At 63.9% G+C, this 56,923-nt stretch carries 54 protein-coding genes and 1 pseudogene (1 of these 55 cut by a window edge); 36 read left to right on the plus strand and 19 right to left on the minus strand.

The window, feature by feature from the left end; translation table 11 throughout:
* Positions 1-1,315 (minus strand): annotated as a pseudogene (locus AC1D1Y_RS15545) (5-methyltetrahydropteroyltriglutamate--homocysteine S-methyltransferase); the annotation flags it as partial.
* 121 nt (positions 1,316-1,436) lie between these two features.
* On the opposite strand from AC1D1Y_RS15545, the gene AC1D1Y_RS15550 reads away from it, so the two are divergent.
* Positions 1,437-2,360 (plus strand): LysR family transcriptional regulator, encoded by a 924-nt coding sequence (locus AC1D1Y_RS15550; RefSeq protein ID WP_477683108.1) that lies wholly within the window; start codon positions 1,437-1,439, stop codon positions 2,358-2,360.
* 12 nt (positions 2,361-2,372) lie between these two features.
* Here the strand turns inward: AC1D1Y_RS15550 and AC1D1Y_RS15555 are convergent, their stop codons facing one another.
* Entirely contained in the window at positions 2,373-3,227 is an 855-nt protein-coding gene (locus AC1D1Y_RS15555; RefSeq protein WP_477683109.1) for a SirB1 family protein, read from the minus strand.
* 75 nt (positions 3,228-3,302) lie between these two features.
* Positions 3,303-4,862, minus strand: coding sequence for a murein biosynthesis integral membrane protein MurJ (gene murJ / locus AC1D1Y_RS15560; protein ID WP_477683110.1), 1,560 nt, complete (start codon positions 4,860-4,862; stop codon positions 3,303-3,305).
* Between the two features lie 336 nt (positions 4,863-5,198).
* Here murJ and rpsT point away from each other — a divergent pair, with 336 nt between their 5' ends.
* Complete coding sequence (rpsT, locus tag AC1D1Y_RS15565) at positions 5,199-5,510, plus strand: 30S ribosomal protein S20 (RefSeq protein ID WP_007864125.1); 312 nt, start codon at positions 5,199-5,201, stop codon at positions 5,508-5,510.
* A gap of 201 nt (positions 5,511-5,711) precedes the next feature.
* On the plus strand, positions 5,712-6,689 hold the full coding sequence (locus AC1D1Y_RS15570) for a hypothetical protein (RefSeq protein ID WP_477683111.1): 978 nt from the start codon (positions 5,712-5,714) through the stop codon (positions 6,687-6,689).
* A gap of 21 nt (positions 6,690-6,710) precedes the next feature.
* Here AC1D1Y_RS15570 and AC1D1Y_RS15575 read toward each other — a convergent pair whose 3' ends face one another.
* Complete coding sequence (locus tag AC1D1Y_RS15575) at positions 6,711-7,028, minus strand: DUF3579 domain-containing protein (RefSeq protein ID WP_477655167.1); 318 nt, start codon at positions 7,026-7,028, stop codon at positions 6,711-6,713.
* Positions 7,029-7,310: 282 nt separating this feature from the next.
* Here AC1D1Y_RS15575 and AC1D1Y_RS15580 point away from each other — a divergent pair, with 282 nt between their 5' ends.
* Both AC1D1Y_RS15580 and argF read left to right on the plus strand, forming a co-directional pair.
* On the plus strand, positions 7,311-8,528 hold the full coding sequence (locus tag AC1D1Y_RS15580) for an acetylornithine/succinylornithine family transaminase (RefSeq protein ID WP_477683112.1): 1,218 nt from the start codon (positions 7,311-7,313) through the stop codon (positions 8,526-8,528).
* Entirely contained in the window at positions 8,525-9,469 is a 945-nt protein-coding gene (gene argF / locus AC1D1Y_RS15585) for an ornithine carbamoyltransferase (protein WP_477683113.1), read from the plus strand. Before AC1D1Y_RS15580 ends, argF begins: the two co-directional genes overlap by 4 nt.
* 131 nt (positions 9,470-9,600) lie before the next feature.
* Here the strand turns inward: argF and AC1D1Y_RS15590 are convergent, their stop codons facing one another.
* Together AC1D1Y_RS15590 and AC1D1Y_RS15595 are read right to left on the minus strand one after the other, a co-directional pair.
* The gene (locus AC1D1Y_RS15590; protein ID WP_477683114.1) at positions 9,601-10,185 is read right to left on the minus strand and encodes a hypothetical protein; all 585 of its coding nucleotides are present in this window, start codon (positions 10,183-10,185) and stop codon (positions 9,601-9,603) included.
* Positions 10,186-10,256: 71 nt separating this feature from the next.
* Positions 10,257-11,021 (minus strand): SDR family oxidoreductase, encoded by a 765-nt coding sequence (locus AC1D1Y_RS15595; protein ID WP_477683115.1) that lies wholly within the window; start codon positions 11,019-11,021, stop codon positions 10,257-10,259.
* 224 nt (positions 11,022-11,245) lie between these two features.
* Between AC1D1Y_RS15595 and kynB the strand changes: the two genes are divergently transcribed.
* The 8 genes from kynB (at position 11,246) to AC1D1Y_RS15635 (ending at position 18,995) form a co-directional block, all read left to right on the plus strand.
* A complete protein-coding gene (gene kynB / locus AC1D1Y_RS15600) occupies positions 11,246-11,905 on the plus strand; it encodes an arylformamidase (protein ID WP_477683116.1) in 660 nt (219 codons plus the stop codon).
* Between the two features lie 10 nt (positions 11,906-11,915).
* A complete protein-coding gene (gene kynU, locus AC1D1Y_RS15605; protein WP_477683117.1) occupies positions 11,916-13,196 on the plus strand; it encodes a kynureninase in 1,281 nt (426 codons plus the stop codon).
* Complete coding sequence (kynA, locus tag AC1D1Y_RS15610) at positions 13,196-14,056, plus strand: tryptophan 2,3-dioxygenase (protein WP_477683118.1); 861 nt, start codon at positions 13,196-13,198, stop codon at positions 14,054-14,056. Before kynU ends, kynA begins: the two co-directional genes overlap by 1 nt.
* A 39-nt stretch (positions 14,057-14,095) precedes the next feature.
* Positions 14,096-14,590: a hypothetical protein gene (locus AC1D1Y_RS15615; protein WP_477683119.1), complete on the plus strand. Its 495-nt coding sequence runs from the start codon at positions 14,096-14,098 to the stop codon at positions 14,588-14,590.
* A 13-nt stretch (positions 14,591-14,603) separates the two neighbouring features.
* On the plus strand, positions 14,604-15,269 hold the full coding sequence (locus tag AC1D1Y_RS15620; protein WP_477683120.1) for a PspA/IM30 family protein: 666 nt from the start codon (positions 14,604-14,606) through the stop codon (positions 15,267-15,269).
* Between the two features lie 10 nt (positions 15,270-15,279).
* The gene (locus AC1D1Y_RS15625) at positions 15,280-15,900 is read left to right on the plus strand and encodes a YqiJ family protein (RefSeq protein ID WP_477683121.1); all 621 of its coding nucleotides are present in this window, start codon (positions 15,280-15,282) and stop codon (positions 15,898-15,900) included.
* Positions 15,901-15,990: 90 nt separating this feature from the next.
* Positions 15,991-17,703, plus strand: coding sequence for a flotillin family protein (locus AC1D1Y_RS15630; RefSeq protein WP_477683154.1), 1,713 nt, complete (start codon positions 15,991-15,993; stop codon positions 17,701-17,703).
* 212 nt (positions 17,704-17,915) lie between these two features.
* Positions 17,916-18,995, plus strand: coding sequence for a hypothetical protein (locus AC1D1Y_RS15635; RefSeq protein WP_477683122.1), 1,080 nt, complete (start codon positions 17,916-17,918; stop codon positions 18,993-18,995).
* A 57-nt stretch (positions 18,996-19,052) separates the two neighbouring features.
* Here the strand turns inward: AC1D1Y_RS15635 and AC1D1Y_RS15640 are convergent, their stop codons facing one another.
* From AC1D1Y_RS15640 to AC1D1Y_RS15650, 3 genes are all read right to left on the minus strand, one after another.
* Complete coding sequence (locus AC1D1Y_RS15640; protein WP_477683123.1) at positions 19,053-20,276, minus strand: FAD-dependent monooxygenase; 1,224 nt, start codon at positions 20,274-20,276, stop codon at positions 19,053-19,055.
* A complete protein-coding gene (locus AC1D1Y_RS15645; RefSeq protein WP_477683124.1) occupies positions 20,276-23,164 on the minus strand; it encodes an aconitate hydratase in 2,889 nt (962 codons plus the stop codon). The genes AC1D1Y_RS15640 and AC1D1Y_RS15645 overlap by 1 nt, the downstream gene beginning before the upstream one ends.
* Positions 23,165-23,291: 127 nt before the next feature.
* A complete protein-coding gene (locus AC1D1Y_RS15650) occupies positions 23,292-23,705 on the minus strand; it encodes a hypothetical protein (protein WP_477683125.1) in 414 nt (137 codons plus the stop codon).
* Between the two features lie 154 nt (positions 23,706-23,859).
* Between AC1D1Y_RS15650 and AC1D1Y_RS15655 the strand changes: the two genes are divergently transcribed.
* On the plus strand, positions 23,860-24,696 hold the full coding sequence (locus AC1D1Y_RS15655) for a helix-turn-helix domain-containing protein (protein ID WP_477683126.1): 837 nt from the start codon (positions 23,860-23,862) through the stop codon (positions 24,694-24,696).
* Positions 24,697-24,709: 13 nt separating this feature from the next.
* Here the strand turns inward: AC1D1Y_RS15655 and AC1D1Y_RS15660 are convergent, their stop codons facing one another.
* From AC1D1Y_RS15660 to AC1D1Y_RS15675, 4 genes are all read right to left on the minus strand, one after another.
* Positions 24,710-25,072, minus strand: a complete 363-nt coding sequence (locus AC1D1Y_RS15660; RefSeq protein ID WP_477675602.1) for a DUF1428 domain-containing protein — start codon at positions 25,070-25,072, stop codon at positions 24,710-24,712.
* 155 nt (positions 25,073-25,227) lie between these two features.
* Entirely contained in the window at positions 25,228-26,328 is a 1,101-nt protein-coding gene (locus AC1D1Y_RS15665; protein ID WP_477683127.1) for an ABC transporter ATP-binding protein, read from the minus strand.
* A 4-nt stretch (positions 26,329-26,332) separates the two neighbouring features.
* Positions 26,333-27,928 carry an ABC transporter permease gene (locus tag AC1D1Y_RS15670; protein WP_477683128.1) on the minus strand — a complete coding sequence of 532 codons (1,596 nt, stop codon included), beginning with the start codon at positions 27,926-27,928 and terminating at the stop codon, positions 26,333-26,335.
* Between the two features lie 33 nt (positions 27,929-27,961).
* Positions 27,962-28,987 (minus strand): iron ABC transporter substrate-binding protein, encoded by a 1,026-nt coding sequence (locus tag AC1D1Y_RS15675; protein WP_477683129.1) that lies wholly within the window; start codon positions 28,985-28,987, stop codon positions 27,962-27,964.
* Between the two features lie 326 nt (positions 28,988-29,313).
* Here AC1D1Y_RS15675 and AC1D1Y_RS15680 point away from each other — a divergent pair, with 326 nt between their 5' ends.
* Both AC1D1Y_RS15680 and AC1D1Y_RS15685 read left to right on the plus strand, forming a co-directional pair.
* Positions 29,314-29,817 (plus strand): pyridoxamine 5'-phosphate oxidase family protein, encoded by a 504-nt coding sequence (locus AC1D1Y_RS15680; RefSeq protein WP_477655152.1) that lies wholly within the window; start codon positions 29,314-29,316, stop codon positions 29,815-29,817.
* Positions 29,818-29,833: 16 nt separating this feature from the next.
* Entirely contained in the window at positions 29,834-30,208 is a 375-nt protein-coding gene (locus AC1D1Y_RS15685; protein WP_477655151.1) for a hypothetical protein, read from the plus strand.
* 39 nt (positions 30,209-30,247) lie between these two features.
* Here AC1D1Y_RS15685 and AC1D1Y_RS15690 read toward each other — a convergent pair whose 3' ends face one another.
* The 6 genes from AC1D1Y_RS15690 to AC1D1Y_RS15715 all read right to left on the minus strand — a co-directional run bounded on the left by AC1D1Y_RS15690 (position 30,248) and on the right by AC1D1Y_RS15715 (position 36,978).
* A complete protein-coding gene (locus tag AC1D1Y_RS15690) occupies positions 30,248-30,745 on the minus strand; it encodes a BON domain-containing protein (RefSeq protein ID WP_477683130.1) in 498 nt (165 codons plus the stop codon).
* Between the two features lie 55 nt (positions 30,746-30,800).
* A complete protein-coding gene (locus AC1D1Y_RS15695; RefSeq protein WP_477683131.1) occupies positions 30,801-33,416 on the minus strand; it encodes a bifunctional aconitate hydratase 2/2-methylisocitrate dehydratase in 2,616 nt (871 codons plus the stop codon).
* A 70-nt stretch (positions 33,417-33,486) separates the two neighbouring features.
* Positions 33,487-34,113: a hypothetical protein gene (locus AC1D1Y_RS15700; protein ID WP_477683132.1), complete on the minus strand. Its 627-nt coding sequence runs from the start codon at positions 34,111-34,113 to the stop codon at positions 33,487-33,489.
* 38 nt (positions 34,114-34,151) lie between these two features.
* On the minus strand, positions 34,152-35,153 hold the full coding sequence (locus tag AC1D1Y_RS15705; protein WP_477683133.1) for an HpcH/HpaI aldolase/citrate lyase family protein: 1,002 nt from the start codon (positions 35,151-35,153) through the stop codon (positions 34,152-34,154).
* A complete protein-coding gene (gene tam, locus AC1D1Y_RS15710) occupies positions 35,150-35,935 on the minus strand; it encodes a trans-aconitate 2-methyltransferase (protein ID WP_477683134.1) in 786 nt (261 codons plus the stop codon). The genes AC1D1Y_RS15705 and tam overlap by 4 nt, the downstream gene beginning before the upstream one ends.
* A gap of 56 nt (positions 35,936-35,991) precedes the next feature.
* Complete coding sequence (locus tag AC1D1Y_RS15715) at positions 35,992-36,978, minus strand: malate dehydrogenase (RefSeq protein ID WP_436153633.1); 987 nt, start codon at positions 36,976-36,978, stop codon at positions 35,992-35,994.
* Positions 36,979-37,304: 326 nt separating this feature from the next.
* On the opposite strand from AC1D1Y_RS15715, the gene AC1D1Y_RS15720 reads away from it, so the two are divergent.
* The 20 genes from AC1D1Y_RS15720 to accD form a co-directional block, all read left to right on the plus strand.
* Positions 37,305-38,102 carry a GntR family transcriptional regulator gene (locus AC1D1Y_RS15720; protein ID WP_477683135.1) on the plus strand — a complete coding sequence of 266 codons (798 nt, stop codon included), beginning with the start codon at positions 37,305-37,307 and terminating at the stop codon, positions 38,100-38,102.
* Between the two features lie 122 nt (positions 38,103-38,224).
* Positions 38,225-38,671, plus strand: a complete 447-nt coding sequence (gene sdhC / locus AC1D1Y_RS15725) for a succinate dehydrogenase, cytochrome b556 subunit (RefSeq protein ID WP_477683136.1) — start codon at positions 38,225-38,227, stop codon at positions 38,669-38,671.
* 19 nt (positions 38,672-38,690) lie between these two features.
* A complete protein-coding gene (gene sdhD / locus AC1D1Y_RS15730) occupies positions 38,691-39,056 on the plus strand; it encodes a succinate dehydrogenase, hydrophobic membrane anchor protein (protein ID WP_477683137.1) in 366 nt (121 codons plus the stop codon).
* Between the two features lie 54 nt (positions 39,057-39,110).
* On the plus strand, positions 39,111-40,904 hold the full coding sequence (gene sdhA / locus AC1D1Y_RS15735) for a succinate dehydrogenase flavoprotein subunit (RefSeq protein WP_477683138.1): 1,794 nt from the start codon (positions 39,111-39,113) through the stop codon (positions 40,902-40,904).
* A gap of 57 nt (positions 40,905-40,961) precedes the next feature.
* On the plus strand, positions 40,962-41,666 hold the full coding sequence (locus tag AC1D1Y_RS15740; RefSeq protein WP_477683139.1) for a succinate dehydrogenase iron-sulfur subunit: 705 nt from the start codon (positions 40,962-40,964) through the stop codon (positions 41,664-41,666).
* 19 nt (positions 41,667-41,685) lie between these two features.
* Complete coding sequence (locus AC1D1Y_RS15745) at positions 41,686-41,994, plus strand: FAD assembly factor SdhE (protein WP_477683140.1); 309 nt, start codon at positions 41,686-41,688, stop codon at positions 41,992-41,994.
* A 49-nt stretch (positions 41,995-42,043) separates the two neighbouring features.
* The gene (gltA, locus tag AC1D1Y_RS15750; RefSeq protein WP_477683141.1) at positions 42,044-43,354 is read left to right on the plus strand and encodes a citrate synthase; all 1,311 of its coding nucleotides are present in this window, start codon (positions 42,044-42,046) and stop codon (positions 43,352-43,354) included.
* A gap of 185 nt (positions 43,355-43,539) precedes the next feature.
* Positions 43,540-44,514: a LysR family transcriptional regulator gene (locus AC1D1Y_RS15755; protein ID WP_477683142.1), complete on the plus strand. Its 975-nt coding sequence runs from the start codon at positions 43,540-43,542 to the stop codon at positions 44,512-44,514.
* Positions 44,515-44,558: 44 nt separating this feature from the next.
* Positions 44,559-45,980 carry a 3-isopropylmalate dehydratase large subunit gene (gene leuC / locus AC1D1Y_RS15760; RefSeq protein WP_477683143.1) on the plus strand — a complete coding sequence of 474 codons (1,422 nt, stop codon included), beginning with the start codon at positions 44,559-44,561 and terminating at the stop codon, positions 45,978-45,980.
* A gap of 24 nt (positions 45,981-46,004) precedes the next feature.
* Entirely contained in the window at positions 46,005-46,142 is a 138-nt protein-coding gene (locus AC1D1Y_RS15765) for an entericidin A/B family lipoprotein (protein WP_477655138.1), read from the plus strand.
* Positions 46,143-46,793: a 3-isopropylmalate dehydratase small subunit gene (gene leuD, locus AC1D1Y_RS15770; RefSeq protein WP_477683144.1), complete on the plus strand. Its 651-nt coding sequence runs from the start codon at positions 46,143-46,145 to the stop codon at positions 46,791-46,793.
* A 14-nt stretch (positions 46,794-46,807) separates the two neighbouring features.
* A complete protein-coding gene (locus AC1D1Y_RS15775) occupies positions 46,808-47,332 on the plus strand; it encodes a hypothetical protein (protein ID WP_477683145.1) in 525 nt (174 codons plus the stop codon).
* 4 nt (positions 47,333-47,336) lie between these two features.
* Positions 47,337-48,407, plus strand: a complete 1,071-nt coding sequence (gene leuB / locus AC1D1Y_RS15780) for a 3-isopropylmalate dehydrogenase (protein ID WP_477678395.1) — start codon at positions 47,337-47,339, stop codon at positions 48,405-48,407.
* A 286-nt stretch (positions 48,408-48,693) separates the two neighbouring features.
* On the plus strand, positions 48,694-49,833 hold the full coding sequence (asd, locus tag AC1D1Y_RS15785; RefSeq protein ID WP_477655135.1) for an aspartate-semialdehyde dehydrogenase: 1,140 nt from the start codon (positions 48,694-48,696) through the stop codon (positions 49,831-49,833).
* 253 nt (positions 49,834-50,086) lie between these two features.
* Positions 50,087-52,804, plus strand: a complete 2,718-nt coding sequence (locus AC1D1Y_RS15790; protein ID WP_477683146.1) for a FimV/HubP family polar landmark protein — start codon at positions 50,087-50,089, stop codon at positions 52,802-52,804.
* Between the two features lie 39 nt (positions 52,805-52,843).
* A complete protein-coding gene (truA, locus tag AC1D1Y_RS15795) occupies positions 52,844-53,638 on the plus strand; it encodes a tRNA pseudouridine(38-40) synthase TruA (protein ID WP_477683147.1) in 795 nt (264 codons plus the stop codon).
* Positions 53,635-54,366: a phosphoribosylanthranilate isomerase gene (locus AC1D1Y_RS15800; protein ID WP_477683148.1), complete on the plus strand. Its 732-nt coding sequence runs from the start codon at positions 53,635-53,637 to the stop codon at positions 54,364-54,366. Before truA ends, AC1D1Y_RS15800 begins: the two co-directional genes overlap by 4 nt.
* Positions 54,344-55,645, plus strand: a complete 1,302-nt coding sequence (gene trpB, locus AC1D1Y_RS15805) for a tryptophan synthase subunit beta (RefSeq protein WP_477683149.1) — start codon at positions 54,344-54,346, stop codon at positions 55,643-55,645. The genes AC1D1Y_RS15800 and trpB overlap by 23 nt, the downstream gene beginning before the upstream one ends.
* Positions 55,642-56,460 carry a tryptophan synthase subunit alpha gene (gene trpA, locus AC1D1Y_RS15810; RefSeq protein ID WP_477683150.1) on the plus strand — a complete coding sequence of 273 codons (819 nt, stop codon included), beginning with the start codon at positions 55,642-55,644 and terminating at the stop codon, positions 56,458-56,460. Before trpB ends, trpA begins: the two co-directional genes overlap by 4 nt.
* Before the next feature lie 108 nt (positions 56,461-56,568).
* Positions 56,569-56,923: the start of an acetyl-CoA carboxylase, carboxyltransferase subunit beta gene (gene accD / locus AC1D1Y_RS15815; protein WP_477655129.1), read on the plus strand. Its footprint extends 518 nt past the window's final position; only the first 355 of its 873 coding nucleotides appear in the window; it begins with the start codon at positions 56,569-56,571; its stop codon lies beyond the right edge, outside the window.

Raw genomic sequence — 56,923 nt, forward strand, 5'->3', positions numbered from 1 at the left:
GGCGGAATGCCGACGGCCGCTGATCGGCGCCCGCGGCGGCCTGGGCCAGCCGCGCCGCCACGGTGGCGCGGTGTACACGCGGGCTGTTGCGGCGCGCCTGGGCCGCCAGGCGGGCGGCGGTCAGTTCGGGTTGCACGGCGTTTTCGCGGCCCTCGAGCACGGCCTTCAGCATGCGCAGTTCAAACAGTTTCTCGACCGCAAAAGCCAGCCAGGACTTGAGTTCGGTGTCCAGCCTGTCCTCGGCCTGCAGACTGTAGGGCACGTGCAGCAACGAGCAGGACGGCGCCAGCCAGAGCTCGCCCTGGTGCTTCTCGGCCACGGGCCTCAGTCTGGCCAGGGCGGCATCGGGGTCGGTGCGCCAGATGTTGCGGCCATCGACAATGCCGACCGACAGCACCTTGTGGCTGGGCAGCCAGTCGGCCACGCCGATGAGCTCCTCCGGCGCGCGCACCGCATCCACATGCAGGCCCGCCACCGGGAGTTGGCAGGCCATGCGCAGGTTCTCCTGCAGGGGCGAAAAGTAAGTCGCCAGCAGCAGCTTGACGCCGCTGCGCGAGAGCTGCCAGTAGCTGGCCTCAAAAGCCTGGCTCCAGGCCACCGGCAGGTCCAGGCCCAGGATGGGTTCGTCCATCTGCACCCATTCCACACCCTGGGCCTTGAGGCGGGCCAGGATTTTTTCGTACACCGGCAGCAGCTTGCTCAGCAGGCTGAAGCGGTCAAAGCCCGGCGTTTTTTCCTTGCCCAGCCAGAGGAAACTCAACGGCCCCAGCAGCACGGCCTTGACGGCATGGCCGGCCAGTTGGGCCTGCGCGACTTCGTCAAACAGGCGTTCGGAGGCCAGGCTGAATTCGGTGCCCGGGCCGAACTCCGGCACCAGGTAGTGGTAATTGGTGTCGAACCATTTGGTCATCTCGAGCGCGAATGTTCCGCTCTCAGCCTGATCTTTTTCTTTGCTATTGCCGCAGCCGCAACCGCAGTCCAGGCAGTGGGTCTGGCCGCCCTCGGCAATCACGCCGCGCGCCATCGCGAAGTAGCGGCTGAGTTCCGGCGCCTGCCCGGTAAAACCAAAGCGCGACGGCTCGCAGCCCAGCATCTGGATGTGGTTGACCACGTGGTCGTAAAAAGCGAAGTCGCCCACTGTCACGAAGTCCAGTCCGGCTTCTTTCTGCACGGCCCAATGGCGCTCACGCAGTTCCGCGCCGGCGGCTTCCAAGGCGGCCAGGCCGATCTCGCCGCGCCAGTGTTTTTCAAGCGCGAATTTCAGTTCCCGGTGCGCGCCCATGCGCGGAAAACCCAGGGTGTGTGTATGGACCATGCCGCTTATCTCCCGATTGCAAATCAAACAAAGAACGCATGGTCGTGCAGATTCAACTATTATTCAAACGAAAGATATTGCCTTTCAACATGAAAATTATTGATTCACCCACATACCCGTCATGACGCTTTCGATCCTTGAACTGCGCCACCTGCGCACCCTGACCGCCCTGCGCGACAGCGGCAGCCTGGTGCGCGCAGCGCAGTTGCTCAACCTCACGCAGTCGGCGCTGTCGCATCAGGTCAAGCTGCTGGAGGAGCGCTACGCGGCGCCGCTGTTCGAACGCAAATCCGTGCCGCCGCAGTTCAGCACCACGGGCCTGCGCTTGCTGGCGCTGGCCGATGCAGTGCTGCCGCAGGTCGAGGAGGCCGAGCGAGACGTGGCGCGCCTGGCCACCGGGCGCTCCGGCCAGTTGCGCATCGCGGTCGAGTGCCACACCTGTTTTGACTGGCTGATGCCGGCCATGGACGCCTTCCGCACGCGCTGGCCCGAGGTGGAACTGGACATCGTCTCGGGCTTTCACCCCGACCCGATCGCGCTGGTGCTGCAGGACCGCGCCGACATCGCCATCGTGTCGGAGGCCGACGCCGATGAAACGGTGGACTTCCACCCGCTGTTCCGTTTTGAAATCATGGCGCTGCTGGCCAACCACCACGCGCTGGTCGCCAAGACACACCTAACGGCCAAGGACTTCGCCGATGAAACCCTGATCACCTACCCGGTTCCGGATGAAATGCTGGACGTGGTGCGCCAGGTGCTGGAGCCGGCGGGCATCAAACCGGCGCGCCGCACCACCGAACTGACGATTGCGATGCTGCAGCTGGTGGCCAGCGGCCGCGGCGTCGCCGCGCTGCCCAAGTGGGCGGTGCAAAGCTACCTGGACCGCGGTTATGTGAGCGCCAGGCCCATAGGCAAAAAAGGGCTGACCGGTCGTCTCTATGTAGCTTGCACCGAAACTACCTCAGGCCGGCCCTGGCTGGCCGACTTTGTGGCGATCACGCGCGAGAGCTGCTTCCTCACACTCAGTGAGATCGAGCTGCTGTAAGAGCCGCGGCGCTCAGTGCCGGCCCTGGCGCAGCTGCGCCAGGCGCTCGGACATCGCGTCGATGTCGAGCGCATCCTCGGCATTGGCCAGGTAGGTTTCCAGATCGGCCACCGCGCGTTCGGGCTCGCCATGGGCGGCCCAGGCCAGGCCGCGGTCGCGGTATTCCGTCCAGGCTTCGGGCTGCAGCACGATGAGGCGGTCTTGTACCGGAATCAGGCGCTGCCAGTCTTCCTGGGTCTTGTGGATTTCCTTGAGGTTGCGCAGCATGCGGCTGATGATCTCGCGCGGCGGCGCCGACTGCAGGTACAGGCCCATGGGCACTTCGAATTCGTCGCCCGGGCTGCCGCCGTGCTGCCGGAAGGGCTCGAGCCGCTCGGACAGCTCCTCGCGGCTCAGCGACTGGCCGCTGAAAGGGTCTATCACCACCTGGCCTTTGGGCAGGTTGACCTTGACCATGAAATGCCCCGGAAAGGCCACGCCGCGCGCGTTAAGGCCCAGGCCCAGGGCCAGCTCCAGCCACAGCACCGCCAGCGTGATCGGAATGCCGCGGCGCGTGCGCAGCACGGCGTTCAGGTAGCTGTTGTCGGGATCGTAGTAGTCGTTGACATTGCCGCCGAAGTTCAGGTCGTGGAAAAAGAACTGGTTCAGCGCACGCAGCCGCTGCAGCGCCGGTGCGTCGGCCGGCAGGCGGCGCTTGAGGCGGGCCAGCAGCTGGTCGACGTCGCCCAGCACCTGCTGCACGTCCAGGTCGGGATATTCGTCCTGCGCCAGGCTGATGGCGGCTTCCAGGAGGGGGAAATGCTCGTCGCTTTCCACCAGGCTGGAGAAATATTGCAATGGTGACGGTACAGCCAGATTTAATTGCATGACCCCTACTTTCTCATAATCCGGCGCAAAAAGGCATCCGGAAAATGCCGCTCGGTACCTGGAGCGCGCCGCCCGTCAATGTCTCAGCAGCTTTGTTACCTTGAGGCCGGACAGCCACAGCGCCGCGAAATACAGCAGCGCCGACGCCAGCAATACCAGCGCCAGCCAGCCGATACGCTCTATGGAATGGCCTTTCAGGGCGACCCATCTCACCGCTCCGGCGGCCCACAGCAAAAAGGCCGCCAGCAAGGCGCTGGCGCCGCCCACCTGCAGTGCAAACTTGCCCCAGCCGGGCACCGGTTTGTAACTTCCGCGTTTCAAAAGCCCCAGCAAAAGCCACAAGGCGTTGACCAGGGCGCCGATGGCGATCGACAGCGTCAGGGCCGCATGCTGCAGCACCGGCACCAGAAAATAATTCAGCACCTGCGTGAACACCAGCACGCAGACGGCGATGCGCATCGGCGTGCGCATGTCGTGCCGGGCGTAAAAGCCCGGGGCCAGCACCTTGACGGCCACGATGCCTATGAGCCCCACGCCGTAGTTGCTCAACGCCGCCGTCGTGCGCTGCACATCGAGGTCGCTGAAGGCGCCGTAGTGGTACAGCACGGCGACCAGCGGCTGCGAGAACACCAGCAGGGCCACCGCACAGGGCACCGACAGCAGGACCACGAGGCGCAGGCCCCAGTCGAGCATGGCCGAGTAGCGTTCCTCATCCTGGCTGCCGCGCGCCGCGGCCAGTTGCGGCATCAGCACAACGCCCAGGGCGACACCCAGCATGGCGGTGGGAAATTCCATCAGGCGATCCGCATAGGTGATCCAGCTCACGCTGCCGGTGGCCAGGTGCGAGGCAATCTGGGTGTTGATGAGCAGGGATATCTGCGCGACGCTCACGCCCAGCAAGGCCGGCAGCATCAGGCTCAGCACCTTGCGTGTGCCCGGGTTATTCCAGGACTGGCGTAAGGCCGTGAAACTGGCGCCTATCCGCGGCAGCAAGCCCAAACTCCGCAGCGCGGGCAGTTGCAAGCCCAGTTGCAGCAGGCCGCCGACCATCACCCCCACACATTGGGCGTAGATAGGTTCGATGCCATGCCTGGCAAACCAGGGAGCGCCCAGGGTAATGGAGCCGATCAGCGCCACATTCAGCAATACGGGCGAGGCGGCGGGCACAGCAAACCGGCGCCAGGTGTTGAGGATGCCGCCGGCCAGCGCGACCAGCGACATGAAACCGATGTAAGGAAACATCCAGCGCGTCATCACCACGGCAGCGTTGTAGCCCTGCGGCTTCAAGCCGCTCGCCATGGCCCACACCATCAGCGGCGCGGCCAGCACCCCGGCCACGCACAGCAGCACCAGCGTCCAGGTCAGCAGGGTCGCGACGTGGTCAATCAGCTGTTTGGCGCCTTCTTCACCCTTTTCAGCCTTGCAGGCCGCCAGCACCGGCACAAAAGCCTGGCTGAAAGCACCCTCGCCGAGTACCCGGCGAAACAGGTTGGGTATCCGGAAGGCGACGTTGAAGGCGTCGGTCATGGCGCTGACGCCAAACACCGAGGCCATCAGCAGGTCCCGGACAAGGCCCGTAACGCGAGAGGCCAGGGTCAGCAGGGAAACGGTAGAGGCGGCTTTGAATAATGACACTCCGGGAGTTTATGCGGCCAAAAGCCAGGAATCCGATAAAGTTTTGCCGCCAAGCCGGCCTAAACCAGACGCGATGCGAAGCGAGCCGCGTAAAACCAAGTTAGAGACGCGGAACCGGCTTTGCCGGGCCGCAGGCGCAGCGGCCCCGAGGGGCTGGAGCCCGCGGCTCCAAGCCTGCCTGCGCAGGCTTGGACGGGCGACAGAGGCGAAGCGTCTCGCGAGCCGCGGCCTGCAAGGCCTCGGGAGCTACACGCAGTGAGCGACCGTGGGGGTATATAATCGTGGGCTTTGCTGCAACATCCACAGACTCCTCCCCAGGATTAAAGGAATTTATATATGGCCACCGCCAAACCCAAGAAAAAGAACCCCCGCCTTGCGTCGGGCCGCAAACGCGTCCGCCAGGACGTCAAACTCAACGCTGCGAACACCTCGCTGCGCTCCAAATACCGCACCGCTGTGAAAAACGTCGAAAAAGCCGTTGCAGCCGGTGACAAAGACAAAGCCAAGGACCTGTTCGCCAAGGCCCAGAGCATTGTGGACACGGTTGCCGACAAGGGCATCTTCCACAAGAACAAGGCAGCGCGCGACAAGAGCCGCCTGTCCGCCAAGGTGAAAGCCCTGGCACTGGCCCCCGCAAAGGCCGCCTAAGTAATTAGGCAAATCGCCCGGACGGCATCTTCTTCACGAAAATACCGTCCGCCGTTTTGTAGGGTGCGCTGCAGCAAAGCAAAAAAGCCGTCGAAAGACGGCTTTTTTGTTGGGCGCTTAACTTAGACTCGGGCGCAGATGGGGCGCAAAGGGACAAACCGCCCTCTTCCACTGTTGTTACTCAACAAGAAAAGGCGGCCCATGCGCTCACTCGTTCTGCCGGCCCTTATCGCGGCCAGTCTGGGCACTGCCCATGCCGCCGACGACGAAATCTTCGACTTCAACGAGTTGCTCAATCCCGGCACCATCAGCCAGGCGGAGTGCAACGCCAAGCAGGATGCCGTCTGGGTGGAAACGCAGTGGCGCGAACAAGGTGCCGCCGAACGCACAGCCAAAGGCTGCATTCGCTACTTTCCCAGCGCCAATGCGCTCGGCGCGGAAACCGCCGTGCTCTTCATGCATGGCGACGTCCTGAGCGGCGGCATGGCGCAGGCCAGGGAGGCCTATGTCAAGTCCGCCAGCCGGAGCCTGCAGATCGCGCGGTCCGAACGCTCGGCCAAAGAAATCGGCCTGCCGGTGATCCGCATAGGCCGTCCGGGTGCTTACGGCAGCACTGGCGCGAGCCATTTGCGCGAGCGCCGCATGCCGGTGGAAGCCCATCTGACAAACGCGGCGATCGACGCCATCAAGAAAAAATACGGTTACCAGCGCATCCAGGTGACGGGCCTGAGCGGCGGTGGCGGGCTGGTAGGCGCGGCACTGACGCTGGGCCGCACGGACATCGATTGCGCAGTGGTCGCCAGCGGCGCGGTGAGCATGAAGACGCGGGCCCGCCTGCTTGGCAGCAAGGAAGCCCAGCGCGGGCTGGACCAGACTGGACAGCCGCTGTCGGCCGTGTACGACCCGATAGACCACATCGGCGGCGTCAAGCCGGACGGCCGGCGCCGCGTGTTTGTATTAGGCGACCCGCAGGACTCGGCCGTGGCCTTTGAGTCACAGCAGGAGTTCCAGCAAAAGCTGGTTGCGGCCGGAACGCCCGTCACCTTGCTGACCGCTCCGGCCGCCGATGCCAAGCACCACCAACTGGGGTCTGAAGCGCTGCTGGTGGCGGCCTGGTGCAAATCCGGCGTGGCGGATGCCCAGATACAGGCCTGGCTGGCCGAAGGAAAAAAGAAATAGGCCGCTGAAGCCGGCCCGCCCTCAACGAACGGGCGGCTCGGGAATCAGGCAGGCTTCAGCCACCTGTAAATCGTTGTCTTTGGCGAAGTTGATGGCGAAATCCCAGGCCATGGGTTCGGCCTCGCGCAGCTCAGAGTTGACGACCACACATTTCACGCCGTTGATGACGGTAGGCACGCACCAGGGGGAATAGGTCAGGTGGCTGCCGGGCTGTGGGCCGCCCGGGCGGAAATGACTCATCACACCGCACAGCCTGTCGGCCCAGTCGCTGGGCCGGAAGGTTTTGCCGTCGCGGGTAATACCCTGGATGAAGACTTCTTTGGCGGTATTGGAGACCATCGGGTGGAGGGTTTTTTGCGCCGCCCGGCATGGGAAAAGGATGGGATTCACCCCATGCTGCAGCGCACAACAATTCTAGCTTAACTCGGACTCTTATATAAGACTTGGCAGACAAATTTTCAATGGGGACCATAGCGGGAACTGCCGGGCGCCTGCATTGCAGCAATGCGGAAACGTCACAAAAGCCCGCAAAGTCTGCGCCTAAAATCAGTCCAGGCCCGCATCAAGCACTGCGGGCCTCGGATTTTCCGCACTGTTACAGCCCTTGTTCCGGAGTTTTCCATGACCGCAGCCCTGCCCAAGCACATCGAAGCCGCCTCTCCCCACGTGATGAACACCTACGGCCGCCTGCCCATTGCGCTGGACCACGGCCAGGGCTGCCGCGTCTGGGACGTCAACGGCAAGGCTTACCTCGACGCGCTGGGCGGCATCGCCGTCAACACCCTGGGCCACAACCACCCCAAACTGGTGCCAGCCCTGCAGGAGCAGATCACCAAACTCATCCACACCTCCAACTACTACCATGTGCCCCTGCAGGAAGCCCTGGCCGCCAAACTGGTGGAGCTGTCGGGCCTGGAAAACGTGTTTTTCTGCTCCACCGGCCTGGAAGCCAACGAAGCCGCGCTCAAGCTGGCGCGCAAGTTCGGCCACGACAAGGGCATTGAGCGCCCGGAAATCGTGGTCTATGAAAAAGCCTTCCACGGCCGCAGCATCGCCACGCTGAGCGCCACCGGCAACCCCAAGGTGCAAGCCGGCTTCGGCCCGCTGGTCGAGGGTTTTATCCGCGTGCCGCTCAACAATATTGACGCGCTCAAAGCCGCCACCGCCAACAACCCCAATGTGGTTGCCGTGTTCTTTGAAGCCATCCAGGGCGAAGGCGGCATCAACAGCATGAAGGACGAGTACCTGCGCGAAGTGCGCGCCCTCTGCGACGAACGCGACTGGCTGCTGATGATCGACGAGGTGCAGTGCGGTATGGGTCGCACCGGCAAATGGTTTGCCCACCAGTGGGCCGGTATCAAGCCCGACGTGATGCCGCTGGCCAAGGGCCTGGGCTCGGGCGTGCCGGTCGGCGCCGTCGTGGCCGGCCCCAAGGCCGCCCGCATCTTCAGCCCCGGCAACCATGGCAGCACCTTCGGCGGCAATCCGCTGGCCATGCGGGCCGGCGTGGAAACCCTGCGCATCATGGAAGAAGAAGGCCTGCTGGCCAATGCCGTGAAGGTGGGCGACCACCTGCGCGCGGCGCTGGCGAGCGGCCTGGCCGGCGAGAAAGGCCTGAAAGAAATCCGCGGCCGCGGCCTGATGCTGGGCATTGAACTGACGGTGCCCTGCGGCGAGCTGCTGGGCCGCGCCGCCGAGAACGGCCTGCTGCTGAGCGTGACTGCCGACACCGTGATCCGCCTGGTGCCGTCGCTCACCATGACCACGGCCGAGGCCGACGAGGCGGTGGCCATCCTGGTGCCGCTGATCAAGCAATTGCTGAAAGAGAAAAACGCGTGAGCACTGCGATCCCCTCTACCCCCGCGCCGGTGCGGCACTACCTGCAGTTCAGCGACCTGAATGCGGCGGAATACGCCTACCTGTTCGAACGCGCCGCCATCATCAAGAAGAAATTCAAGACCTACGAAAAACACCAGCCGCTGGTCGACCGCACGCTGGCCATGATTTTCGAAAAAGCCTCGACCCGAACCCGCGTGAGCTTCGAGGCCGGCATGTACCAGTTGGGCGGCAGCGTGGTGCACCTGACCACCGGCGACAGCCARCTGGGCCGCGCCGARCCCATCGAGGACAGCGCCAAGGTCATCAGCCGCATGGTCGACCTGGTGATGATCCGCACCTTCGAGCAGACCAAGATAGACCGCTTCGCCGAGCATTCGCGCGTGCCCGTCATCAACGGCCTGACCAACGAGTTCCATCCCTGCCAGATCCTCGCCGACATCTTCACCTACATCGAGCATCGCGGCTCCATCAAGGGCAAGACGGTCGCCTGGGTGGGCGACGGCAACAACATGGCCAACACCTGGCTGCAGGCCAGCGAAATCCTGGGTTTCAAGGTGCACCTGAGCACGCCGGGCGGCTACGAGGTGGACCAGTCCATCGCCGGCATACGCTCGGCTGACAGCTACAAGGTCTTCAAGGACCCGATGCAGGCCTGCGCCGGCGCCGACCTGGTCACCACCGACGTCTGGACCAGCATGGGCTATGAGGCCGAGAACGAAGCGCGCAAAAAGGCCTTTGCCGATTGGTGCGTGGACACCGACATGATGCGCGCGGCCAAGCCCGACGCACTGTTCATGCATTGCCTGCCCGCCCACCGCGGCGAGGAAGTCGAGGCCGAGGTCATCGACGGCCCGCAATCGGTGGTCTGGGACGAGGCAGAGAATCGCATGCATGCGCAGAAGGCACTCATGGAGTTCCTTCTACTCGGGCAGCTCGCGTAACACGCGRGCTGGCGGCGCGCAGCGCCGGCGCCAAAAGCAAAGCCTTTATCCGCGCCTCACAAACGGCATCTTCGTGGCCATGATGGCCATGAACGGCAAGATTTGACCGTCGACCATTAATACGACCCACTCTATTGAACACAGGTCATCACGCCTGTGCGCCGAACAAGAATGAACTCAATTGGCGCAACGGCAACTACTTCGCCATTTACGAGCAAGCGCGGAGGAGTGACCTGAAACGACTCGGACACAACTGCAGCGGTCTTCACGTTCAGCCAAAACTCGCGTATGGGTTGTGAACCTTTCAACTCCATTGAAGCGTCCAATGACCGATACGGCAACCCAGAGTCCGTGGAGAAGGGCAAGGTTATGTGCTGGCCTGTTGCCGGAACATCCACCCTGATGTCGGAGGTTAAAAATCTGACCGAGGTCCCCGGCGTCAGGCCGAAGGTCATACCAATCCACACCATACCGTCGGCGCGGGAAACATTAACAGACATCGAACTCGCATTTGGGAGAGCCTGCCGCCAGCCACCATACGGCACGCTGCCGCACGTTTTTCCTTCATATCGGTGTGCAGTGTCGACGGGAAGAAATATGTCGCGCGACACCGCGCAACCAGCCAACGCAGCAAGCGCAACCAGTCCCAGGAAGAACGCACTGACGACGAGTGCATGTCTAAGGGTTGCATTGAGCTGATCTTTAAGACTCCACATTGCTATGCCCCAAAGGCCGACAGGACAGCAACGTGGAACTTTTCAATGCGCAGCTCTGACCCGCAAAAGCATCAGCCACGGCCCACAAACGGCATCTTCGTGGCCATGATGGTCATGAACTGCACATTGGTCGACAGTGGCAGCGACGCCATGTGCACCACCGCGTCTGCCACTTCCTTCGCATCCATCATGGGTTCGATGGCGATCTCGCCATTGGCCTGGGGCACGCCCTTGGCCATGCGGGCCGCGAGCTCGGTCATGGCATTACCGATGTCGATCTGGCCGCAGGCGATGTTGTACTTGCGGCCGTCCAGCGAGATGGATTTGGTCAGCCCCGTGATCGCATGCTTGGTGGAGGTGTAAGGCGCTGAATTGGGCCGCGGCGCGTGGGCCGAAATCGAGCCGTTGTTGATGATGCGGCCGCCCTGGGGCGCCTGGTCTTTCATCAGCCTGATGGCAGCTTGCGCGCAGAGGAAGGAGCCCGTGAGGTTGATGTTGACTACGTTGGTCCATTGCTCGAAGGTGATGTCCTCGAGGTTCACGGGCGGCGCGCCCACGCCGGCGTTGTTGAACAGCAGGTCCAAGCGGCCGAACTTCTCTTTGACTTTGGCAAACGCCGCCGCCACCGACTCGGGCTTGCTCACATCGGTCGGCAGCGCCAGCGCGCGATCGGTGCCGCCCTCTTTAGCAACTTCATTGAGCGGCTCCACGCGGCGCCCGACCAGGGCCACGCTATAGCCTTCACGCAGCAGGGCCAGGGCCACGGCCTTGCCGATACCGGTGCCCGCGCCGGTGACGAGTGCGACTTTGCCGTTGGACTTGTTGTCGGGATTCATGATGTGCCTTTGTCTCTCTTGAAGGGTTGCAGGAGGGGTTGGTAAATCGATGCAGCAGCGAGCGCCGCAGGTCTGGATTGTGCCCCAGCCTGCGCAATTGCACAGGCCGCGCCTGGGCCTCGCCGCAGGCCGTCGCCTGCCCAATACTTTAGGTTTCAACTATTTTTGGAATTGTTGGAAATAACCGACACCACGGCTTTTTTGCCGGTGCTACCTTTGCACCCATGACAGCCCGCACACGCGCTACAGGCGCATCACCTCCGCTCAAGATCTGGGACATCTCGCCATCGGTCGATGAAAACGCCGCGGTGTTTCCCGGCGACACGGCCTATTCACAGCAGCTGCATTTTTCCCTGGCGCCGAACTGCCCGGTCAACGTCAACAGCATCACGCTGTCACCGCACACCGGCGCGCATGCCGATGCGCCGTTGCACTATGCCAATGGCGCGGCCAGCGTTGGCGAGCTGGACCTCGCCCCCTACCTCGGGCCCTGCCGCGTAATCCACTGCCTGGACTGCGGCCCGCTGGTCTTGCCCGAGCACTTGGCGCACGCGCTGCAAGACCTGCCGGCGCGCGTGTTGCTACGCACCGCACGCAGCGCCAGCCAGGCCTGGGAGGCCTTCACCGCGATCGCACCGGAAACACTCGAATTACTGGCAAGCAAACACATCACCCTGATCGGCATAGACACACCCAGCGTGGATCCTGCCACCAGCCAGGACCTGCCCAGCCACCACCAGTTGCTGGCGCACGGCCTGCGCGTGCTGGAAAACCTGGTGCTCGATGAGGTCGCCGAAGGCGATTACGAACTGATTGCCCTGCCCCTCAAGCTCACCAAGGCCGATGCCTCCCCCGTGCGCGCCATCCTGCGTGAACTTCCCTGAAGAAAAAATGATGACCACTCTGCAAGACTGCCGCGCCCTCGATGCACAAGACCCGCTGCGCGACCTGCGCCAGCAATTCACACTGCCCGAAGGCGTGATCTACCTGGACGGAAATTCGCTGGGCGTACTGCCGAACACTGCGGCCGCCCGCGTCGCCGAGGCGGTGACGGCCGAATGGGGCCAGGGCCTGATCCGCTCCTGGAACAGCGCCGGCTGGTTCGAGCTGCCGCAGCGCCTGGGCAACAAGATCGCGCGGCTGATAGGCGCGGCCCCCGGTGAGGTGGTTGCCACCGACAGCACCTCCATCAACCTCTACAAGGTGCTGAGCGCCGCGCTGCACATCGCGGCCCAGGACGCGCCCAAGCGTAAAGTGATCGTCAGCGAGCGCAGCAACTTCCCGACCGACCTCTACATCGCCGAAGCGCTGTGCCGCGAGCGCGGTTTTCGCCTGCAGCTCGTTGAACCAGACGAAATCAGCGCAGCCCTCACCGCTGAAGTCGCCGTGCTGATGTTGACCCATGTGAACTACCGCACCGGCGCCATGCACGACATGGCCGCCCTCACCGCGGCAGCGCACGCCGCCGGCGTGCTCACCGTCTGGGACCTCGCGCACAGCGCGGGTGCCGTGCCGGTGGACCTCAACGCTGCGAAGGCCGACTTCTCCATAGGCTGCGGCTACAAATACCTCAACGGCGGCCCCGGCGCGCCGGCCTTTGTCTGGGTCAACCCCAAGCATGCCGACCGCTTCTGGCAACCGCTGGCCGGCTGGTGGGGCCACGCCGCGCCTTTTGAGTTCACGCCCGACTACCGACCTGCCTCCGGCATTTCACGCTACCTGTGCGGCACCCAGCCCATCCTGAGCATGACCGCGCTCGAATGCGGCCTGGACACCGTGCTGGCCGCCGAGCCGCTGGGCGGCATGCAGGCCTTGCACAAGAAATCGCTGGCGCTGACCGACCTGTTCATCCAGCTCGTTGAAGAGCGCTGCGCGGGCCACGGCCTGGGCCTGGCGACGCCGCGCAAACATGCGCAGCGCGGCTCGCAAGTTTGCTTGACCAAAACCGAAGGCGCCTACGCCATCGTGCAGGCGCTGATCGCGCGCGGCGTGATCGGCGACTTCCGCGCAGGCGACGGCGAAGCCGGCAAACACCTGGACATCCTGCGCTTCGGCTTCACACCGCTCTACATCGGCTTTGAAGACGTCTGGAACGCCGTCGAGCATCTGAAGCAGGTACTGGCAACCGGCGAATGGCAAAAAGCCGAATTCAACCAGAAGCACGCGGTCACGTGATGAATAACAACGAAAACAAACCACAAGCGCCAGAAGACATCGTGCGCGACGAAAAAGCGCAGCTCGACTTCAGCAAATCCATGAGCTACGGCGACTACCTGCAGCTCGATGCCATCCTGGGCGCGCAAAAGCCGCTCTCGCCCGACCACAACGAAATGCTGTTCATCATCCAGCACCAGACCAGCGAACTCTGGATGAAGCTGATGCTGCACGAGCTGCGCGCTGCCATCGCCAACGTCGCGAACGACGAGCTGGGCGGCGCCTTCAAGATGCTGGCGCGCGTGAGCMRSATCATGGAGCAGYTGGTGCACGCCTGGGAYGTGCTGGCCACCATGACGCCGCCSGAGTACAGCGCGATACGACCCTACCTCGCCAATTCCAGCGGTTTCCAGAGCGCGCAGTACCGCTGCATCGAATTCGCGCTCGGCAACAAGAACGCCGCCATGCTCAAGCCCCATGCGCACCGGCCCGACCTGCTGGCGCAAGTGCAGGCCGCCTACGAAGCACCGTCGCTGTATGACGAAGCCCTGCGCCTGCTCGCCCGCCGCGGCCTGGCCATGCCGGCCAGCCACACGCAGCGCGACTGGACCCAAGGCTATGTCGAGAGCGATGAAGTCGAGCAGGCCTGGCTGGTGGTCTATCGCGATCCGAAGAAATACTGGGACCTATACCAACTCGGTGAAGAGCTCACCGACCTGGAAGACGCGTTCCGGCTCTGGCGGTTCCGGCATGTCACCACGGTGGAGCGGGTGATTGGGTTCAAGCGGGGGACGGGTGGGACGGGTGGGGTGAGCTACCTGCGCAAGATGCTCGACGTGGTGCTATTCCCGGAAATCTGGAAATTACGCACCGATCTCTGAAATCCAGTCTTTTATTTAATCGTTGACGATCGTATTCATTTGAATACAATCGTCGACATGGTACCTATTTCCGCCCGACTCCCCGACGACCTCTACGAGTGGCTGTCGACGCTTCCGATGGAAGACGCGACCACCCTCAGCGACAAGCTCCGCGTCGCCGTACTCCACCTCAAGCGCATGCACGATGGCGACGCCGATTATCTGGGCGCCCTGTCGATGTACCGCGACCTGGGCCGCAATACCCGCGAACAGATCGCCCAGCTTGAGCGCCAGACCGGCCAGCACTCCGAAGTGCTGGCGGCGTTCATGGAGCATCTTCCGGCCTTGATCGCCATGCTGCATGCCAGCCAGGCCTCGTCTCCCAACAGCGCCCGGGAGCTGGAAGCCGTCCTGGTCAAACGCACCATGCAGTTGGCGGAGACGCTACTGAGGCAGGCGGTCACCTCGCGCGCCGCCGCCTATGATGAAAAAGTCATCATTGATAATTCAACTCGTGTGCTCGAGTTGGCGCGACTGATTTCGTCACCACGCTAAAAAGGGAGGTTTTATGGCCGATAGCTTACGTACCCGGGTTACCCGCGTGATCGCGGGCGGCGCACATGCGCTGCTCGACAAGATAGAAGATGCCGCGCCTGTTGCCGTGCTCGAACAATCGGTGCGCGAGGTCGAGCAGGTCACCGACGAGGTCAGGGCCGAACTCGGGCGCATTGTCGCGAACCGGCATCTCGCCCAGCAGCAGCACCTGCAGCTCAACAAGGAGCACGATGCCTTGTCGGCCTCCGTGACCACGGCGATTGCGGAAAACCGCGAAGACCTGGCCAAACAGGCGATCGCCCGCCAGCTCGACATCGAGGCGCAGTTGCCCATCCTCGAGACCAGCCTCAGTGAAATGGGCCAGCAGGACAAAGAACTTTCCGGCTTCGTGGACGCGCTGATGGGCAAGAAGCGCGAAATGGAGAAAACCATCCAGGACTTCGAAGCATCGCGCCGCCTCGCTGAAACCAGCAACCTGCGCAAAAATCCCGCCGGCACCGCCGAGGCCAGGATGAATTCCGCCCAGTCGGCGTTTGACCGCACCTTCCGGCGCCACACCGGCCTGAACGGCGCCGGTAGCGGCGGGCTGGAGCAGACCGCCAAACTCAACGAACTCAACCAGCTTGTGCGCGACAACAAGATCAGCGAGCGCCTGGCCGAGCTCAAGGCGAGCCACTAAGGCCGCCGCGATGATCATCTTCACCGCACCGGAAACCTGGCCTTTTGGCGCCGCGCTGGCCGTGATGGTCGGCTTGAGCATTGTGGAAGGAGCGGGCCTGATGCTGGCGCACAGTCCTTCGCATATCCTTGAAAGCCTGATGCCCGACACGCCCGACGGCGCCGACGGCCCCCTGGGCTGGCTGCATGTCGGCAAGGTGCCCTTGCTGGTACTGCTGATCCTGTTCCTGGCGGGCTTTACCGTCTCGGGCTATGTGATCCAGTCTGTCGCCCACGGCCTGGCCGGCTCGCTGCTTCCCGCGTGGCTGGCCTGCATACCAGCGTTCCTCGCGGGCATCTCCACGGTCAACGGTGTGGGGGGACTGCTGGCCAGGATCGTGCCCGGCGATGAAACCAGCGCGGTCAGCGAACAGACCCTGATCGGCCGCGCCGGTGTCATCGTCAAAGGCCATGCGCGCGACGGCGTGGCTGCCGAGGCCAAAGTCCGCGACGCGAACGGCCGCGCGCACTATGTCATGGTTGAACCCGACATCGCCGATCAGACGCTGGACGAAGGCACGGCCATCGTGCTGGTGCGCAAAGCCGGCGCCCGCTTCAAATGCATACGCAACCCGCACCCTGAGCTTTTGTGAGACGAACCAAAGAACTGAAATTGAATGGCAAAAAAACGGCCCAAACGGCCGGCCAAAAACAACAACCGGAGGAAGTAGATCGTGATTGACATGCTTATCAACATAGCGGTTCCCGCAGGGCTGGTATTTTTCCCGCTGCTGCTCATCGGCATCATCTTCGCGCGGCTTTACCACCGCGCCACCAAGGAGACCGCTTTTGTGCGCACCGGCCTCGGAGGCCAGAAAGTCATCATGGATGGGGGCGCCATCGTGCTGCCGATCTTCCATGAGACCATTCCCGTGAACATGAACACGCTCAAGCTCGAGGTCTCGCGGCGCGAAGAGCAGAGCCTGATCGCGCTGGACCGCATGCGTGTGGACGTGGCTGCCGCCTTTTTCGTGCGCGTCAAGCAGACCGCGGAATCGGTCAGCACGGCGGCCCAGACCCTGGGGCGCAAAACCATGGAACCGGCGGCGCTCAAGGTTCTGGTGGAAGACAAGTTCGTCGATGCCTTGCGCGCCACCGCCGCCACCATGTCGATGCGCGAGCTGCAGGACAAACGCCGGGAGTTTGTGCAAGCCGTGCAAAACGCCGTGGCCGAAGACCTCGAGAAGAACGGGCTGGAACTGGAGTCGGTCTCGCTCACCAGCATGGACCAGACCGCCAAGGAGTTCTTCAACCCCAGCAACGCCTTTGACGCCGAAGGCCTGACGCGCCTGACCGAAGAGACCGAAAGCCGCCGCAAACAGCGTAATGACATCGAGCAGGACACCGAAGTCCAGGTACGCACCAAAAACCTCGAAGCCGAACGCCTGAAGCTGACGATTTCCAAGGAGCAGGAATTCGCAACCTTGACCCAGCAGCAGGAAATCTCCAACGCCAAGGCCGACCAGACCACCGCCATCGCCAAGATCGAAGCCGAGCGCCATCGCGAAGCCGAAGAGGTCCGCATCAACGCCGACCGCCTGGTGAAGGAGCGGCGCATCGAAGCCGACCGCACCGTCAACAGCGCAGAGATCGATAAAAACCTTTCCGTGCAAAAGAAACAAATCGAAGCCGACCGCGAAACCAAGGTCAAGCAGGCCGAGCAACGCCAGTCGATCGAACTTGCCAACCAGGGTGCGGCCATCGCCATCGCGCAAAAATCCCAGGAACAGTCCCAGGCCGATGCGGCCGCAAACACCGCGCGCGCCGAAGCCGTCAAGTCTGAAGAGTTGGTCAACACGGCCCGCGAAGTGGCGATTGCCGAACGCGGCAAATCCATCCAGCTGATTGATGCCGCGCGCGAAGCCGAACAGCAGGCGATCTCGATCACCGTGGCCGCTGCGGCCGAACGCGAAGCTGCCGAGAATCGCGCGCTGGCATTGCGGGTTGAAGCGGATGCGAAGAAAGCCGCTGCGCTGGCCGAAGCCGAAGGTATCAGCGCCATCAACGAAGCCAAAAACCGCCTGGGCGCGGCGCAAATTGACCTTGCGGTGCGTTTGCAGCTGATCCAGTCGCTGCCGCTGATCATCCAGCAGTCGGTCAAGCCACTCGAGAAAATCGAATCGATCCGCCTGTTCCAGGTCAACGGAATGCCCACGGGCAACGGCGCCGGCGGCGCGGGCCAGGCCGGCAGTTCCGGCGGCGCGGGCACCTTGCCCGAGCAGGTCGTCAACTCCGCGCTTCAATACCAGGTCGCCAAACCGATCGTGGATGCCATCATGAAAGACGCCGGGCTCAGCAATCCCTCACTGACGGGGATTGCCGAATCCGTGGCGGCCATGGTGGCGATGCCTCAGGTGCCTGTGGTGGTGGTGCCTCACGCCGAGCCGAAGTCCTGAGATAGCTGGCGCACTGCGCTGAATTTGTCAGACCGGAGCCTTCCGAAAGGGGCTCCGTTTTTTTTGCGCAAAAAAGGGGTAGCTGTCAAAATAGCCAGCGATACGTCCATTTCCCAGTCGGCTACTGCCTGCGTTTTACGGCAGCCCCCTCACCTTTTAATCAGCAGACGCTATTCACCTGTTGCTTCAACTACTTATCACCCATTTGGCCTATGAATTTTCCGACCCTGTCCAAGACCAAAAAAGCTTTAGTCGCGCTTGCATTGATTGTGTTTGCGCTTGTTTGTTTCTTTGCCAGGAATGGTTTTGAGTATTTCAAATACTACGTCTACGACCTCACGCACGAAAGTGACAGGGATAGATCTTCCGCGTTAGCGGAAACGACAGGAGACGCGGTGGCACATGCTGTCGCCGCATCAAAAACGGTCGCTATCTTCACCGGTGATACAGGTCATATCACCAAGGGCAAACTCCTGGATGCAAGCTACAAAAAAGAGTACGACCAGCTCCCTGAAAAACTCTACGCCCTCGGTTTTGGTGAAACCATTTATTGCGTTACCTGCAAAGACGACAAGGGCGACAAGCAGCGCGGGTACTCCGTGATTGAAACGAATTCGCCCCAGGACCTGGAAAAGTATCAACCGAGGGTCGGCCAGGAAAACTGGAAAGCTTATTTAAAGCTCGCAATGAAGGGCGCTGTTGAATACCCCACCCTGCTGCCTGCCCTGCTCAACGACAACTACCTGGTTTCAGCAGAARACTTCAGCAGAAAATACGGCCACGACTTCGATGCGTTTTATCTCAAGGAATTGCCRTATGGCGTCAAAGAGAAGCTCATCGACTTTTACGCATCCGACGAAGGAGCGGCCTATCGATTCATGAACTCCGGAAACCTCAAATACTCAAGCCTGTTAAGGGAAGGGGATTTCAGCGGCGAGGACAAGAAAGAAATCGCTATTCTGCTCAAGGACACGCGGGAAGGACTGAACGATGCCTACCTCCTCCTGGTACTCCTCAGAAAGAACGACCCCTCCCTTCATCCGGAGTACTACATCGCATTTAACGAAGTTTTYCCAGGCAAGGTCATCATCGAAACTGTTTATAAAGACCCGGAAGAGCGGTGGGATCACAAGATTTTCATGAACACTGAAGAGAAAGTGGAAACCAGGTACAACAGCTTGAGAATTCTCCGGCCCGAACAGAGGGACACTGTGCTGGTTTACGATGAAAAATTCGACAGGATGAGGAAGTACATACAAGTTCCAAAGTCCGAGAAAAACAAAATCCCGTGACTCAATAGTGGGCGCACCGCGCACCTGAAAACGTCGCTATAGGGCGTGCGCAAACAGCTATTGTTTTACGCCGGTGCAATGCCCATCAAGATATGTTTGGCTTGCACCATACAGCCAAGGCATATCCAGCAGTTTCTCGCCCAGCAGTTTGAGCGAGGCATCGCGGCCCCAACGCAGCAGACCATCGGCGTGAAATATCTGCCCATTGCGCAGTGCTCTGGCCTGAACCCGCGCATTACGCTGCCAGCGGTTGAGCGCATAGCGCTGCAGCATGGTCGGCACATCAAGCGCCGGGTCCAGCGCCTGGGCCAGGGCGTGGCCCAGTTCGGCGGCGTCTTCAATCGCCATGCCGGCGCCTTGCGCCAGGTAGGGGCGCATGGGATGGGCGGCGTCGCCCAGCAAAGCGACGCGGCCCACGGCGTGCTGATGAGCGCCCTGCATGGGCGCGCGGTCGTGCAACACCCACAGGCGCCAACCCTCAATGGCGTCCATCACCTCGCGCAGCGCGGCGCAACAGCCGGCTGTCGCTGAGGCCAGGTCGGCGGCGTTGGCGCTGTGGTCCCAAAGGTCGGCTTCGGCCGCAACCTCGCCGTGCACGATGGCCACCACGTTGAGAAATTCACCGCCGCGCACGGGGTACTGCACCACATGCATGCGCGGCCCCAGCCAGGCGGTGACCTGGTGGCTCCTGAGCAGTTCAGGCAGATCGGATTGCCGCATCAGGGCGCGGTAAGCCAGGTGGCCGGTGCGGCGCGGCAGGCCATCCCCCAACAGTTCCTGGCGCACCGTGCTCCAGATGCCGTCGGCGCCTATGAGGGCGTCACATTCGATACCGGGGCCGTCGTCAGCACGCACGGTGACGGCCTGGGCGGTCTGGCTGAAAGATTGCAAGGGCCGGCTCAGGTGCAGCTTCACATCGGCATGCTGCTGCACAGCCTGCAGCAGCACACCGTGGAGGTCAGCGCGATGAATGGTGAGATAAGGCGCGCCATAACGCTCGGCCATGGCGGCGCCCAGAGGCAGTTCGCCCAGCAGCTGGCCCGACACGGCACTACGCACCTGCAGGCGTTCGGGAACCGCGGCCACGGCCTGCAGCGCGTCGGCCAGTCCCCAGCCGTGCAGCACCTTGACGACGTTGGGGCCGAGCTGGATGCCGGCGCCGACTTCGCTGAAGGCGTTGGCGCGCTCAAACAGGCGAACGTCCCAACCCGCGCGCGTTGCTGCCAACGCAGCGGCGAGCCCACCGATGCCGCCACCGGCAATCAGAGCCTGCCGGAGCATCAGGCCAACAACTGCCGCAGCACGAACGGCAAGATGCCGCCATTGCGGTAGTAATCCACCTCGATGGGTGTGTCCACGCGCAGGATCACGGTGACTACCTCGCGCGAACCGTCGGCGCGCGTGATGACCAGCTTGGCTTCGCTTTGCGGCTTGAGTTCGGGGTGTGGAATCACGTCGATGACTTCGGTGCCGGTGAGCTTGAGGGTCTGCCACGATTCGCCCGGCTTGAACTGCAGCGGCAGCACACCCATGCCCACCAGGTTGCTACGGTGGATGCGCTCAAAGCTSYKKGCCACCACGGCCTTGATGCCCARCAGCTGYGTGCCCTTGGCGGCCCAGTCGCGSSAGGARCCGGTGCCGTATTCCTCGCCGGCAAAGATCACCGTGGGCGTGCCTTGCTCCATGTACTTCATGGCGGCGTCGTAGATGAACATCTTCTCGCCGCCTGGCTGGAACAATGTCACGCCGCCTTCTTCGCGCGAACCGTCCGCGTCGGGCGGGATCATCAGGTTCTTGATGCGCACGTTGGCGAAGGTGCCGCGCATCATCACGTCGTGGTTGCCGCGACGCGCGCCGTAGCTGTTGAAGTCGGCTTTCTGCACGCCGTTGGCCTGCAGCCACAGGCCCGCGGGCGAGCTGGCCTTGATGGAGCCGGCCGGCGAGATATGGTCGGTGGTGATGGAGTCGGCGAACAGCGCCATGATGCGCGCGCCCTTGACCGACACGCTGCCGGCTTCGCCGGCGTCCATGCTGAAGTCCTTGAAGAACGGCGGCTCGGCGATGTAGGTGCTGGCGGGCCAGGTGTAAGAGGTGCCTTTGACTCCCTTGATGTTTTCCCAGAGCTTGCCCGGTTCGGTTTTCACCTTCGCGTAATTGGCGCGGAAGGCCTTGCCSTTCATYGCGTACTTCATGAGTTTGTAGATCTCGTCGCTGGTCGGCCAGATGTCGCCTAGATACACATCTTTGCCGCCCTTGCCCTTGCCAACGGGCTCGGTCATCAGGTCGCGCATCACCGTGCCGGCGATCGCGTAAGCCACCACCAGCGGTGGGCTGGCCAGGAAGTTGGCCTTGAGGTTGGGATGGATGCGCGCCTCGAAGTTGCGGTTGCCCGAGAGCACGGCCGCGCAGACCAGGTCGCTTTTGCTGATGGCTTCGTTGAGCTCGGGCGTCAGGTCGCCGGCGTTGCCGATGCAAGTGGTGCAGCCGTAGCCGGCCAGCGCGAAGCCCAGCTTTTCAAGGTAAGGCAGCAGGCCTGTCTCGGTCAGGTACTCGGTCACGATGCGCGAACCGGGCGCCAGCGAGGTCTTGATGTGCGGCTGCACCTTGAGGCCCGCTTCCACCGCCTTTTTGGCCAGCAGACCGGCGGCCAGCAGCACGCTGGGGTTGGAGGTGTTGGTGCAGCTGGTGATGGCGGCGATCAGCACGTCGCCGTTGCCCACGGTGATGCCGGGCGCCGAATGCACGACCTCGGTCTGCGCGGTGGCGGGTGAGTCGGTGGTGTTGCTGGCACGCGCATGGGCCAAGGTGGGCCTGTTGCCCTCCATCTCCATCACGGGGCGCGCGGCACCCGCAGGTGTCGGCGGCGCGGAGGGCAAGGTGTCCAGCCGCCCTTCGTCGGTGCGGCGCACCAGGTGGCGCGTGTTGAGCATGGCCGGCGGCTGGTTGAAACCGTTCTCGGCAATCGGCTTGCTGAAGAGCGACTTGAACTGCCCGGCGACGTTGCCGAGCTCGATGCGGTCCTGCGGGCGCTTGGGGCCGGCCAGGCTGGGCGTGACGTCGCCCAGGTCGAGCTTGACCACATGCGAATAATCGATCTGGCCGGCTTGCGCCACGCCGAAGAGCCCTTGCGCCTTGAAGTAGGCCTCGAAGGCTTCGATCTCTTCCTTGGTGCGGCCCGTTCCCTTGAAGTAGTCAATGGTTTTCTCGTCGACCGGGAAGAAACCCATGGTGGCGCCGTATTCGGGCGCCATGTTGCCGATGGTGGCGCGGTCGGGCAGGGCCAGCGTGCGCGTGCCTTCGCCGAAGAACTCGACGAACTTCCCGACGACCTTCTCTTTACGCAATTGCTCGGTCACCCGCAGCACCAGGTCGGTGGCGGTAACGCCTTCGCGCAGGCGGCCGGTCAGCTCGAAGCCCACCACATCGGGCGTGAGAAAGTACACCGGCTGGCCCAGCATGGCGGCTTCGGCCTCGATGCCGCCGCAGCCCCAGGCCACCACGCCGATGCCGTTGATCATGGTGGTGTGGCTGTCGGTGCCCACCAGCGAGTCGGGGTAGTACACGTTGTCGTTGGTCTTGTGCACGCCGCGCGACAGGTATTCAAGGTTGACCTGGTGGACGATGCCGAAGCCCGGGGGCACGACGCCGAAGGTGTCGAAGGCCTGCATGCCCCACTTCATGAATTCGTAGCGCTCGCGGTTGCGCTGGAACTCAAGCTTCATGTTGAGGTCCAGCGAATTTTTCTTGCCGTAGTAGTCGACCATGATGGAGTGGTCGACCACCAGGTCGACCGGCACCAGCGGCTCGATGGCCTTGGGGTTCTTGCCCAGCTTGAGCGCCACGCTGCGCATGGCGGCCAGGTCGGCCAGCAGCGGCACGCCGGTGAAGTCCTGCAGCACCACGCGCGAGACGACAAAGGGGATTTCTTCGCTGCGCTCGGCCTGGGGCAGCCAGTTGGCCAGCTGGGCCACGTGTTCGGCCGTGACTTTTTTGCCGTCGCAGTTGCGCAGCACCGATTCGAGCACGATGCGCATGGACACCGGCAGGCGGGCGACTTTGGGGAATTGTTTGGCGAGTTCCGGCAGGGAGTAGAACTTGCCGGTTTTGCCGGAGGCGGTCTTGAAGCTTTTGAGCGTGGACGAAAAAGCGTGGGGAGGCGGTTTGGCCATGGCGGACTCCTTTTTATTGACGGCAGCCCCCATTCTGGCAGGCACTGCGGCCCCGTGGGGGCCCGCGCCCGCATACCCTGCCCGCTTGCCCAGGCTTGTGCCGGTCTTGCGCCCTTCTGGTGCGCTCTTACCAGGCCGGCTGTGGCGCTGCGCGGCGCAAGCCGAAATACTGCAGCTCCGCCAGCACTGCCACAGTCAGCGCTTGCATCACCACATAAGCCACACCCAGCATGGAGGGCGACACGCGGCCGCTGACCAGCAGCAGCACGCAGGCCAGCGCCCAACCGGCATTACCCGCCACCAATGCCCAGATGACGCCGCGTGGCAAAGGATTACGCGTTGAAACAAAAGCAACGACCGCCGCATAGACCAGCAGGAACTCGCCGGTGTAGGCAAGCAGGCCTTCGGGCAGGTTCAGCAGGCGGGCCATCGCGGCCGGAAAGGCCACCTGCAGCACGCCGCAGGCAATGCACGAAAGCGCGTCCACACGCAGCACATTGCGCAGGAAATTGGGGGACGACAGGATGGAACTCGAAGACATGGCAAAACTCCTGAGAAGTGGCAGCCGGTGACGTTGACCTGCGCGCCGGGCCGCCGGGTCGGTGCGCATGGAGGTCATCATTCCCGTGCGGCAGCGGCCCGTCGATAACCTGAGAGGTAATGGAAAACCACCCGCATGGCTTTACGATGGCGCCATGACCGCCAGCACCCACCACCCCAGCCGCCCCGCGCCGCGAAGTGCGCCCCAACCTTTTGGCGACCACCTGCGCCACTGGCGCCAGCACCGGCGCCTGAGCCAGCTGGACCTGGCCCATGAGGCGGACATCTCGACGCGCCACCTGAGTTTTGTGGAAACCGGGCGCTCGGTGCCCAGCCGCGAAATGGTGCTGCGGCTGTCGGAGCGGCTGGACATTCCGCTGCGCGAGCGCAATACGCTGCTGGTGGCGGCCGGCTATGCGCCCATGTACCGCGAGCGGTCGCTGGACGACCCGGCGCTGGCCTCGGCTCGGCAGGCCGTGGAGCTGCTGCTCAAAAGCCACGAACCCTACCCGGCCCTGGCGGTGGACCGGCACTGGAACCTGGTGGCCGCCAACCGCATGGTGCCGCACCTGATGGAGGGCGCCGATGCCGCGTTGCTGCAGGGCCCGGTGAATGTATTGCGCCTGAGCCTGCATCCCAAGGGCCTGGCGCCGCGGATTGCTAACCTGCCGCAGTGGCGCGCGCATATATTTGAGCGCCTGCGCCAGCAGGTCGCGGCGACGGCAGACCCGCTGCTGGCCGCCCTGCTGGAGGAACTCAAGGCCTATCCCGTGCCTGAGGAAGCAAAAAACGAACACCTCGATGGCGAGCACCCGGGCGTGGTGATGCCCTTCCTGTTCCGCACGCCGGCCGGCATGCTGAGCTTTATCAGCACCACCACCATCTTCGGCACACCGGTGGACGTGACGCTGCAGGAACTCGCGATGGAGACCTTTTTCCCGGCCGATGATTTCACGCGCCAGGCGCTGCTGGCGCTTGCGGCGCAGGCCTAGACGTCAGCAGCGTTCACAACTCGACGATTGTCTTGAAGCCGCCAAAAATCATCCGCTTCCCGTCGAAGGGAAGATTCTTCGGGTCCATCATGGCTTCAAGGCGCGGGTCGGACATGACCTTTTTGTTGACGCTGTCGCGCTGCTTGCGCGACTTGTAGGTGATCCAGGAGAACACCACCACTTCATCCTTCTTGAGCTTGACGCTTTGCGGAAAGGAGGTGAGCTTGCCGGGTTTCACATCATCGGCGATGCATTCGGTGTATTCGATCGCGCCGTACTCCTTCCAGATCTTGCCGGCCTTGCGGGACAGCTTGCGGTAGGCCTCCACTTTTTTGGTGGGGACAGCGACGATGAATCCATCTACGTAACGGGCCATGGGAAATCTCCTTGTTTAAAGGGTCGGTGAAAAGCGGAGGCGACACAGCGAAGCAGCAGAGCCAGGAAGCCGTCGCATCTTGTGTACACCGTACACAAATATACCCAAAAACAGGAAATCCCCTGACAGAAAAAGTAACAAAGCTTGCCGGCGCCTCAGGCGCTGAAGACGTGGGCCTGGCCGGCCACCGTGATGCGCACCATGGCGCCCAGCGCCGGCGCATGCATGCCCGCGCTGTGCACCAGCAGCGGCTCATCCCAGCCGCTTGCTGGCGCTGCCGTAGTCGCGCCGGTGCCGCGCAGCAGGCGCACCGACAGCACGCAGACCGAGCCGCCGAAATCGGTGTCGGTGACCGCGCCGTAGCAGGCCTCCCCTTGCAAGCCATGCGCCGCCGCTTCGGCCGGCACCTCCGCCACCTGCAGCTGCTCGGGCCGCAGCATGATCTGCGCCGGACCCTGGCGCCCGCTGTCGTTGACGGCGATGCGTCCCAGTGCGCAGTCGGCCCAGCCGCCGGCCAGTTGCGCGGGCAGCACGATGCTGTCGCCCAGGAAGCCGGCCACAGCCGCATCGCGCGGCCGCAAATACAGGTCCAGCGGACGGCCAGCCTGCACCAGCAGCCCGCCGCGCATCACGGCCACCTGGTCGGCGAACGACAAGGCCTCGGCCTGGTCGTGCGTGACGAGGATGGTGGTGATGCCCGCCGCTCCCAGCAACTGCGCCACGGCCTTGCGGGTGCTGGCGCGCAGGCCGGTGTCGAGTGCCGAGAAAGGTTCGTCGAGCAGCATCAGCTTCGGCCGCTGCGCCAGAGCCCGCGCCAGCGCCACACGCTGCTGCTGGCCGCCCGAAAGCTCGTGCGGGCGGCGCGCCAGCATGGCCGTGTCCAGCGCGACCATGTCCATCAGTTCGGCGATGCGTTCAGCGCGCCGCGGCGTGTTGCGCGGCAGGCCGAAGCCGACGTTGCCTTCGATCGTGAGGTGCGGAAACAGCGCGCCGTCCTGCGGCACATAGCCTATGCCGCGTTCATGCGCTGGCACGGCATCGGGCCCGTCGGCCAGTTGGCGGCCACCGAGCGTGACGCGGCCCGCGTCGGGCGCTTCAAAGCCCGCGATGATGCGCAGCAGCGTGGTCTTGCCCGAGCCCGAGGGGCCGACGATGGCGGTGCGGCTGCCGGGCGCGACGCTCAGGTCCACGCCGCCCAGGGCCTGAACGGCGCCGTAGTGTTTGCGGATGGCTTGCAGTTCCAGAGAGGTCGTCATCGCGTCATCGTCCCGCCGTGCGTTTGGATTGGTGGTAGAGCAGCCAGGTCATGGGCAGCGAGAGCAGCACCATGATGAGCGCATAGGGCGCGGCGGCAGCGTAGTCGATCTCGCTGCTGTAGGCCCAGAAGGAAGTCGCCAGGGTGCGCGTGCCGTTGGGCGCGAGCATCAGCGTGGCGGTGAGTTCGTTGGTGATGCCCAGCCCCACCAGCGCCGCGCCGGCCGCCGCGCTGGGCGCGGCCAGCCGCATGGTGATGGCCCACAGCGCCTGCGCGGGTGTGCGGCCCAGGCTGCGCGCCGCCTGTTCCAGCTCCACCGGCGCCTGCGCGATGCCGGCGCGCAGGCTGATCAAGGCGCGCGGCAAAAACATCAGCAAATAAGCCAGCAACACCGTCAGCGCCGTCTGGTAGATCGGCAGACGAACGGTGACCGTGACCAGGGCCAGCGCCACCACCACGCCGGGCAGCGAGCCGACCATGTAGTTGCAGGCCTCCAGCACACGCTGCAGCCGGCCCGGCGAGCGTATCGACAGCCAGGCCATGGGCACGGCGGCCAGCGTGGTCAGCAGCGCACCGGCCAGCGCGAGCGCCAGGGTCTGCGCAATCGACGGGCCGATTTCATCGAAGCGCCAGACAGCCGCACCGCCCGCCACCAGCCAGCGTCCCAGCGTGGCCAGCGGCACGCCCAGCGCCAGCACGCTGAGCAGCGCGGGCAGCAACAGGCCAAGCGCGGTAAAGCGGCCCAGGCTGCGCTTCAAAGGCATGCGCGCCGCGCCGGAGCCGACACGCGCATAACGCTCCTTGCCGCGCGCGGCCGATTCCAGCCCCAGCAGCGCGAAGCAGCAGACCACCAGCACGCCCGACAGCATGTTGGCGGCGGGGCCGTTGTAGGTGGACTGGAACTGGTCGACGATGGCCGTGGTGAAGGTGTCGAAGCGGATCATCACGTAGAGGCCGTATTCGGCCAGCAGGTGCAGCCCCACCAGCAGCGAGCCGCCGCACACCGCCAGCCGCAGCTGCGGCAGCACCACACGGAAAAACACCGCCCAGGGGCTCAGGCCCAGCGAGGCGGCGCTGTCTTCCATGCCCGGGTCGAGGCGCCGCAGGGCCGCGGCCACCGGCAAATACAGGAAAGGGAAATAGGCGATCACCGAGACCATCACGCCGGCCGCCAGGCCGTGCAGCCCGGGCGCCACCGTCATCCACGCATAGCTGTGCACAAAAGCCGGCACCGCCAGCGGCGCCACCAGCAGCCAGGCCCAAGTGCGAGCGCCGGGCAGCTCGCTGCGTTCGGTGAGCCAGGCCAGCGCCACAGCCAGCACGGCGCACAGCGGCACCGTGAGCGCCACCAGCAGCGCGGTGTTGACCAGCAGTTCGCCGACGCGCGGCCGGAAGATCAATGCCAAGGCGGTATCCCAGCCGGTCTGGACGCCGACCCAGAGCACAAAGCCCAGCGGCAGCAAAGCCAGCAACGACACGACCAGGGCCGCGCCGCCCACCCAGGACAGGCGCCAGCCGCCATGCCCGGCAGCGGGCAAAGGCAACAGCACCGCAGCCGCCGGGTTCAGGGCGGCTTCGGCATCAAGCGGCAAGGCACTCAAGGAAGCTGTCCGGTCCGCGCACTTGGGAGCGGGTTACAGCAGGCCGGCCTGGGTCATCAGGTCGGTGACTTTTTTGCTGTTGAGTTTCGACGGCTCGACCTTGGGCGCCTGCAGCTCGGCCAGCGGCACCAGCTTGGGGTTGGACTGCGCGCCGGTACCGACGGCGTATTCATAGGCGTCGCCAGTCTTCAAAATTTCCTGGCCGCCCTTGCCGGCGATCCATTTCACGAAAGCCTGGGCTTCGGGCTGGTGCTTGCTCGAGGCCAGCACGCCGCCGCCGGAGATGCTCACAAAAGCGCCAGCATCCTGGTTGCGGAAGTAATGCAGCTGGGTGTTGTTGCTGTTCTCGCCGGTCTTGGCCTGGTCGCCGTAGTAGTAATAGTGGTAAATCACGCCGCCTTCAATCTGGCCGGCGTTGACGGCCTTGAGCACCGTGCCGTTGCCCTTGTAGGGCGTGGCGTTTTCCTTCATGGCCTTGAGCCAGGCGGCGGTGGCGGCCTCGCCCTTGAGTTCAAGCAGCGCGCTCACGATGGCCTGGAAGTCGGCGCCCGAAGGCGACGCGGCCCAGCGGCCCTTCCATGCCGGCGTGGCCAGGTCCAGCATGGACTTGGGCAGCTGCGCCGGCGTGAGCTTGGCCTTGTTGTAGACGAACACCGTGCTGCGCGCGGCGATGCCGGTCCAGCGGCCATGCTCGGGACGGAAGTTGGCAGGCACTTCAGACAAGGTGGCCGCATCCAGCGGGGCAAACAGCCCTGCCATATCGACCAGCGCCATGGCGGGAGAGTTTTCGGTCAGGAACACGTCGGCGGGCGAGGCTTTGCCTTCCTGCACGATCTGGTTGCCCAGCTCGGTATCGCTGCCGTTGCGCAAGGTGACCTTGATGCCGGTTTCCTTGCTGAAGGCATCGGCCCAGGCCTTGGTCAGGCTGGTGTGCTGGGCGTTGTAGACCACGATGCCCTCGGGGGTCGGTTTGACGGCTTGCGCTGTGGCAACCAGCGGAGCGGCCAGGAGGCCGGCGGCCAGCGCGGCGCCGGCAAGGGAGAAGGACAACAATTTCATGGAACACCTTTACAAAAGAAGCGGGCACGCAGGGGACCGGGTCGGCAGGCGAAAAGACGAAAAGGCGGAAAAACAGTCATGTCTTGCGCCGCGCCTGTAAGGAACCAGTCATGCAAATGCGAATTACTCTCATCTATATGGTAACCGCTCCGCCATTTGGTTCCGCGGTAGGGCAATGGTTTACATAAGCGGCGTGAGCAAGCCGGAGCTGTCGGCACTAGCTGACAGCTGTCCGGGCCGCTGGCCGATGAGCGGCATGCAGCCTGATGCCTAGCCTTGAAGCATCCACCCATGCACATCGATACACATCCATTCAGGGAGCTTTCATGAGCACAGCCAAATCAGACCACGACACCCTCTGGGCCCTGATCAAGGACATCAAGTACGGCATGCTCACGCACCGCCACGCCAACGGCATGCTGCACGCCCATCCGCTGACCACGCAGAACCGCGCCATCGACGAAGGCGCGCGGCTGTACTTTTTCATCTCGCGCAAAAGCGAGCTGGCCCAGCGCCTGCAGCAGGACGGCAATGTCAATGTGTCGTATGCGGACCCGGGTGACGACAGCTATGTGTCGCTGTCAGGCCAGGCTCTGGTTGCCGAAGACCAAGCCAAAAAGGAAGAACTCTGGTCGCCGGCGGCACGGGCCTGGTTTCCGGCCGGCGTGAACGACCCGGACCTGGCCTTGCTGGAAGTGCATATCCACCACGCGGAATACTGGGACGTGAAGGAAAGCAAGATGGTGCAGCTGGCCAAGATGGCGAAGGCCGCGCTCACCGGAGACACGCCGCCCAGGTTGGGCGAACACAAAGAACTGCACTTGTCCTGAACCGGCGCGAGGTCCCATGCCCTTCATCTCATTCAACAAATCCACCGAACCGGCCGCACCGGACGACCTGCGCATCAACACCACCGCGGTGCTGTATGTGGAGGCCTCGCCTCCCGACCTGGTCGGCCAGACCACCATCCACATGCTGGGCCAGGGGACGACCGTCAATGCCGTCACCGAATCGGTAGGCACCGTGGTCACCAGCATAGGCAATCTGGTGGGCCTCAGGCGCCACTACCTGGCGCCGCCGCCCGACACCGGCGCGAGCACGGTCTATGTGCAGGCGTCCAACGTGAGTTATATGCGCCCCAACCTGCCGCTGTCGCCGGAGTTCTGGTACTTGACCTTTGTCGACGGTTCGGAATTGCGGGTGGTCGAGCCTCTGCCCTAGACACCCCAGGGCGCTTCGGACTGGCGCCGTGCCACGCCCTTATTTCTGTGCGGGCACATAACGCACGGGCTCATCGCCCACGCGCAGGTAATTCACCACCCCCATCACGTCGTCGACCAGCCAGACGGCTTTTTCGAGCGCCTCCGACTGCTCGCGTGTCTTGACGCAGCCTTTCAAAAAAACCAGCCGGCGCTCGCCTTGCACCCAGACGCTGGTGTCGTCGAAGCGGCCGTCGAGCCTGATGTACTGCGAGACACGCGGAATGATCTCCTGGTCGTACCAATAGGAGTTGGCCAGCCGGCAGCGCCCCACGCGGTAGCAGCTGCCGCCGTGCTGCGCCCGGACATGGGCCACGTCACGCACTTCCTGCTCGGTGTAAAGCGGCCCCTCGGGAACAGGGCACTGGGCGATGGCCGAGGTGACCTGGAGGAAGGGGTCATTGAAGGCGTTGGTGCGCAGCTCCTGGGCGCCGGCACTGGTAGCGGTTGCCGAAAAAAGGGCAAAAAAAAGGAAGGAGAGAAGTGACGGTTTCTTCATCACTTCATCCTTCCATTTCACCTTGCGGCTGTCAAGCCGCAGGCAGGGTGTCCACTTAGGCCGGCACGCCGTCCTTCACCGTATCGGCCATGTCGGTGTAATCCTTGACCTGGTCGAAGTTGAGGTACTGGTAAATCTGCGCGCTGGCAGCCGTCAGCACGCCCATGTCGGCCATGTATTCGGCCTTGGTGGGGATGCGGCCCAGCTTGGAGCAGATCGCGGCCAGCTCGGCGGAGCCGAGGTAGACGTTGGAGTTCTTGCCCAGGCGGTTCGGGAAGTTGCGGGTGGAGGTGGAGAACACCGTCGCGCCCTCTTTCACCTGCGCCTGGTTGCCCATGCACAGGCTGCAGCCCGGCATTTCCATGCGCGCGCCGGCCGAGCCGAGCACGCCGTAATGGCCCTCTTCCGTGAGTTGTTTGGCGTCCATCTTGGTCGGCGGCGCCATCCACAGCTTGACGGGGATGTCGCGCTTGTTCTCGAGCAGCTTGGAAGCCGCGCGGAAGTGGCCGATGTTGGTCATGCAACTGCCGATGAAGACTTCATCGATCTTGCTGCCGGCCACTTCGCTCAGGGTCTTCACGTCGTCGGGGTCATTCGGGCAGGCCACGATGGGTTCGTGGATGTCGGCCAGGTCGATCTCGATGACGGCGGCGTATTCGGCGTCGGCATCGCCCTTGAGCAGCTGCGGGTCGGCCAGCCAGGCTTCCATGGCGGCGATGCGGCGCTTGATGGTGCGCACGTCCGAATAACCCGTGGCGATCATCCACTTCAGCATCGTGATGTTGCTGTTGATGTACTCGATGATGGGTTCCTTGTTCAGGTGCACCGTGCAGCCGCCGGCGGAACGCTCGGCGGAGGCATCGGAGAGCTCGAACGCCTGTTCCACCTTGAGGTCGGGCAGGCCTTCGATTTCCAGGATGCGGCCCGAGAAGATGTTCTTCTTCCCCTGCTTGGCGACCGTCAGCAGGCCGGCCTTGATGGCGTACAGCGGGATCGCGTTGACCAGGTCGCGCAGCGTGATGCCGGGCTGCATTTCACCCTTGAAACGCACCAGCACCGATTCGGGCATGTCCAGCGGCATGACGCCGGTGGCGGCGCCGAAGGCCACCAGGCCGGAGCCCGCGGGGAAGCTGATGCCGATGGGGAAACGCGTGTGGCTGTCGCCGCCGGTGCCGACGGTGTCGGGCAGCAGCATGCGGTTGAGCCAGCTGTGGATGATGCCGTCGCCGGGACGCAGCGAGATGCCGCCGCGCGTGCTGATGAAGTCAGGCAGTTCGTGGTGCATCTTCACGTCGACGGGCTTGGGATAAGCCGCCGTGTGGCAGAAGGACTGCATGACCAGGTCGGAGCTGAAGCCCAGGCAGGCCAGGTCTTTCAGTTCGTCGCGCGTCATCGGGCCGGTGGTGTCCTGCGAGCCGACCGAGGTCATCTTGGGTTCGCAATACGTGCCGGGGCGCACGCCCTGGCCTTCCGGCAAGCCGACCGCGCGGCCGACCATCTTTTGCGCCAGCGTGAAGCCGCGGCCGTTGTCGGCCGGGTTCTGCGGCAGGCGGAACTGGGTGGACAGGGGCAGGCCCAGTGCGAAGCGCGCCTTGGCCGTCAGGCCGCGGCCGACGATCAGCGGAATGCGGCCGCCGGCGCGCACTTCGTCGAACAGCACGTCGCTCTTGAGCTTGAACTCGGCGATCACCTTGCCGTCCTTGAGCGCCTTGCCGTCGTAAGGGCGCAGCTCGATCACGTCGCCCATGGCCATCTGGCTCACGTCGAGCTCGATCGGCAGCGCGCCGGAGTCTTCCATGGTGTTGTAGAAAATCGGGGCGATTTTTCCGCCCAGGCAGACGCCGCCGAAGCGCTTGTTGGGCACGAAAGGAATGTCCTGGCCCGTCCACCACAGCACGGAGTTGGTGGCCGATTTGCGCGAGGAACCGGTGCCGACCACGTCGCCCACATAGGCCACGAGGTTGCCTTTGGCCTTGAGTTCTTCAATGAACTTGACCGGGCCGCGCTTGCCGTCTTCCTCGGGCGTGACGCCGGGACGCGCGTTCTTGTGCATGGCGATGGCATGCAGCGGGATGTCGGGGCGGCTCCAGGCGTCGGGCGCGGGCGAGAGGTCGTCGGTGTTGATTTCACCGGCCACCTTGAAGACCGTCAGCTTGACGGACTCGGGGACTTCTGGGCGGCTGGTGAACCACTCGGCATCGGCCCAGCTTTGCAGCACGGCCTTGGCGTACTTGTTGCCCTTCTCGGCCTTCTCCTGGACGTCATGGAACTGGTCGAACATCAGCAGGGTGTTTTTCAGGCCGCTGGCGGCCTGCGTGGCGACGCTGTCTTCTGCGTCGTCGAGCAGCGCGACCATGGGGCTGATGTTGTAGCCGCCCAGCATGGTGCCCAGCAACTGCGTGGCTTTTTCACGCGAGATCAGCGCGCATTTTTCCGTGCCGTGGGCGACGGCGGCCAGGTAGCTGGCCTTGACCTTGGCGGCGTCGTCAACGCCGGCCGGAACGCGGTGGGTGATGAGTTCGACCAGGAAGGCTTCCTCGCCCTTGGGCGGGTTCTTCAGCAGTTCGATGACTTCGCCGGTTTGCTTGGCGGACAACGGCAGCGGCGGGATGCCGGTGACGGCGCGCTCGGCGACGTGGGCGCGGTAGGTTTGCAAGAAGTCGGACATCATGATTTTTTCTCCTGTACTCAAAAATTTGCACGGTCGATGCGCGCGCGGTCGTGGTCTGTGTCTGTGTCTGTTATTGGACTTTGGCCGGGGCAGTTTCTGGCTGAGCAGAACCCGTGCCAGCCTGAGCTGGCGCAGCTTTGGCGGCAGGCAAGGCCTCCAGAATGCTGGTCGGGGGGTTCTTCTTCATGTCGTCGGCAAAAGTCACCTGCGCCGGGCTCATGCACTCGTCAGCCAGGCGCTGGCCCAATTTCTGGCTCATCAGCATCGACTTGTTGCCCAACTGGAGCCACATGGCGCCTGCACGGCCRTCTTCCAGGCGGATGGCGCCGGTGCGGCTTCCGACCGGGTGCATGCGAAAACGCATCTTGCCCGTCTGCACCAGGAAGAAGCCCGGGCGTTTTTCGTTCGGCGTGATGGTGACGGAGGCGCCCAGTTCGCAGGGAATCGTGCCGATGTAAACCCGCTTGGCGAGCTCCAGGTCTTCAGCGGTCAAGGTGACCGACAGGTCATCGTCAATGGGCGTCCTTTCTTCCACTACCTTGGCGGCAGAGCGCCTGATCGGTGCGCGCTTGGCGGCCTGGACAGGCTGGTCAGCTGCGGCTGCAGCCTTGGGCGCGGCGGCTTTAGGGGCCGCCGTCTGGGCCAGCAACAGGGCCGGGGCGGCCAGCATCAAGGCAGAGAGAGCGAAATGTTTCATGGGGGTCCTTTGGAACGGTCAACAGTCAATCGGGAAAATCAGTGAAGCGGGACGGAAAAATACGCCTGCGCCTCGTGCGGTAAAACACGGCCGGTCTGGTGCGCGCGCTCCAGGACCTGCCAGAAGTAACGGTAGCTCGCGCGGTCGTGCAGCTTTCCTTCAAAGTTGATGGGCGCCCAGTCGGCAAGGGCGGCGGCGGTAATTATTTTGGTGGCGTCCTCAATCTCGCCTTCGCCGGGTGCGAAGGCCTCCAGGATGGGGCGGATCTGGTTCGGGTGGATGCTCCACATCCGGGTGTAGCCCAGTTCGCGGGCGGCATGGCGTGCGGCGGCGGTCATGGCCTCAATGTCGCTGAATTCCGTGACAACACAATGTGAGGGCACCTTGCCGTGGGCGTGGCAGGCCGAGGCGATTTCGAGCTTGGCGCGCAGCACCAGCGGGTGCGTGAACTGGCCCCGGCTGCTCATGCCGTCGGCGGGAATCGCGCCCGCATGCGCCGACACAAAATCCATGAGCCCGAAGCTCAGCGACTGCACGCGCGGGTGCGCCGCGATCTCAAAGGCATTGCGCACCGCCAGCGGCGATTCGATCAGCACGTGCAGCGGCAAATCCCCGGCGCAAGCGGCCAGCAACGCCTGCTCGGCACGCAGCACGTCGGCCAGCGATTCGACCTTGGGAACCATGATGTGCGAAAGGTGGCGCGCCAGCTTGCCGGCGATCACGGCCATGTCGGACTCAAAGGCCGGATGGTCTACCGCGTGCACACGCACGGCGACGCGGGCCTTGTCGCCGGCCAGTGCCGCCAGCGCCACCACCATGGCCGCATGCTCGGCCTCGCCGCCCACGGGCGCGCCGTCTTCGCAGTCCAGGGTCACGTCAAACACGCAGGCGCCGAACTCCTCGATCATCTCGGCCTGCAGCTGCAGGCTTTTGCGCATGCGCGCTTCGACGCCGCTGTAGTGGTCGCAGACCGGCAGCGTCATGGCGCCGGCCTGGGCGCCGAGCAGCACTTGCGCGGGATGAAGGGCGGTGGCGCTCATGGCTTGCGTTGGGCGACGATGAACATGCGCGGGAAAGCCAGCAACAGCTTGCCGTCGCTTCGTGGCGGGTAAGCCTGGGCAACACGGCGTTCGTATTCGGCGAGGTAACTCGCCTGCAAATCCGGCGGGAGGCGGTCCACAAAAGGCTTGAGGCCCGTCGCGCGCACCCATTCGACAATCGCGGCGGCCGAAGCCATGGGATGCTGGTAGGCCGTGCGCCAGACATCGACGTGCGCGGCCTCCACGGCCAGCAGGTCGTAATAGCGGTCTATGGAAAACAGCTCGGTGCGCAGCTTCGAATAGTCGCCGATCGCTTCGGTCCACGGCGCCTCGGAAGCCAGCTCGCGCATCAGGCGATGTGTAGGCTCGTCGCGGTTGTCGGGCATCTGGATGGCCAGCACGCCGCCGGGCGCCAAGGCGGCGAACAGCCGCGGGACCAGCCTGGCGTGGTCGGGCACCCATTGCAGGGCCGCATTCGCGTAAATGAGTTGGGGGGCGGCATCGCCGGATGCGGGTTGCCAATCGGCGATGTCGCTCAGCTCGAAATGCGCGGCCGGAAGGCGCTTGCGCGCACTGGCCAGCATGGCTTCGGAATTGTCGGTGCCCGTGACCACGGCGCCCGGAAAGCGGCGGACCAGCAACTCGGTGGAGTTGCCGGGCCCGCAGCCCAGGTCGAACACGCGGGCCGCCTGCGCCAGCGGAACCCGCGCCAGCAGCTCCTGGGCCGGGCGCGTGCGCTCGTCCTCATAGCGGCTGTAGAGGGCGGGATTCCAGTCGCTCATGGATGAGGGCGGCGGTGTGCGGGCAAGGTGCGGGGCGGCCTCGTACTGCGTACCGTTTACAGGAGGTGCTTGACGCCGTCCTGCTCACCCTTGAGCTCGTCCAGCGTCTTGTTGATGCGTTCCTGGCTGAAGGCGTCGATTTCCAGGCCTTCGACGAGTTTGTACTCGCCGTTTTCGCAGGTCACGGGGAAACCGAACATGACGTCCTTGGGGATGCCGTACTGGCCGTCCGACGGGATGCCCATGGTGACCCACTTGCCGTTGGTGCCCAGGGCCCAGTCGCGCATGTGGTCGATGGCGGCGTTGGCAGCCGATGCCGCCGAGGACAGCCCGCGCGCTTCAATGATGGCGGCGCCGCGCTTGCCGACGGTGGGCAGGAACACATTGGCGTTCCATTCCTGGTCGTTGATCATCTTGGCGACGCTTTCGCCCTTGATGGTGGCGAAACGGTAGTCGGCGTACATCGTGGGCGAGTGGTTGCCCCAGACGGTGAGCTTTTCGATGTCGGCCACGGCCTTGCCGGTCTTGGCGGCGATCTGGCTGGCGGCGCGGTTGTGGTCCAGGCGCAGCATGGCGGTGAAGTTCTTGCGCGGCAGGTCGGGTGCGCTCTTCATGGCGATGTAGGCGTTGGTGTTGGCCGGGTTGCCGACCACCAGCACCTTGACGTTGCGGCTGGCGACGGCGTTGAGCGCCTTGCCCTGCGCCGTGAAGATGGCGCCGTTGACGGCCAGCAGCTCGGCGCGTTCCATGCCGGGGCCACGCGGGCGCGAGCCGACCAGCAGCGCGTAGTCGGCGTCCTTGAAGGCTTTCATTGGGTCGTCATACGCTTCCATACCGACCAGCAGCGGGAAGGCGCAGTCGTCGAGTTCCATCATCACGCCCTTGAGCGCCTTCTGCGGGCCCTCAACAGGCACTTCGAGCAGTTGCAGGATGACGGGCTGGTCCTTGCCGAGCATCTCGCCGGAGGCAATGCGAAACAGCAATGCGTAACCGATTTGGCCAGCTGCACCGGTGACTGCAACACGGACGGGTTTTTTGCTCATGATCGAGGGCTCCAGGAAAGTTAAGAATCGGTTGAATGAGGGTGTGATGTGAGATGTCTGGCGCGAGCCTGGGATATTCGGGGATGGTCATTCGGGGTTTTCGCCCCTCAAAATCACCGCAAAATGGCAGGCCATGCACTGGCTCAGCCCAAGATTTTACGCTTGAAAAGTGACGGGCGTCAATTTGTCTTATGTCTTATATAAGATATGATTCAGCCTTGTTTCGGACTTTATTTCCGGGATTGCCGCGTGCCTGTTGCGGCTTCCCCCACAAGCCGCTTTAACCCGCCGCCAWCCGCCACTTACTGCTGCCAACCTGCTGCCCCATGGCCATCAACCCGTCCTCATTGACCGATTCCGCAGCGCTTTCCGGCGATGCCGGCGCGGTTACCGGCGTGGCACCGGCCTTCAGCCCGCTGTACCAGCAGATCAAGGTGCTGATCCTGCAAAGCCTGCAGGCCGGCGAATGGAAACCCGGCGAGGCCATCCCCAGCGAGATGGACCTCGCCGCGCGTTTTCGCGTGAGCCAGGGCACGGTGCGCAAGGCGATCGACGAACTGGCGGCCGAGAACCTCGTGGTGCGCCGCCAGGGCAAGGGCACTTTCGTGGCCACGCATGCCGAGCAGCATGTGCAGTACCGCTTCCTGCGCCTCATGCCCGACAGCGGCGACACCACCAGCGAAGGCCCGGCCGAGCGGCAGATCATCGATTGCAAGCGCCTGCGCGCGCCGGCCGACATCGCGCGCCCGCTCTCGCTGCGCACCGGCGACGCCGTGCTGCAGCTGCGCCGCGTGCTGGCCTTCCAGGGCACGCCGACCATTCTTGAAGACGTCTGGCTGCCGGGCGGCCCGTTCAAAGGCCTGACCGCCGAGCGCCTGGCCACGCACCGCGGCCCCATGTACGCGCTGTTTGAAACCGARTTYGGCGTGCGCATGGTGCGCGCYGARGAAAAAATCCGAGCCGTCGCGGCCGATGAGGCTTCCGCCGCGCTGCTCAGCGTGCCGGTGGGCGCGCCGCTGCTCAGCGTGGAACGCACCGCCTATACCTACAACGACCTGCCCATGGAATTGCGCCGGGGCTTGTACCGCACCGACACCCATCACTACAAAAACGACCTTAGTTGACGGGAACCCTCAGAGAAGCTGCAAACCTTTGTAAGCCGATTGTTGCGTTGCAATAGAATTCTGCTGTTTAGCTGTAATTGCAGACCCGGTTACCACCCAGTTACACCCACGAAAGCCTAAAAATGACAGAGCTGGCCTCCAAACAGCGTCCCAAGCGGCCCGAGTTCCGCAACATCAACGCGCTCACCGATCTCCCTTCCTATCGTTTGCCGCCCGCCGGCTGGGTGTCCATCCTCCATCGCATCAGCGGCTTCATCATGTTCTTGCTGATGCCCTTCATCATCTGGATGTTCGACACCTCGATCTCCTCCGAAATTTCCTTCGAAAAATTCAAGGGCGCCTTCAACATCGGCATGCTGGGCCTGCCCGGTTTCATCTGGAAGCTCGCGGCACTGGCCCTGATCTGGGCCTACCTGCACCACTTCATCGCCGGCCTGCGCCACTTGTGGATGGACGTGAGCCACGCTGCCGTCAGCAAGGAATTCGGCAAGTCGTCCGCCATCTTCACGCTGGCCGCGAGCATCGCCCTGACGCTGGTCCTCGGCGCCAAGCTGTTCGGCCTCTACTGATCACAAGGAGCACAAAAAAATGGCAGTTAACTACGGCTCCAAGCGCATCGTTGTCGGTGCCCACTACGGTTTGCGCGACTGGCTCGCGCAGCGCATCACGGCCGCCTTGATGGCCCTTTTCACCGTGCTGCTGCTGGCCCAGGTCATCTTCAGCAAAGGTCCCATCCGCTATGACACATGGGCCGGCATCTTCTCGTCCCAATGGATGAAGACTCTGACGTTTGTGGTCATCGTCGCCCTGCTGTACCACGTGTGGGTCGGCATGCGCGACATCTGGATGGACTACATCAAGCCGGCCTCCATCAAACTCGTTTTGAATGTTTTCACGATTGTCTGGCTGGTGGCTTGTGCCGGCTGGGGCATCCAGGTCCTGTGGCGCCTCTGAGCCCCCCGCTAAACCTGCAGACCCGACAAGAAGACCGACACCCCACAAAAAATCATGACAGCAACATCCAAACTCCCCAAGCGCAAATTTGACGTCGTCATCGTCGGTGCCGGCGGCTCCGGCATGCGCGCATCGCTGCAACTGGCGCGCGCCGGCCTCAACGTGGCCGTGCTCTCCAAAGTGTTCCCCACACGCTCGCACACCGTTGCGGCCCAGGGCGGCATCGGCGCCTCGCTCGGCAACATGAGCGAAGACAACTGGCACTACCACTTCTACGACACCGTCAAGGGCTCCGACTGGCTCGGCGACCAGGATGCGATCGAATACATGTGCCGCGAAGCGCCCAAGGTCGTGTACGACCTCGAGCACATGGGCATGCCCTTCGACCGCAACCCCGACGGCACGATTTACCAGCGCCCCTTCGGCGGCCACACGGCCAACTACGGCGAAAAGCCCGTGCAGCGCGCCTGCGCCGCGGCCGACCGCACCGGCCACGCCATGCTGCACACGCTGTACCAGCAAAACGTCAAGGAAAAAACCAGCTTCTTCGTCGAGTGGATGGCGCTGGACCTGATCCGCGATGCCGCGGGCGATGTCGTGGGTGTGACCGCCCTCGAAATGGAAACCGGCGACGTCCACATTTTTGAAGCCAAGACCACGCTGCTCGCCACCGGCGGCGCCGGCCGCATTTTTGCCGCGTCGACCAACGCCTTCATCAACACCGGCGACGGCCTGGGCATGGCGGCGCGCGCCGGCATCCCGCTGGAAGACATGGAGTTCTGGCAGTTCCACCCGACCGGCGTGGCCGGCGCCGGCGTGCTGCTGACCGAAGGCTGCCGCGGCGAAGGCGCGATTTTGCGCAACAGCAACGGCGAGCGTTTCATGGAGCGCTATGCCCCCACGCTGAAAGACCTGGCGCCGCGCGACTTCGTCTCGCGCTCCATGGACCAGGAAATCAAGGAAGGCCGCGGCTGCGGCCCCAACAAGGACTACATCCTGCTGGACATGACCCACCTGGGCGTGGACGCCATCATGAAGCGCCTGCCCTCGGTGTTCGAGATCGGCCACAACTTCGCCAACGTCGACATCACCAAGGAACCGATTCCCGTGGTGCCGACCATCCACTACCAGATGGGCGGCATCCCGACCAACATCCACGGCCAGGTCGTCACGCAGGACGCCAACAACCAGAGCCAGGTCGTCAACGGACTCTACGCGGTGGGCGAATGCTCCTGCGTCAGCGTGCACGGCGCCAACCGCCTGGGCACCAATTCGCTGCTGGACCTGCTGGTCTTCGGCAAGGCCGCCGGCAACCACATCGTCGAGTTCGCCAAGACCACCACGCACAAGCCGCTGCCGGCTGACGCCGCCGACAAGACCCTGGCCCGCATCGCGCGCCTGGACAACGCGACCGACGGCGAATATGCGCAAGACGTGGCCAACGACCTGCGCGCCGCCATGCAGCAGCATGCCGGCGTGTTCCGCACCCAGGCCATCATGGATGAAGGCGTGAGCAAGATCGCCGCCCTGCGCGCGCGCGTCAACAGCATCGGCCTGAAAGACAAGTCCAAGATCTTCAACACCGCGCGCATCGAGGCGCTGGAAGTCGAGAACCTGATCGAGGCCGCACAGGCCACCATCGTATCGGCCGCCGCCCGCCGGGAAAGCCGCGGCGCGCATTCGGTCGACGACTACGGCGACACGCCCGAGCACCCGAACGGCCGCAACGACACCGAATGGCACAAGCACACGCTGTGGTACAGCGAGGGCAGCCGCCTGGCCTACAAACCGGTGCAGATGAAGCCCCTGACCGTCGAGTCCGTGCCGCTCAAGACGCGCACGTTCTAAGAATACAGACACGACACACGACAGACGGCCTGCGACCCCACAAGAAGCGAGAACCCCATGACCAAACGCACCTTCAAGATCTACCGCTACGACCCGGACACCGATGCCAAGCCCTACATGCAGACCATCGAGGTAGAGCTCGACGGCCATGAGCGCATGCTGCTGGACGCGCTGATGAAACTCAAGGCGCAGGATCCGTCCATCAGCTTTCGCCGCTCCTGCCGCGAAGGCGTCTGCGGCTCGGACGCGATGAACATCAACGGCAAGAACGGCCTGGCCTGCCTGACCAATATGCGCACGCTGCCCGAGGTCATCATCCTCAAGCCGCTGCCGGGCCTGCCCGTGGTGCGCGACCTGATCGTCGACATGACGCAGTTCTTCAAGCAGTACAACTCGATCAAGCCCTACCTGATCAACGACAMSGTGCCGCCCGAGAAAGAGCGCCTGCAGAGTCCCGAAGAGCGCGAAGAGCTCAACGGCCTCTACGAGTGCATCCTGTGCGCCAGCTGCTCGACTTCCTGCCCCAGTTTCTGGTGGAATCCCGACAAGTTCGTCGGCCCGGCCGGCCTGCTGCAGGCCTACCGTTTCATCGCCGACAGCCGCGACGAAGCCACCGCCGAGCGCCTGGACAACCTTGAAGACCCCTACCGCCTGTTCCGCTGCCACACCATCATGAACTGCGTCGACGTCTGCCCCAAGGGCCTGAACCCGACGAAAGCCATCGGCAAGATCAAGGAAATGATGGTGATGAGGACAGTTTGACCGTCCACTGGCCGAAAATATGGAAACTACCGACGCCCTGCTAGATGAGCGCGCCATGAGCAAGCTCAAGTGGCGCTGCCGGCGCGGCCTGCTCGAAAACGACCTGCTGATAGAGCGCTTCTTCCAGGGCCACGAGGCCACCCTCACCGTCAGGCAGGCTAAAGGGTTGAATGATTTAATGGAGTTGTCCGACAACGATTTGCTGGACCTGCTGTTAAAACGAAAAGAAGCTGGCCAGCTGCCCGATGAAGCCGCCAAGGCAAGCGCCTCTACTTCTGAAGCCCACGAGGTTTTAAAGTTGCTGCAGCCCGCGGCGCCGGCCCCCTGATTACCCGCCCGTCCCTCATTGACACTGATACGAAAGAAAGAAGCAAGAAATGAAGCTAGCTGACAACAAAGCCACCCTGTCCTTCAGYAACGGCAGCCCCAGCRTCGAWTTGCCGGTGTACCAGGGCAATGTCGGCCCGGACGTCGTCGACATYCGCAAGCTGTACGCGCAGACCGGCATGTTCACCTATGACCCCGGTTTCCTCTCCACCGCATCCTGCCAGTCGGCCATCACCTACATCGACGGCGACAAGGGYGARTTGCTGTACCGCGGCTACCCCATCGAGCAGCTGGCCACCAACTGCGACTWCATGGARACCTGCCACCTGYTGCTGTACGGAGAGCTGCCCAACGTGGCGCAGAAGACCGATTTCGTGCACCGCGTGACCAACCACACCATGGTCAACGAGCAGATGCAATTCTTCCTGCGCGGTTTCCGCCGCGACGCGCACCCGATGGCCATCATGACCGGCCTGGTCGGCGCCCTGTCGGCCTTCTACYACGACAGCACCGACATCACCAACCCGGAACACCGCGACATCTCGGCCATCCGCCTGATCGCCAAGATGCCGACCCTGGTCTCCATGGCCTACAAGTACACCGTGGGCCAGCCCTACATGTACCCCAAGAACAACCTGAGCTACGCCGGCAACTTCCTGCACATGATGTTCGCCACGCCGTGCGAGGAATACAAGGTCAACCCGGTGCTCGAACGCGCCCTGGACCGCATCTTCATCCTGCACGCCGACCACGAGCAGAACGCCTCGACCTCCACCGTGCGCCTGTGCGGTTCCTCCGGCACCAACCCGTTTGCCGCCATCGCGGCCGGTGTGGCCTGCCTCTGGGGCCCGGCCCACGGCGGCGCCAACGAAGCGGCCCTCAACATGCTGGGCGACATCCAGAAGCAGGGCGGCGTCGAGAAAATCGGCGAATTCATCAAGCAGGTCAAGGACAAGAGCTCCGGCGTCAAGCTGATGGGCTTCGGCCACCGCGTTTWCAAAAACTACGACCCGCGCGCCAAGCTCATGCAGGAAACCTGCAAGGAAGTGCTTCAGGAAATGGGCCTGGAAAACGACCCGCTGTTCAAGCTGGCCATGGCCCTGGAAAAGATCGCCCTGGAAGACGACTACTTCGTCTCGCGCAAGCTCTACCCCAACGTCGACTTCTACTCCGGCATCGTGCAGCGCGCCATCGGCATCCCCGTGCCGCTGTTCACCGCCGTGTTCGCCCTGGCCCGCACGGTCGGCTGGATCGCCCAGCTCAATGAAATGATCGGCGACCCCGAGTACAAGATCGGCCGCCCGCGCCAGCTGTTCACCGGTTCCACGACCCGCCAGGTCCTGCCGCTGGCCAAGCGCTAAGCCACCCGCGCCTTGGCGCAAAGCCCGCCTGATGGCAGCATCGGCGGGCTTTTTTACGCCCGAAGCAGAGGAAAACGCCCATCGGCAAGCGGGTCATCGCGTATTGCGATGACAAAACCGGGTTCTAAGCGGCAAAATAGCGATCTACCGTCGTCGAACACGATGACGCCACGCGACAAGCCCCCATGAAAAGCTCAGAACGCAACTTTGCCCGCCGCATTGACCTGACCTCGCTTCAGCTCTTTGTGGCCGTGTGCGAGCTGGGCAGCATCGGCAAGGCGGCCGAACGCGAATTCATCGCCGCCTCCGCCGTCAGCAAGCGCCTCTCCGATCTCGAGGCCACGCTGGACACCCCGCTGCTGTACCGCCACACCCGCGGCGTCGACCTGACGCCGGCCGGTGAAAGCCTGCTGCACCATGCGCGCTCCGTGCTGTTCAGCCTCGAGAAAATGCAGAGCGAACTCAGCGAATACGCCGACGGCGTGCGCGGCCATGTGCGCGTGCATGCCAGCATCTCGGCCATCGTGCAGTTTTTGCCCGAAGACCTGGGCGCCTTCACGCGCGAGCATTCGGGCATCAAGATCGACCTCGAAGAGCACCTGAGCACCGAAGTCGTCCGCGCCGTGCAGGAGGGCGCGGCCGACCTGGGCATCTGCAACACCGCCGACGGCACCGGGGACCTGCAGACCCTGCCCTACCGCACCGACAAACTCGTGCTCATCGTCCCGCGCGGCCATGCGCTGTGCGCGCAGGGCGCCATCCGCTTCGAAACCGCGCTGGACTACGACCAGGTCGGCCTGCATTCCAACAGCTCGATCTACCTGGCCATGCGCGAGGCCGCGGCGCGGCTGGGCCGCACCATCAAGCTGCGCATCCACGTGACCGGCCTGGACGCCATGTGCCGCATGATCCATAACGGCCTGGGTGTGGGTGTGATGCCGCAGCGCGCCTTCGAACTGACGCACGGCGTCGGCGAACTTGAATCCATTCCGCTGCTGGACAGCTGGGCCGAGCGCCAGATCCAGCTGGTGGCGCGCGACTTTTCCACGCTGCCGCTGACGGCGCGGCTGCTGGTGGACCACCTGACCCTGCCCGCGCCCCAAACCGGCGGCCTGAAACCCGCGAAAAACGCGGCAGCCCCGGCCCACGCAGCCGCCTAAAATCACCCCACGACAGACGACAACAAGAGACCACGAAGGAAACCATGGGACGCACCCTCTACGACAAAATCTGGGACGAACACGTCGTCCATACCGAAGAAGACGGCACGGCCATCCTCTACATTGACCGCCACCTGGTGCACGAAGTCACCAGCCCGCAGGCCTTTGAAGGCCTGCGAGAGGCCGGCCGCAAGGTCTGGCGCATCAGCTCCATCGTCGCCACCGCCGACCACAACACGCCCACCACCGGCTGGGAGCTCGGTTACGACGGCATCACCGACCTGGTCAGCAAGGAACAGATCACCACGCTGGACAGCAACATCAAGGAATTCGGCGCGGCCGCCTTCTTCCCCTTCCTCTCCAAGCGCCAGGGCATCGTGCACGTCATCGGCCCCGAAAGCGGTGCCACACTGCCCGGCATGACGGTGGTCTGCGGCGACTCGCACACCTCCACCCACGGCGCCTTCGGCGCGCTGGCGCACGGCATAGGCACCAGCGAAGTCGAGCACGTGATGGCCACGCAGACCCTGCTGGCCAAGAAGGCCAAAAACATGCTCGTGAAGGTCGAGGGCAAGCTCGCGCCCGGCTTGACCGGCAAGGACATCGTGCTGGCGATCATTGGAAAAATCGGAACAGCAGGAGGTACCGGCTACACGATTGAATTCGCCGGCTCGGCGATACGCGCGCTCAGCATGGAAGGCCGCATGACGGTCTGCAACATGGCGATTGAAGCGGGCGCGCGCGCCGGCCTGGTGGCGGTGGACCCCAAAACCATCGACTACGTCAAAGGCCGCCTGCTCTCGCCCACCGGCGTCGAATGGGACATGGCCGCCAAATACTGGAACACCCTGCACTCCGATCCCGACGCGAAATTCGACGCCGTGGTCGAGCTCGACGCCAGCCAGATCCTGCCGCAGGTCACCTGGGGCACCTCGCCCGAAATGGTGCTGTCCATCGACGACCGCGTGCCCGACCCCGACAAGGAAAAAGACGCCAACAAGCGCGATGCCATCGAGCGCGCCCTGAAATACATGGGCCTGGAGCCCGGCAAGGCGCTGAACGACCTCTACATCGATAAGGTGTTCATCGGCTCCTGCACCAACAGCCGCATCGAGGACATGCGCGAAGCCGCGGCCGTGATCAAGAAGATAGGCCAGAAGGTCGCCAAAAATGTGAAGCTCGCGCTGGTGGTGCCGGGCTCCGGCCTGGTCAAGGAACAGGCCGAGCGCGAAGGCCTGGACAAGATTTTTGTGGCCGCCGGCTTTGAATGGCGCGAACCGGGCTGCTCCATGTGCCTGGCCATGAACGCCGACCGGCTGGAGCCGGGCGAGCGCTGCGCCTCCACCAGCAACCGCAACTTCGAAGGCCGCCAGGGCGCCGGCGGGCGCACCCACCTGGTCAGCCCCGCGATGGCGGCGGCGGCGGCCGTGCACGGCCACTTTGTCGATATCCGGAAATTTGTCTAACCACCAGCCCCAGGAGGAACTTCCATGAAAAAAATCAAAACCCTGCTTGCGCTGTCACTGGCCTCCGCGGCCGTTCTGCTGGCCGGCTGCAACACCTTCCGGGGTGTCGGGCAGGACGTCCAGAAGGTCGGCGAAAAAATCGAAAACGCGGCAAAGAAGTAAATGCAAAAATTCACCGTACACAAGGGTCTCGTGGCCCCCATGGACCGCGAGAACGTCGACACCGACGCCATCATCCCCAAGCAGTTCCTCAAGTCCATCCGCAAGACGGGCTTCGGGCCCAACCTGTTTGACGAATGGCGCTACCTGGACGCGGGCTTTCCCGGCCAGGACCCGGCCACGCGCAAGCCCAACCCGGACTTCGTGCTGAACCAGCCGCGCTACGCCGGCGCCTCCGTCCTGCTGGCGCGCAAGAATTTCGGCTGCGGCTCCTCGCGCGAACACGCGCCCTGGGCACTGGACCAGTACGGCTTTCGCGCCATCATCGCGCCCAGCTACGCCGACATCTTCTTCAACAACAGCTTCAAGAACGGTCTGCTGCCCATCGTGCTGCCCGAAGCGCAGGTGGCCCAGCTGTTCGACGAAGCGCTGGCCTTCCCCGGCTACCAGCTCACGGTGGACCTGGAGCGCCAGGTCGTCGTCAAGCCGCAAGGCGAGGAGCTCCCCTTCCAGGTGCAGGCCTTCCGCAAGTACTGCCTGCTCAACGGCCTGGACGACATCGGCCTGACCTTGCGCCAGAGCGACAAGATCAAGGCCTTTGAAGCCGAGCGCCTGGCGACCAAACCCTGGCTGAGCCATACGGTGGCAGGATGATGGCGCACTCGCGCATGGCAGGGCTGGTTGTTGCCCTGCTGACCGGCCTGACGGGCTGCTCGACGATGGAAGCGGTCAATCGCGACCAAACCCAGCTAGCAGCCATCGAAAAGAACGCCCCCGCGAATGCCGCGACGCTTCGGCTGCGCTCCCTCTCGAATGGCACAACGCGATTTGGCGTGAGCCCACAAAGCGCGTCATGCGAAGGCTTCAAGGATGTAGGTATTGCCCTGAACACCATAGAAGCCAGCCGGACCTATGCCGGCCGCGAACGCAAAGACATTGTTGAAGTACTTCCGCAAGCTGGTCCGGTGCAGATTCGCGCCTATGCGCAGGAGCAGTATTTTGCGAACAAGTCAAAGTGTGGGCCGGTAGCTGTCCGCTTCGTCGCTGATCCGCAGAAAAAATACACTGCCGACCTGATCTGGAAAGGCAAGCATTGCACCATCGTGGTCAACGACACCACCAACTCAACTCCCATCCCTGTGCCGGGCAGCATTTACTTTTGCCCGGCCAGTTTTTCTGAAATCCTGGATTAATCCCATGAAAATCGCAATCCTCCCTGGTGACGGCATCGGCACCGAAATCGTCGCGGAAGCCGTCAAGGTCCTGAAGGCGCTTGACCTGAAGTTCGAAACCGAAAGCGCGCTGGTCGGCGGCGCCGCCTACGAGGCGCACGGCCATCCGCTGCCCGAAGCCACGCTCAAGCTGGCCAAGGACGCCGATGCCGTGCTGTTCGGCGCGGTCGGCGACTGGAAATACGACAAGCTCGACCGGCCGCTGCGCCCGGAGCAAGCCATCCTGGGCCTGCGCAAGAACCTGGGCCTGTTCGCCAACTTCCGCCCGGCGATCTGCTACGCCCAGCTGGTCGACGCCTCCAGCCTCAAGCGCGAACTGGTGTCCGGCCTGGACATCCTCATCATCCGCGAGCTGACCGGCGACATCTACTTCGGCCAGCCGCGCGGCCGCCGCGTCTCGCCCGACGGCCACTTCCCCGGCTCGGAAGAGGCTTTCGACACCATGCGCTATTCGCGCCCCGAGATCGAACGCATCGCCCACGTCGCCTTCCAGGCCGCCCGCAAACGCGACAAGCGCGTGACCAGCGTCGACAAAGCCAATGTGCTGGAAACCTTCCAGCTCTGGAAAGACGTGGTCACCGAGGTCGGCACACAATACCCCGACGTTGCGCTGGACCACATGTACGTGGACAACGCGGCCATGCAGCTGGTCAAGGCGCCCAAGAAGTTTGACGTGGTCGTCACCGGCAATATGTTCGGCGACATTCTGAGCGACGCCGCCGCCATGCTGACCGGCTCCATCGGCATGCTGCCTTCGGCCAGCCTGAACGACAAAAACCAGGGCCTCTACGAGCCCAGCCACGGCAGCGCGCCCGACATCGCCGGCAAGGGCGTGGCGAATCCGCTGGCCACCATCCTGAGCGCGGCCATGATGCTGCGCTTCAGCCTGAACCAGCCCGAAGCCGCCGCCCGCATCGAAAAAGCCGTGGATGCCGTGCTGAGCCAGGGCCTGCGCACACCCGACATCTACAGCGAAGGCACGACGAAAGTCGGCACGGTGCAGATGGGTGACGCGGTCGTCAAGGCGCTGGCCTGACGTTTTTTTGCCGCAAACCACCTCAAACCGGCGTCAAAACACGGGTTTGAGGCGGTTGTCAGCCTCGGCAAAGCCAAGCCTGGCTACAATCGACACCTATGCGCAAAAACCCCGCTTTCACCCACTGCCCCGCCGCCCTGCGCGCGGGACGTGCGGCGCCGGTTTTTGCCCAGATCACCAAAACGACCACCATTAAAGGCTAGCAAGCCTGGTTCGTCGTGCCCTGCCGGCTCGATGAGCCGGGCCAAAAAGCCATTTTTATGTACTTTTTGAAGGGGCAGTTCCAATGAAACTCAAAGGCAATCTCACCGGACTCGTCGGCTGGCGCGGCATGGTCGGCTCGGTCCTGATCGACCGCATGCAGGCCGAAGGCGACTTCGACCTGATCGAGCCGGTGTTCTTCTCGACCTCCAACGCGGGCGGCAAAGCCCCCGCCCAGGCGAAAAACGAGACCACGCTGAAAGACGCCTTTGACATTGAAGCGCTCAAGAAGTGCGACGTCATCATCACGGCCCAGGGCGGCGACTACACCTCCGAGGTCTTCCCCAAGCTGCGCGCGGCCGGCTGGAAGGGCCACTGGATCGACGCGGCCTCCACGCTGCGCATGAACGACGACGCCGTCATCATCCTGGACCCGGTCAACCTGCCCGTGATCCAGAATGCGCTGGCCAAGGGCGGCAGCAACTGGATCGGCGGCAACTGCACGGTCAGCTGCATGCTGATGGGCGTGGGCGCGCTGTACAAGGCCGGCCTCGTCGAGTGGATGACCAGCATGACCTATCAGGCGGCCTCGGGCGGCGGCGCGCAGCACATGCGCGAGCTGCTCACGCAGTTCGGCACGCTGAACAGCGAGGTCCGCACGCTGCTGAACGACCCCAAGTCAGCGATCCTCGAGATCGACCGCCGCATCCTGGCCAAACAGCAGGGCCTGGGCGCCGCTGAAACCGCCAACTTCGGCGTGCCGCTGGGCGGCTCGCTGATCCCCTGGATCGACAAGGACCTGGGCAACGGCATGAGCAAGGAAGAATGGAAGGGCGGCGCAGAGACCAACAAGATCCTCGGCCAGGGCGCGAGCTTCGGCACCGCCGAAACCCCGGTTGACGGCTTCTGCGTGCGCATAGGCGCGATGCGCTGCCACAGCCAGGCGCTGACTTTCAAGCTCAAGAAGGACGTGCCGCTGGCCGACATCGAGGCCATGATCGCGGCCGACAACGAGTGGGTCAAAGTCGTGCCCAACACGCGCGAAGCCTCCATCCAGGACCTCACGCCTGTGGCCGTCACCGGCACCATGCAGATCCCTGTGGGCCGCCTGCGCAAGCTGGCCATGGGCCCCGACTACCTGGGCGCCTTCACCGTGGGCGACCAGCTGCTGTGGGGCGCCGCCGAACCGCTGCGCCGCATGTTGCGCATCTTGCTGCAGGCCTGAATTAATTGAGGTGAGCGGCTGCCAACATACAGCCGCTCATCCGTAACTACATGTCACAAGACGTTGTCGTCAGACAACATCCGAAACTTGTAAGTTGCTGCTAACTCGCTGTGTCAAAACTTAAGTGGTGTCTTAGCTTGTCAGCCTAATGCCTTGATGTTAAGGTTGTTTTTCGAAAATTCGCATCGAGGTTTTTGTGCGCTTAAGCAGAATAAAGTTACATGCAGACCGAGCACTGGAGGCTCACAACCCCATGAATAATCGCGGTCGTTGGCGTATCGGCGCCCTGGCAAGTGCCATTGCACTGCTGGGCAGCCTGGCAAGTCTGGAAGCCCACGCGCTCGCGCTGGGCCGTATCACGGTTCAATCGGCATTGGGCGAACCCCTACGCGCTGAAATCGAGATCCCCGACATCAAACCGGAGGAAGCCTCCAGCCTCAAGGCCGGCGTGGCGCCGGTCGACGCCTTCAAGGCGGCCGGGCTTGAATACGGCAGCGTGGTTTCCGGCGTCGAAGTCACCCTGCAACGCCGCCCTGACGGACGCTCCTTTCTGCGCCTGAGCAGCAACCGTCCCGTTACCGAGCCTTTTGTCGACCTGATCCTGGAAGCCAGCTGGGCCAACGGCCGCATCACACGCGACTACACCATGCTGTTCGACCCGCCGGCCCTGCGCTCGGGTACAGCGGTCGCGCCCACGGCACCCGTGCTGTCTTCCCGCCCCTCGGCCCCTCCCGCCAAGGGCATTGCCTCGATCCCCTATTCGCCGCCGGCCGGCCCCAGCACCCGGCCCGCGCCGGTCGCCAAGGCTCCTGCCGCGCCCCTCGAAAAAGTGCCGGCCGGCGGTGACAAACAGGTCACCGTCAAAGCCGGCGACACCGCCGGCAAGATCGCCGCCCAGAACAAGCCCGCCAGCGTGTCGCTGGACCAGATGCTGGTCGCCCTGCTGCGCAGCAACCCGGACGCCTTCATCGGCGGCAACGTGAACCGCATCAAGTCGGGCGCTGTGCTCGACATTCCGGGCGCCGAAACGGCCGGAGCGCTTTCCGCCGGCGAAGCCACCCAGACCATCGTCGCGCAAAGCAAGGACTTCAACAGTTTCCGCCGCAAGCTCGCCGAAGGCGTGCCGGCCACCCAGATGGCCAGCGCGGACCGCCAGGCCGGTGGCAAGGTGCAGGCCAAGGTCGAAGACCGCGCGCCCGCCAGCACCACCCCCGACAAGCTGACCCTCTCCAAGGGCGCCGTCCAGGGCAAGGCAGCCCCCACGGCGGCCGAAGACAAGATCGCCAAGGAACGCCAGGCCAAGGAAGCCTCCACGCGCGTGGCCGAGCTGTCCAAGAACATCAGCGAGCTGAACAAGCTGGGCGGCGCCCCCACGGCGGCGCCCGCAGCCAGTGCGGCAAAAGCCCCCGGTGTGGCGGTTCCCGCGCCTGCCAGCGTGCCAACCCTGGCGGCCCCCGCCCCTGCCCCGGCAACAACGCCTGCACCCGCGGCGCCATCCGCCGCCGCCCCGGGCGTAACACCCGCACCAGCCCCGACTGCTGCCGTCACGCCATCACCGGCGACCGCCAGCAGCGCGCCAGCTGCGGCCGCTTCCGCATCCGAAGCTTCCACCAGCGTGGCCCCGGTATCTGCAGCCTCCCAGCCCGCACCGGCCGCCAGCGCCGCGGTCGCACCAGCTGTGGCCGCCGCCAAAAAGCCTGTGGCAGTCCCGCCACCACCACCCGAACCCAGCCTGGTCGACGAATTGCTCGATAACCCGCTGGTACTCCCCATCGCCGGCGGCCTGCTGCTGCTGCTGGCCGGTTTCGGCTTTTACCGCTACCGCCAGCGTGGCGGTGCGGCCCAGGTCGACAGCTCCTTCCTCGAAAGCAGGCTGCAGCCGGATTCTTTTTTCGGCGCCAGCGGCGGCCAAAGAATTGACACGAATGAAGGCAACGCCACGGGCTCGTCCCTCGTGTATTCGCCGAGTCAATTGGATGCCGCTGGCGACGTCGACCCGGTAGCCGAAGCTGATGTGTACCTGGCCTATGGACGAGACCTGCAGGCCGAGGAAATCCTGAAGGAGGCCATGCGCACCAGCCCGATGCGCGTCGCCATCCATGCCAAGCTGATGGAAATCTACGCCAAGCGCCGCGACAGCAAGGCCTTTGAAACCGTGGCCATCGAGGCGTTCAACCTCACCCACGGCAGCGGCCCCGAATGGGCCTACATCACCGAGATGGGCCGTGAACTAGACCCTGCCAACCCGATGTACCAGCCAGGTGGGCAGCCCGCCGGCAGCGCCCATGCAGGCGGCACCTCGGCGTTCAGCCCGGGCGGCACCGTGGCCATGGTCGCTCAGCCGGCGCATGTTCCCGCGCCCACGCCTTCGATGGATGTCGACCTTGACCTGGACTTCTCACTCGATGACGAACCCGGTGCGGCCACCACCCCAGCCGTGATCTCGGCCCCACCTCCTCCGCCGCCCGCTCCCGCGCGCGTCGAGCCCACGGTGGCCATGAAAGCGCAGGAACCGGCCCCGCTGAACATGGATTTCAGCAGCGCCACGGTGGCCTTGCCCACGGCCAAGCCACCTGCGCCGGCCGCCAAACCCGCCGAGGCCGCGCCCGATGCCTCTTTCCTCGACGAAGGCTTGAACTTCACGCCCGAACCGTTCACACCGGCCCCCAAGCCGGCGCCCGCCCCCGTGAAAGCGGCAGCTCCGGCGCCAGAGCCGGTAACTGACAACGGCATGCTGGAGTTCGACCTCGGTTCGCTATCGCTGGACCTGAATGGCCCCACCACGGAAAGCCCGGACCACCCGATGGAAGTCACGTCCGACGACCCGCTGGAAACCAAATTCCTGCTGGCCGAAGAATTCCGGTCGCTGGGCGATTCGGATGGCGCCAGGTCCCTGGCCGAAGAGGTGATGGCCGAAGCCAAGGGCCCGCTGAAGGTCAAGGCGCAGGCCTTCCTGAACGCCCTGTCGTGAGCGCAGCCTGAACGCGCCGCGTTCACTGCGTCCCCTCCCGTGAGGATTGCACTCGGCGTCAGCTACAGCGGCAGCGGCTACGAAGGCTGGCAAAGCCAGCTTTCGGGCAACACGGTGCAGGACAAGCTGGAACTGGCGCTGGGCAAATTCGCCGCCCAATCCATCCGCACCCTGTGCGCGGGCCGCACCGACGCCGGCGTGCACGGCCTGATGCAAGTCGTGCACTTCGATACGCCCCTGCAGCGCGACATCGCCTCCTGGGTGCGCGGCACCAACGCCTTTTTGCCCTCAGACATCGCCGCGCAGTGGGCACGCGAGGTCCCCGATGAATTCCATTGCCGCGGCAGCGCCATCGCCCGCCGCTATGCCTATGTGGTGCTGGAGTCCCCGGTGCGCCCCAGCGTGGAAGCCGGGCGCGTCGGCTGGGTCTACCGGCCGCTGGACGAGGCGGCCATGCGGCAGGCCGTCACCTACCTCGTAGGCGAACATGATTTCAGTTCCTTCCGCGCCGCGCAGTGCCAGGCCAAGTCCCCCGTCAAAACCATCAGCCGCATTGCGATTTCGCACCGCGGTGAGCCCAATGCCCGGTACTGGCGCTTCGAGTTCGAGGCCAACGCCTTTTTGCACCACATGATCCGCAACATCATGGGCTGCCTCGTGGCCATAGGCCAGGGCAGCTACCCGCCGGACTGGCTGGCCGGGGTGATGGCCGCGCGCAGCCGCGATGCCGCCGCGCCCACGTTTTCACCGGATGGCCTGTATTTCCTGGGCCCGGTCTACGAAGACCACTACGGCCTCCCAAGCCGCACACCAGCCTATGATTGGCTGCCATGACGCCCGCACCCACCACCCGTACCCGCATCAAGATCTGCGGCCTGACCCGCGAAGAAGACGTGGATGCCGCCGTGGCGGCCGGCGCGGATGCGGTCGGTTTTGTGATGTACGAGGCCAGCCCGCGTTACGTGGCGGCCGAGCGCGCCGCCGGACTGGCCCGCCGCCTGCCGCCCTTCATCACGCCGGTGCTGCTCTTCGTCAACGCACCGGTGGAAAAAATCAGCGCCGCCTGCGCCCTCATGCCCACGGCCTTTCTGCAGTTTCACGGGGACGAGACGCCTGAAGACTGCCTGGCGGCCGGCCGGCCCTTCATGCGCGCGGCACGCATCCCATTGGGTGAAAAATCAGCCGAAAACACCCCGGGCTCCCCAGGCGGCTTTGATCTCGTAAAATACGCCCAGGACTTCAAGGCCGCACAAGCCATCCTTCTCGACGCTCATGTCGAAGGTTATGGCGGCGGCGGGAAAACATTCAATTGGTCACTTCTTCCTCCAAACGTCAGCGCTCACCTCGTTTTGTCTGGTGGATTGACGCCTGCAAACGTGATCGATGGCATTTCGCAAGTCAGGCCGCGTTGCACAACGCTGGCCGTTGATGTCAGTTCCGGCGTCGAGATTTCCAAGGGAATCAAAAGCGCCGACAAAATCAACCAGTTCGTCGCGGCCGTTCGCGCCGCCGACGAATTACTTGCAAAGAGTCCCCATCATGTACGAGTACCACCAGCCTGACGTTTCAGGCCATTTCGGAATTTACGGCGGCAGTTTCGTTTCGGAAACGCTGACCCATGCGATCAACGAGCTGAAAGACGCTTACGCCAAATACCAGCACGACCCGGAGTTCATCGCCGAATTCCAGTCCGAACTGGCGCATTTCGTGGGCCGCCCCTCCCCGATCTACCATGCCGCGCGCATGAGCCGCGAACAAGGCGGCGCGCAGATCTACCTCAAGCGCGAAGACCTCAACCACACCGGCGCGCACAAGATCAACAACACCATAGGCCAGGCCATGCTGGCGCGCCGCATGGGCAAGCCGCGTGTCATCGCCGAGACCGGCGCCGGCCAGCACGGTGTGGCCACCGCCACGATCTGCGCACGCTACGGCCTGGAATGCGTGGTCTATATGGGCAGCGAGGACGTCAAGCGCCAGAGCCCCAACGTCTACCGCATGAACCTGCTAGGCGCCACGGTGGTTCCGGTTGAAAGCGGCAGCAAGACGCTCAAAGACGCGCTCAACGAGGCCATGCGCGACTGGGTCGCCAACGTCGACAACACCTTCTACATCATCGGCACGGTGGCGGGCCCGCACCCCTACCCCATGATGGTCCGCGACTTCCAGAGCGTGATCGGCGCCGAATGCCTGCAGCAGATGCCGGAATTCATCGGCAACAGGCAGCCCGACGCGGTGATCGCCTGCGTGGGCGGCGGCAGCAATGCCATGGGCATCTTCCACCCCTATATCCAGCACGCCAAAACCCGCCTGATCGGCGTGGAAGCGGCCGGCGAAGGCCTGGAAAGCGGCAAGCATTCGGCCTCGCTGCAGCGCGGCCTGCCTGGCGTGCTGCACGGCAACCGCACCTATGTGCTGCAAAACGAGGACGGCCAGGTCACCGAGACCCACAGCATCAGCGCCGGGCTCGACTACCCCGGCGTGGGCCCTGAACACGCCTTCCTCAAGGACATAGGCCGCGCCGAATACGTCGGCATCACCGACAAGGAAGCCCTGGAAGCCTTTCACTACCTGTGCCGCACCGAAGGCATCATTCCCGCGCTTGAATCCAGCCATGCCGTGGCCTGCGCCATGAAAATGGCGCGCAGCATGCGCAGCGACCAAAGCCTGCTCGTGTGCCTGTCGGGCCGGGGCGACAAGGACATCGGCACGGTGGCCGACCTCTCGGGGGCCGACTTCTACGACCGGCCGTCCATGCGCGGCCTGTCCGTCAAGGGCGGGTCGGCTTCGCCGGCATCCTTCGACGCCAGCGGCGCCAAGGGAAGCGGGGTGCAGTCATGAGCCGCATTGCCTCCACCTTCTCCACGCTCAAAAGCCAGGGCCGCAAGGCCTTGATCCCTTACGTCACCGCGGGCTTCCCGTTTGCCGACGTCACGCCCGAGCTGATGCACGCCATGGTGGCCGGCGGGGCCGACGTGATCGAGCTGGGCGTACCGTTTTCCGACCCCAGCGCCGACGGCCCGGTGATCCAGAAAGCCGGCGACAAGGCCCTGTCCTTCGGCGTCGGCCTGGCCCAGGTGCTGGACATGGTGCGCCAGTTCCGCGCCAAGGACAGTGCAACGCCCGTGGTCCTGATGGGCTACGCCAACCCGGTGGAGCGCTACGACATCAAGCACGGCGGCAGCAAGACCGAAAGCGCCTTCATCCGCGACGCCGCCCAGGCCGGCGTGGATGGCGTGCTCATCGTCGACTACCCGCCCGAGGAATGCGTGGAATTCGCCGCCCGGCTGCGCGCGCACGGCATGGACCTGATCTTTCTGCTGGCCCCCACCAGCACCGACAAGCGCATGGCCCAGGTGGCTGAAGTCGCCAGCGGTTATGTCTATTACGTCTCGCTCAAGGGCGTGACCGGCGCGGGCACGCTGGACGTGGACGCCGTCGAGGCCATGCTGCCGCGCATACGCAAACATGTGAACGTGCCCGTGGGCGTGGGCTTCGGCATCCGCGACGCCGCCACGGCCAAGGCCATCAGCAAGGTGGCCGACGCCGTGGTCATCGGCAGCAAGATCATCCAGCTGATCGAAAACCAGCCGCGCGACAAGGTGGCGGCCGTCGCACAGGCGTTTTTGACGGAAATCCGTACTGCTTTGGACTGACTTTTGCGCCGGCCGGTACCGGGTTGAAGCCTGGGGAAACCGGCGCATAATTGCGCTTTTCGCCCGGCGGGGCCCCAGGCCCCGCCCGATACCACAAGGACTGACTTCATGTCTTGGCTAGAAAAACTGCTTCCCCCAAAAATCAGCCCCACCGACCCGACGGAACGCCGCCAGGTGCCCGAGGGCCTGTGGATCAAATGCCCCAGCTGCGAAGCAGTGCTCTACAAGACCGACCTGGAAAAAAACCAGAACGTCTGCCCGCAATGCAGCCACCACCACCGCATAGGCGCCCGCGCCCGGCTGGACGCTTTTCTGGATCCGGAAGGCCGCTACGAGCTGGGTCAGGAAGTGCTGCCGGTCGACGCCCTCAAATTCAAGGACAGCCGCAAATACCCCGAACGCCTSAAAGAAGCCCTGGAAAACACCCAGGAAACCGATGCGCTSATCGTCATGGGCGGCGCGG

It is taken from the genome of Polaromonas sp. P1_G1 (genome assembly GCF_056405595.1).

Bases quoted from the DNA above. Each gene is read 5' to 3' on its own strand.
- tam (WP_477683134.1), bottom strand. From the start codon at position 35,935: ATGAGCGACTGGAATCCCGCCCTCTACAGCCGCTATGAGGACGAGCGC.
- trpA (WP_477683150.1), top strand. From the start codon at position 55,642: ATGAGCCGCATTGCCTCCACCTTCTCCACGCTCAAAAGCCAGGGCCGC.
- AC1D1Y_RS15655 (WP_477683126.1), top strand. From the start codon at position 23,860: ATGACCGCCAGCACCCACCACCCCAGCCGCCCCGCGCCGCGAAGTGCG.
- AC1D1Y_RS15690 (WP_477683130.1), bottom strand. From the start codon at position 30,745: ATGAAGAAACCGTCACTTCTCTCCTTCCTTTTTTTTGCCCTTTTTTCG.
- AC1D1Y_RS15570 (WP_477683111.1), top strand. From the start codon at position 5,712: ATGCGCTCACTCGTTCTGCCGGCCCTTATCGCGGCCAGTCTGGGCACT.
- asd (WP_477655135.1), top strand. From the start codon at position 48,694: ATGAAACTCAAAGGCAATCTCACCGGACTCGTCGGCTGGCGCGGCATG.
- AC1D1Y_RS15800 (WP_477683148.1), top strand. From the start codon at position 53,635: ATGACGCCCGCACCCACCACCCGTACCCGCATCAAGATCTGCGGCCTG.
- leuD (WP_477683144.1), top strand. From the start codon at position 46,143: ATGCAAAAATTCACCGTACACAAGGGTCTCGTGGCCCCCATGGACCGC.
- AC1D1Y_RS15595 (WP_477683115.1), bottom strand. From the start codon at position 11,021: ATGAATCCCGACAACAAGTCCAACGGCAAAGTCGCACTCGTCACCGGC.
- AC1D1Y_RS15575 (WP_477655167.1), bottom strand. From the start codon at position 7,028: ATGGTCTCCAATACCGCCAAAGAAGTCTTCATCCAGGGTATTACCCGC.
- AC1D1Y_RS15675 (WP_477683129.1), bottom strand. From the start codon at position 28,987: ATGAAATTGTTGTCCTTCTCCCTTGCCGGCGCCGCGCTGGCCGCCGGC.
- AC1D1Y_RS15620 (WP_477683120.1), top strand. From the start codon at position 14,604: ATGGCCGATAGCTTACGTACCCGGGTTACCCGCGTGATCGCGGGCGGC.
- AC1D1Y_RS15630 (WP_477683154.1), top strand. From the start codon at position 15,991: ATGCTTATCAACATAGCGGTTCCCGCAGGGCTGGTATTTTTCCCGCTG.
- AC1D1Y_RS15550 (WP_477683108.1), top strand. From the start codon at position 1,437: ATGACGCTTTCGATCCTTGAACTGCGCCACCTGCGCACCCTGACCGCC.
- AC1D1Y_RS15715 (WP_436153633.1), bottom strand. From the start codon at position 36,978: ATGAGCAAAAAACCCGTCCGTGTTGCAGTCACCGGTGCAGCTGGCCAA.
- AC1D1Y_RS15580 (WP_477683112.1), top strand. From the start codon at position 7,311: ATGACCGCAGCCCTGCCCAAGCACATCGAAGCCGCCTCTCCCCACGTG.
- AC1D1Y_RS15685 (WP_477655151.1), top strand. From the start codon at position 29,834: ATGCCCTTCATCTCATTCAACAAATCCACCGAACCGGCCGCACCGGAC.
- kynU (WP_477683117.1), top strand. From the start codon at position 11,916: ATGACCACTCTGCAAGACTGCCGCGCCCTCGATGCACAAGACCCGCTG.
- rpsT (WP_007864125.1), top strand. From the start codon at position 5,199: ATGGCCACCGCCAAACCCAAGAAAAAGAACCCCCGCCTTGCGTCGGGC.
- AC1D1Y_RS15680 (WP_477655152.1), top strand. From the start codon at position 29,314: ATGAGCACAGCCAAATCAGACCACGACACCCTCTGGGCCCTGATCAAG.
- leuB (WP_477678395.1), top strand. From the start codon at position 47,337: ATGAAAATCGCAATCCTCCCTGGTGACGGCATCGGCACCGAAATCGTC.
- sdhA (WP_477683138.1), top strand. From the start codon at position 39,111: ATGACAGCAACATCCAAACTCCCCAAGCGCAAATTTGACGTCGTCATC.
- AC1D1Y_RS15640 (WP_477683123.1), bottom strand. From the start codon at position 20,276: ATGCTCCGGCAGGCTCTGATTGCCGGTGGCGGCATCGGTGGGCTCGCC.
- AC1D1Y_RS15775 (WP_477683145.1), top strand. From the start codon at position 46,808: ATGGCAGGGCTGGTTGTTGCCCTGCTGACCGGCCTGACGGGCTGCTCG.
- AC1D1Y_RS15660 (WP_477675602.1), bottom strand. From the start codon at position 25,072: ATGGCCCGTTACGTAGATGGATTCATCGTCGCTGTCCCCACCAAAAAA.
- AC1D1Y_RS15625 (WP_477683121.1), top strand. From the start codon at position 15,280: ATGATCATCTTCACCGCACCGGAAACCTGGCCTTTTGGCGCCGCGCTG.
- AC1D1Y_RS15765 (WP_477655138.1), top strand. From the start codon at position 46,005: ATGAAAAAAATCAAAACCCTGCTTGCGCTGTCACTGGCCTCCGCGGCC.
- kynB (WP_477683116.1), top strand. From the start codon at position 11,246: ATGACAGCCCGCACACGCGCTACAGGCGCATCACCTCCGCTCAAGATC.
- leuC (WP_477683143.1), top strand. From the start codon at position 44,559: ATGGGACGCACCCTCTACGACAAAATCTGGGACGAACACGTCGTCCAT.
- AC1D1Y_RS15650 (WP_477683125.1), bottom strand. From the start codon at position 23,705: ATGTCTTCGAGTTCCATCCTGTCGTCCCCCAATTTCCTGCGCAATGTG.
- AC1D1Y_RS15590 (WP_477683114.1), bottom strand. From the start codon at position 10,185: ATGTGGAGTCTTAAAGATCAGCTCAATGCAACCCTTAGACATGCACTC.
- AC1D1Y_RS15665 (WP_477683127.1), bottom strand. From the start codon at position 26,328: ATGACGACCTCTCTGGAACTGCAAGCCATCCGCAAACACTACGGCGCC.
- AC1D1Y_RS15745 (WP_477683140.1), top strand. From the start codon at position 41,686: ATGGAAACTACCGACGCCCTGCTAGATGAGCGCGCCATGAGCAAGCTC.
- AC1D1Y_RS15755 (WP_477683142.1), top strand. From the start codon at position 43,540: ATGAAAAGCTCAGAACGCAACTTTGCCCGCCGCATTGACCTGACCTCG.
- AC1D1Y_RS15790 (WP_477683146.1), top strand. From the start codon at position 50,087: ATGAATAATCGCGGTCGTTGGCGTATCGGCGCCCTGGCAAGTGCCATT.
- AC1D1Y_RS15705 (WP_477683133.1), bottom strand. From the start codon at position 35,153: ATGAGCGCCACCGCCCTTCATCCCGCGCAAGTGCTGCTCGGCGCCCAG.
- sdhC (WP_477683136.1), top strand. From the start codon at position 38,225: ATGACAGAGCTGGCCTCCAAACAGCGTCCCAAGCGGCCCGAGTTCCGC.
- sdhD (WP_477683137.1), top strand. From the start codon at position 38,691: ATGGCAGTTAACTACGGCTCCAAGCGCATCGTTGTCGGTGCCCACTAC.
- AC1D1Y_RS15555 (WP_477683109.1), bottom strand. From the start codon at position 3,227: ATGCAATTAAATCTGGCTGTACCGTCACCATTGCAATATTTCTCCAGC.
- trpB (WP_477683149.1), top strand. From the start codon at position 54,344: ATGTACGAGTACCACCAGCCTGACGTTTCAGGCCATTTCGGAATTTAC.
- AC1D1Y_RS15695 (WP_477683131.1), bottom strand. From the start codon at position 33,416: ATGATGTCCGACTTCTTGCAAACCTACCGCGCCCACGTCGCCGAGCGC.